Source organism: Longilinea arvoryzae (genome assembly GCF_001050235.1).
Lineage (GTDB): Bacteria > Chloroflexota > Anaerolineae > Anaerolineales > Anaerolineaceae > Longilinea > Longilinea arvoryzae.
The window spans coordinates 2555901-2613571 of sequence record NZ_DF967972.1; the positions used below are offsets into that span (position 1 = coordinate 2555901).

A 57671-nucleotide genomic window follows, 5' to 3' on the forward strand; every position below is an offset into this window, starting at 1 on the left:
AGGTCCTGCATTTTACAGAAACAATCCTACACTACTGTTTGCCGGGGATGGGCGATAATTTTTTGTTTTTGGATCCATTTTTGGGCTGAATTATTGGATCTGATACCACCGCAGGCACAGTCATAAATCACCGGCCAATTCGGGGACGGACCCCTCCCAGGATGTAAAGTTGACTCCCCATTCCGGACTCGCTATACTGAAATTCATGGGGGCTTTGGTCCACACGCCTGGCCCAGTCACATGACGCAGATATGGGCTGCGAAGAGCCCGTTGCGAAACCGGCCATGGCCCGGGTTCGGTTTGTTTGAAGTACTCAAGGGAGGGCAAAAAAAAACAGTAACAACTAAATTCTTTACGTTTTTCGAACCGGTGAGAATTCCTCGTTTGATCAGCATGAATGAAGGGGAAATGTACGAAGACTTGTTCAAACGGCCAATCCAATAATTCACTGGAGGATAAACGATGAAGCGCAGTTCGTTGACCATTCTTGCCTTGATTGCGATCCTCAGCATGACCTTTGGAATTGCTGCGGGTCCCATCTTCGGTGGGCTGACCACAACCGCGGATGGTTACTCGACCTGGGACGCCGACATGATCAACGCCGAGGAGCTTGAGCAAACCGGCGCCGGGGTCTATGTCGCCGTACTGGATACCGGCCTGGTGCCGAATTGGAGCGATTATTTTCCCAAAGAACGCATCGCAACGGAATTGGGCACAGGTTTCGACCAATCCGTGACGTTCAAAGCCAAATCTGACAATGGCTGCGAGTACGATGTATCCGTCGGAAAATTACATCAAACCACATGGGTCGGCTCGATCGGGTCGTCCCATGGTACGCACGTTGCCAGCACGATCATCGGCTACTTCTACCGCTCGAATTCGGATGCCGCGGCAGGTTTTGTCTTGCCGCCCATCGTTGTGCGCGGCATTGCGCCGGATGTAACCATCATCCCGGTGAAAGTCCTGGCCGATTACCAGATTCCTGCCCTGCCTAAATGTTCGACCCCGACCCCCGCAACCAACGCCGTCTTTGGTACGGATGAGATGGTGGCGGCGGGTATCAATTATGTCACGGACCTGGCAATCCAGGGATATCGCCCGATGGTGATCAACATGAGTCTGGGCGGCAGTGAGCTGGCTGACATCGAAAAGGCGGCCATCGACCGCGCCGTGGAAAACGGTGTGGTGATTGTGGCAGCGGCCGGCAATGAAGGCGAAGCCGGCATGGGTTACCCGGGTGCTTATGCGCCGGTGATCTCGGCCGGTTCGGTCGGCTGGACCGGCGAATGGCTCAAACCTGGCGACGGTCCGCGCTACCGCATGTGGTGGCTGAAGTATCCCGAACTGCCCATCCTGGCTGGCACCGGCGATGTGAGCGATCCGACTGTGGTCGAAGACGTCTATCTGTCCGACTTCAGTAGCCGCGCCCTGCCCGGCCAGGAGTTGGACGTGCTCGCTCCGGGATCCTGGGTTCGTGGCCCGTTCGCCGGTGATCCGGGCTACAACCATCTGCCCTGGTGGTCGGATGGCATCGCGGATCTGCGCGGCCACAATTCCGGCAACTTCTACTATGTCGGCGGAACCTCCATGGCGACGCCGCACGTCAGCGCTGCGGCCGCCTTGCTGCTGCAGAAGAACCCCACGTTGACCGCTGGGGAAGTAGAAGCGATCCTGAAGTCCACCACCCTGCAAATCCCCGATACCGGCTCCAGGGACATCTGGGATAACACGGTCGCGGCGACGATTACCTGGGACACGGATTGCAATGGCACGACCTGCGATCCGGTTGGGGCTGGCCTGATCCAGCTTGACCAGGCGCTGGCTGCGACTCCGGCTCAATAGTCCTCCCAACCAGGGGTATTCACAGACAGCTCCGGCCAATCCGGAGCTGTTTTTGTCTTTCTCGTTTAATTTAAAGCGGCTATCCGATGTTTTTCCGGATAACCGCTTCGAACTATTGGATATTCCGCTTGCCTCACCGCCTTCGGAATATCCTCATTTGCCTTCCTTCGCCAGGTTGACCGCTTCCCGGTCGATCATCTCTTCCAAAATCTTCGTCGTCAGCGATTTGGGGCGCTCGATGGGCTTGCCCAGGATGCGCGACCAGGTGATGTGGGTGGTCAGGCCGAGGATGCGGCTCAACCCGAACAGGACGGTATAGAAATCGAACTCCTTCACGCCGTAGTGGTACTGCAGCGTGCCGTTGATGGCGTCCACATTGGGATATGGATTCTTGACCTTGCCCTGCTGGATCAACAGGGATGGCAGGATGTCGAACACCAGCATCGCCAGCCTGAAGATCTCATCCTCGGGCATGAAGCGCTGCGCAAATTCGGCCTGGGCGGTAAAGCGCGGGTCGGTGACGCGCAGCACGGCGTGTCCGTAGCCCGGGATGATCTCGTTTTTCCCGAGCGCGCTTTCGAGGTAGACCTGCAGTTCATCGCGCCGGGGCACCCGCCCGAAATGTTCCCGAATCTTGAGCAGCCAGCGCAGGCATTCCTGGTTGGCCAGCCCGTGCAGCGGCCCGGCCAGCCCATTCATCCCGGCCGAGCAGGACAGGTACACATCCGCGAGCGCCGAGCCGACCAGGTGGCTGGCGTGCGCGCTGACATTGGCGCCTTCGTGATCGGAATGCAGCACGAAGAACAGCCGGCACAGATCGGCGTAATCGGGCTCTTCCTTGCCGATCATATGGGCAAAATTGGAGGCCCAATCGCGGTTGGGTTCTGGATTTACATAAATTCCGTCCCGGTATTTTAGATTGTAGATATTCGCAGCCAGCACCGGCAGTTTGGCGGTCAGGTTCAGGCTGTCCTGCAGGAAGGCTTCCCAGTAATCCGCCTTGTTGTGGATGCCGTAATAATATCGCCGGGCAAAGATCGATTCGGTTTGCAACGCCAGGATGGCCTGTGAGAAGAGCGTCATCGGGTGGGTGTAGCGCGGCATGGCCTTGAGAACCTGGAAAACATGGTCGGGCAGGTTGCTGCGCACCTTCCATTCGACTTCGATATCCTCGGCTTCTTCCTGAGTCGGGACTTCACCCGTCATCAGCAGGTAATACAACCCACCCACCAGGGGGTACTGGCCGGTTTCCGGCCGGGGGAGCAATTTGAGCACCTCCGGGATCGAATAGCCGCGAAAACGGATCCCTTCCATGGGATCGACGTAGGAAATGTCCGAGACCTGGATCGGCACGCCTCGAATACCGCCAAAGATTTGTTCCACCGTTACGTCTGCGACCTTGAACGAGCCGTGATCATGCACCAGCCGGGCGGTTCGCTCGCGCCATTCAGGAAGCTTGCTTCGGATTCGATCTTTTACGTTCATGGTGTTTTTTCCCTGCGGGTTGAAACCCTTACGCCTGTATAACCTAACTGTAAAGATATTTCATCCGCTGCCTGTACCAGGCAGTCGGCATATGCCTCGATTTGTTCCGGCGTGCAACGTGAGGTCGGTCCGGAAATGGAGATGGCTCCGATCACGGTATTATCCCGGCCGAAAATCGGCGTCGCCACCCCGGCGGCGTCTGCCAGCCATTCCCCCACGCTGATGGCATAACCCTGGCGGCGGACTTTCTCCAGGTCCTGGCGCAGGATGAGCGGATCGACCATCGTTGCAGAAGTGAATGGGACCAGTTGATCGCTGTTCAGCAGGCTTTCGATTTGGGCTTCAGGCAGAAATGCCAGCATGGCTTTCCCGCCCGAACCGGCATACAACGGCAGGCGTTTGCCAACGCGGGTCACGATGCGCACAGTATGGTGGCTCTCCATGCGTTCGATGCACAACCGGTCCATGCCGTCCAGCAGATACAGGGATACGGTCTCGCCGGTCTTCTGGCGCAGGTCTTCCATGAACGGGAGCGCGATTTCACGCAGGTCGAGCGTGGAAAGATAAACGCCGGCCCAGGCCAGAATTTTCGATCCCATGGAATAGGCCCGGTTGGCGGGATTCTGCTGCAAAATGCCGGCCTCCTTCATTTCAGCCATCAGGCGTCCGGCCGTGCTGGGCGACAGGTTGGCCAGGCGGGCCACTTCGCGGACGCCGAGTTCCGGCTGGACCGTTGAAAAACAATCCAAAACGGCGGTGATATGTTGCAGGGTGCTTGAAGAATCGGACGGCATGGAAATTCACTTGACCTTGTCTTGACTAGTGAGACGGTGTCTCATATAATGGAACAGTTTACTCGAGAAAAATCAAAGTGTCAACAGGAAACGGATATCCATCATGAAAACTAGCTTACCGGTTAACTTATCTCAAGACCAGCTCATCCGGGCTGAAGGGGGGCGGCTGCGCGTCCCCGACCGGCCGGTCATTCCCTTCATCGAAGGCGACGGTTCCGGCCCGGATATCTGGCGCGCGGCGCGGCGCGTTTTCGACGCCGCGGTGGAGAAAGCCTACGGTGGCCGGCGCGAGATCCAGTGGACCGAGGTTCTGGCGGGTGAGAAAGCCTTCCACAAGACCGGGAACTGGCTGCCCGGTGAAACCCTGGAGGCGTTCCGCGCTTGCCGGGTTGGCATCAAGGGCCCGTTGACCACACCGGTCGGCGGCGGCATCCGTTCACTCAATGTCACCCTGCGCAAGGAACTGGATCTATACGTCTGCCAGCGCCCGGTGCGCTGGTTCCCGGGCGTGCCGTCCCCGGTGCGCCGGCCCGAGCTGGTGGACATGGTGATCTTTCGCGAGAACACCGAGGACGTATACAGCGGCCTGGAATTCGAGATGGACAGCCCGGAGAACCAGGCCTTTCTCAACCTGCTGCGCGATCGATTCCCGGCTGTGTATAAGAAGATCCGTTTCCCGGAGAGCACCGCTTTCGGCATCAAACCGATTTCAAAGGAGGGCTCGCAGCGTCTGGCGCGGGCCGCTATTCAGTGGGCGCTCGATCATCACCGGCGCAGCGTGACGCTGGTCCACAAGGGCAACATCATGAAATTCACCGAGGGCGCCTTCCGCCGCTGGGGTTACGAACTGGCTGAAAGTGAATTCGGTGAGCGCGTCTTCACCCGGATGGAGTGGGACCGGATTGCCCGGCTGCACGGCGAAGAAACCGCCAACCAGGCGTGTCAGGAGGCGGCGGAGGCGGGCCGGCTGTGGATAACGGACGTGATCACGGACGCGGCTTTCGAAATTGCGCTCACCCGCCCGACGGAACTGGACGTCATCGCCACCCTGAATTTGAACGGCGATTACCTCTCGGACGCGCTGGCGGCCCAGGTCGGCGGGATCGGCATCGCCCCGGGTGGAAACATCAATTACCAAAGCGGGGCAGCCATCTTCGAGGCCACGCACGGCACCGCGCCGGCCCTGGCGAACAAGGATGTGGCCAATCCCTGTTCGGTGATTTTATCGGGCGAGATGATGTTCCGCCATCTGGGTTGGGATGAGGCCGCCGATCGTTTGATCCTCGGCGTCGAAGGCGCCATTCAGGATCGGACGGTGACAGCCGATTTCTTTGCCATGCTGGAAAACGCCAGCCTGCTGAAAACCTCTGAGTTTGGGGACGCGGTCATCCGCAGAATGGGATAATCGAATGATCGAGAAATGTTTTGATTACCTGCGACGCACCCTGTCCGTCGATGGAAAGACCTACACCTACTATTCGCTCGACGCGCTGGAAAAAGAGGGCTTTCACCACCTGCGCGAGTTGCCGTACTCGATTCGAATCTTACTGGAAGCCTTATTGCGGAAATGCGGCAGCGTGGATGTCACCCTCCAGGACGCGCTGAGCCTGGCTAACTGGCAGCCGCAGGGCCAGCCGGGTTCCATTCTCACCTTTCATCCGGGCCGGGTCCTGCTTCAGGATTTAACCGGTGTGCCCATCCTGGTCGATCTGGCGGCCATGCGCTCGGCCGTGGCTCGCGCTGGCGGCGACCCGGCCAAAGTCAATCCGGTCATCCCGGTCGATCTGGTGATCGATCATTCGATTCAGGTGGATTTCTTTGGTTTGCCGGATGCGGCGGAACGCAACACAGCCATCGAATTCGAGCGCAACGCTGAACGCTATCGTTTTCTGCGGTGGGCGCAAAAAGCCTTCCAAAAATTGCGCGTGGTTCCGCCCGCGACTGGCATCTGCCACCAGGTAAACCTGGAAATGCTGAGCAGCGTCGCGCTCACCCAACCTTCTGGCGGCGACCTATTGGTCTTCCCGGATACGTTGGTGGGCACCGATTCGCACACCACCATGGTGAACGGCCTGGGGGTGTTGGGCTGGGGGGTGGGCGGCATCGAGGCTGCCGCCGCGCTTCTGGGACATGCGCTCGAAATGCCGGTCCCACAGGTGATCGGCGTTCACCTGACCGGCGCATTGGCCGAAGGCGTCACCCCCTTCGATCTGACCCTCACCATTGCCCAGGTGCTGCGCCAGAAGGGCGTCGTGAATCGGATGGTGGAATTCTACGGGCCTGGGCTGGCATCGTTAAGCCTGGCCGACCGCGCCATGATTGCCAATATGTCGCCGGAATACGGCTCGACTGCCGCTTATTTCCCGGTGGATGCGCAGACCCTGGCTTACCTGCGTCTGACCGGCCGTTCGGATCATCAGGTGGCGCTGGTGGAAGCTTATTTCCGCGCCCAGCACCTCTTCCGGCTCGAAGATTCGCCGGATCCGGTCTTCAGCGATCAACTGGAGCTGGATATGGGCTCGATCGAGCCTTCGCTGGCCGGGCCAAAGCGCCCGCAGGATCGCATTGCATTGAAGGGCGTGAAACAGCGCTTCGAAGAGACTCTGGCCGCTCCGCGCGTCGAAAACGGCTACGAGCTCGCGGTGAGTCAACGGGAGGCCTTCGCGGAGGGTCACATCGACGGCAAGACCTGCCGGCTGGAGCACGGTTCGGTGGTCATTGCCGCGATTACATCCTGCACCAACACTTCCGACCCATTTGTGCTGGTGGCGGCCGGCCTGCTGGCCAAGAACGCCGTTGCCCGCGGATTGACGCCGCCGGACCATGTCAAAACCAGTTTTACCCCGGGTTCGCGTGTGGTGACTGAATACCTGAGCCAGGCTGGATTACTCGAACCGCTGGCAGCTCTGGGTTTTGGACTGGCCGGATACGGCTGCGCCACCTGCATCGGCAATTCGGGGCCCTTGCCCGGGGATCTGTCGGAGGTGATCAAGGCCAACGGGTTGGTTACCGCGGCCGTGATTTCAGGCAATCGCAACTTCGAAGGCCGCGTCCACCCTTCCGTGCAGGCGAATTTCCTGGCATCCCCGCCGTTGGTGGTGGCCTACGCCCTGGCTGGCAACGTGAAGAGCGATATCACCCGGGAACCCTTGGGAAAGGACCGCCAGGGGAAACCGGTGTATTTGCGAGAGCTGATGCCTACCGCCCAAGAAATCCAGCGCGTGATCGACCGGTTCGTTCAGCCGGCATTGTTCCGCCAGAACGCGGCTACCAGCTTTCAGGGGAACCAGGCCTGGAAACAGATCGACGCGCCGGAAAGCTTGCTTTATGAATGGGAGGAAGGCTCGACCTACATCCAGGAACCGCCCTTCCTGGAGGGAATGGATAAACCAGGGAGCGAAGTTGCGCCCATTCAACACGCGCGCGTTCTGGCCGTTTTCGGCGATTCCATCACCACGGACCATATCTCACCGGCCGGGGCCATCCCGGTGAATTCACCGGCCGGCAAGTACCTGCTCGAGCATGGCGTGAAACCCGTCGATTTCAATTCTTACGGTGCGCGGCGCGGGAACGATCAGGTGATGGTGCGGGGTACTTTCGCAAATATCCGCCTGAAGAACCGGCTCGTCCCCGGCGTCGAAGGGGGATTTACTCGCCACCTGCCGGACGATCGCGTGATGACCATCTTCGAAGCCGCCGAGGTTTACCGGCAGGAGGGCGTCCCGTTGGTTATCCTGGCAGGCAAGGAATACGGCACCGGCTCCAGCCGCGACTGGGCGGCCAAGGGTCCGCTGCTGTTGGGCGTGCGCGCGGTCGTTGCCGAATCCTTCGAGCGCATCCACCGTTCCAATCTGGTGGGAATGGGAATTCTGCCGCTGCAATTCCAACCCGGTGAAAATGTCGCCAGCCTGGCTCTGAGCGGGGACGAAATCCTGGATATCGACGGCCTGGAGAACGGATTGACCCCGGGAATGGTTCTGGAGGTCCGGGCCGTGGCGCCGGACGGCAGGGAAGTTCGCCTCCGGGTCAAAGCCCTGCTGAACAGCCTGAGTGAGGTGGAATATCTGCGCAGTGGCGGCATTTTGAAGTCCGCAGTTCGCCGTCTCTTGGATTGATTTCAACCCAGTAAACAACCTGTATGAAATGCGCGACTCACCAGGAGTCGCGCATTTTTCGTAGAAACGATGTGCCGCTTTAATAGGACATTAACAATCTAATATATAATAAGTATACTGGTGAAGGTCGTTTCTTTTTAGGTCAACTGTAAGGAGATCAGGATGAGCACCCCGAGTCTGTTGGATGCTGTTCGCATTGTCAAAGAGAACGAAAGGGTTGCTTCAGATAACTATGCTGAAGCCTCCCGCAAAGTGGATCATTCGAGGAGCAAGGTATTGTTCGAACAACTGTCGGAATTTGAGCAGTATCATTTCGAGAAATTATCCGCCCTCGAAGCTTCTTTGGAAAAATCGGGTGGTTTTATCCCTTATGAAGGGAAGGAATTAAAACTCCCGCCAATTTTCGAGATTCGGGCGGCCCAGGAACCGGATCGAAAAACAATCATGCAAATCATTTCTGCGGCATTGGATCTGGAGGAGGAGTCTGAAAAGGCTTATTCCGACCTGGCCAATCGAATTTCGGACAAACACGGACGGGAAATGTTCAAAAGGCTGGCCGAGGAAGAACACAAGCATTTTCAAACGCTCACCGATGTGTATTGGACCCTGACGAACCTGGGGACCTGGCAATATTCGCAGACCTGATCGAATGTCCGAAGATGCCTATGTCTGGACTTCAAAAAGGCCGCCGAAAGGCGGCTTTTTGATCTCGCTATGTTACAATCGGGTGAAAGCAAAATCACTCTCAACCATGGTCCCTATGACGAACACCGAACCCAAAAAATTCAACGCAAAATCCGTTCTGATTCTGATCATCACGATTGTCATTTTATTTGTTATCGCAAAGTATTTCACTACCGAGTTCAATCGGGTAAAGGCTTTTCTGGAACAGGCCGGGCCGTATGCGTTTATCGTCGCCATCATCATCTACGGCGTTCTCGGCGCGTCACCTATTCCGTCCGAACCCCTGACAGCCGTTCTTAGCGGGATATTTTCGCCCTGGAAAGCCATGCTGGTGGCGACGCTGGGCAACTCTCTGGCGGCCATGGTGGAGTACTACCTGGGCGGGCATATTGGTAATATTGCCAACTTCAGCGATAAACGCGCCAAGCTACCCTTCAAATTGGGACAATTTCCGGCCGATTCGCCGATCTTCCTGATCTTTGGCCGGATGATCCCGGCCATCGGCCCAAAGGTCATCAGCCTGACCAGCGGCATCTACAAGGTCCCGTTGTGGCGATACATATGGACGACCTTTGTGACCAATCTGGCCGGCGCGGCGTTGATCGCCTATGGCGCGGCCGGGCTCATCCTGTTATTCAAATAATCCTTCGTCCAAAATCAATGGCCAAACAACACGGCGCCTACGCTTGCCACCGACGCCACGAATATTGCGACCGAGCCGGCGATGGCAAAATAGGTTTGAAACGGCTTGTTGACATGTTCCTTCATCACCCTGGGATTACTGGTCAGGCGGATCAGGAAATAAAACACCAGCGGTAACATGACCGCGTTGATGCTTTGCGTGGTCACGGCCAATTTGAACAGGTTGATGCCCGGGAAGCAAACCACAACCGCGGCAATCAAGAGTTGGCCCAAAAAGATGATGTAGAACGTTTTGCTTTGTTTATAGGATGTATTCAGGCCGCCGGATAAGCCGAAGAATTCCGAGAAAGCATAAGCGGTCGAGAGCGAAATGACGACGATGCCCATGAAACCGGCATTTAAAATTCCGATGGCAAACAATTCTCCGGCCAGGTTGCCGGCGAAAGGTTGAATCGCCATGGCCGCCTGCTCGCCCGATACCAGCTTGATTCCGTTGATGAACAGGGTGGACGCGGTCGCCACGATCATGAAGAATGAGAAGAAATCCGTCAGAAACGCGCCCATATAGGTTTCGAATTGCGAATACTGCAGGTTGCGATCCTCGATTTTCTTATCGAAGGCAAAGCTGCTGACGAAAAACTGTCCCCAGGGTGTGATGGTGGTGCCCAAGACGCCCAGGCCGATGATCATATAATTGCGCAGATATTCCCGGGTGAACGCAACGCCGTGCGGGTAGGCCAGATTGCTTAATGCCATTCCCCAATCCGGTTTTGCTTTAATGGCCGAGATGATGTAGGTCAGGTAGAACAGGCACGAGAATAGCATCACCGATTGGGTCAATTTGTAATTGCCACGGGTGACGAAGAAGAAAATCAAGATGACCATGACGAACAACGCGGGAATGGCCGGGAGATGAAAGATGGATGCGGTTGTTCGTATAGCCGACATATCCCCGATGATACAACCGATATTGGCAATCAAGAGCGCCAGGAAAATCAACAGGGCGGCCTTGACGCCGAATTTCTCACGGATCAAATCGGCCAGGCCGCGTTTGGTCACGACCGTCAGGCGAACGCCCATTTCCTGCGTGATGCCCAGCAGGATTGTGATGATTCCGAGCGTAAAAAGGATGGGATACCCGAGCGTCGACCCGGCGATGGAATAGGTGGCGACGCCCGAAGCATCATTGTCTGCCATGGCGGTGATCGTCGCCGGGCCGAAAACGGACAGAAAGATCAGTACACGTTTTAATGTGCGCATGAGGATTTCTTTTTTGCTCAGGCGCACAGTCTGGTTCGTCAGCATAGGCTTACCCCGTCCGATTTCTAACGATAATACCGCGGCAGGCGTTTCTTCCAGACCGTGGGAATGATCTTATCCAACGCGTCATCCGAAGTAACGATACCCTGAATGACGTTTTGTTCATCGATGACCGGGATCGAAAGCAGGTTGTAACGGGCGATCATCTGCGCCACATGATCCTGATCATCCAGAAGCTGTACACTGGCCACGCGTTTGTGCATGAAATCGCTCACGAGTGCATCCGGCTGGGCGAAGATCAACTCGCTGAGTGAGAAAACGCCGAGCAGCTTTTCTTCCGAATCGATCACGTACACATAAAAGATCGGTTCCATCTCTGTGGCGTTCTCGCGTAAGTATTGAATGGTTTGTCCGGCCGTCAGGTCGGGACCAACCGTGGTGAAGTCGGTCGTCATGATACCGCCGGCCGAATCTTCGGGATAGGCCAGCAGCTTGCGAACGTCTTCGGCTTCTTCGCCTTCCATCATGCCGATCAAGATCTGGCTGCGTTCCTTGGGGAGCTCTGCCAGCAGGTCAGCGGCCTCGTCTGGCGACATTTCCTCCAGCACATCGGCGACCTTCTCATTGGGCATGTTCTCGACCAGACTGACCTGGAAGTCCTCTTCGACTTCCTCCAGGGTGTCCGCGAGCTGCTCGAGGTTCAACGACTCGAGTAGTTCATTGCTTTGCGAGCGGTTCATGTCCGAAAGGATATTGGCAATATCCGCCGGATGCAAATCGGCCAGCTTGCCGCCGGGAACGCGCAGGCGCATGAATTGTTCGCGTGAGAACAACTCGACATCATCCCACGAGATGAAGCTGGTCTTGATGTCCTTGTTGACCAGTTTTAGAAAACCTTGCGCGATACCGCCCAGCCCGATACGGCGCAGGATCCCCATGGCGCTGATGTCGACGTTACTGGCGACGATGGAACCATTGACCTGGACCAGTTCGATATCATTGACTCGCACCACGCGCACGTCGTCCGTATCGATGATTTGTTTGTCCAGCACGTCCTGAACCAGGAAGATATCCTTGTCGCCGGGAGTGTACACGTGGATATCATCCCGTCTGACATTCAACGGGATGCCGTGTGCAAAAAGGACGGTGATGTCCGAATAAGGCACCACCATTTCTTGTTTATTACGGCGAATAACGATCGCCACAACCACCGGGTGGGAGATTTCTGGTCGGGTCGTCGCAACCAGGTCTTGTAGCACGCCGACCTGCGCGCCATCCAGATCGGTGACCGGATTGCCGAGTAATTGACTCAGAAATGCCATCAAACACCTCCTGACGCACTTATACCGCCTGGATCATCGAAATCGACGCTAAGCGGAAAGTGTTAACATTGTTTCTTAACCTTATGACAAGGTTACAACAATGACCCTGTTTGGTTGAACCGGAATCCAACCAGAGAACAATCAGGCAGATGTTTACTACGAGCCGGGATACTTTGGGTGAGAAAAATTACTTTGCCCCGTTCAATGGGACAAAAAAAGGAGGTTCTCACGCGTATCCTTGATTTTTATCGATCTCGATGGATCGTCTAGATCTGGCTCGAGTAAATCAGGGCCCGAATTATCGTCCGCGGACACGCGATCACCTCCTCTCTATTCTTTGGTTTTTCTACAGCATACCCAATTTCGTTTCCGTTTCTCATTCCAGCAGGTCAAGAATATCCGCTGAAATATTAAGAAAAGAACCTTTTACTGGATTTTACGTCTGCATTCTATCTTCTTAGACAGTAGATGTCAATAGATTGGTTCATAGTTTGCAGCTTAGTTAACTGGCTTTTTTGACGTTTGACGTTAAAATTGCTAGACAGATCTACTATCCAGAATTCTGACAACAACCGCTCGATTGGCCGGCCAGAACTCACCCAGATCTGATCCATCCTGCGGAGGTGGCGGCGTGATTTCAATTTACAAGAGCACAGAAAAAGGGCTGGAGTCGATCGAGGAGATCGTCAACGGCTGCTGGATCAATCTGACCGACCCGACCCCGGCAGAAATCGAAAAAGTGACTGCGTTGGGAATTCCGCAGGATTTTATTACCTACCCTTTGGACGTCGATGAACGCGCGCGGACTGAACGCGAGGACGATGGCAAGATTCTGATCGTGATCAAGGTGCCGATGTACGTGGGGCCGACCGTCGACGTACCCTACACGACAATTCCGCTGGGATTCGTCATCACCGATACAGTGTTGGTCACGGTTTGCCGGCATTCGCATGAGATCATCCAGGAATTTGCTTCCGGCCGGGTTCGCGGGCTTTCCACAGCCAAACGAAACCGGTTCATTCTCAAGGTGCTCTTATCGACGGCCAACAAATATCTGGCTTATCTGCGGGATATCAACCGCACCGTCGATGCTTTGGAAGACAAAGCGCAAAAGGCGATGCGAAATAAAGAAGTCTACGAACTTCTTAAATTTCAAAAGAGCCTGGTCTATTTCACCACGGCCCTGAAATCGAACGAACTGGTATTCGAGCGTCTTCACCGCACCCAATTGTTCAGGATGTACCCGGATGACGAAGATTTGTTGGAGGACGTGATCACCGAAAACCAGCAGGCCATCGAAGTGGTCAATATCTCGAACAACATTCTCAGTTCGATGATGGATGCGTTCGCATCGATCATCTCGAATAACCTGAATGTGGTCATGAAATTTCTGGCTTCGATCACGATCGTAATGAGCATTCCGACGATCGTAACCAGTTTTTTTGGCATGAACGTGGACCTGCCTTTCGACGGCTTCCCATTTGCCTGGCTTATTGTGATCGGCATCTCGGTCGGGGTTGGGGCGTTGGTGACCTTCATTTTCATGAAGCGGGATTGGTTCTAGAAGACCTGAAAACCGTCCACCCCGGACACAGTTGGGGTGGGCGCCCAACTTTTGTTCGACGTATACTTAATCTTGTGGATGATTCTTCCTCGTCACGATTTCATGCCGTTGGACGCATTTCGATTGGGCCGGTTAATCAGGGAACGACGACGGATATACCCTTTTCGTCCGGTAACGACCGAAGGAATTCCGTAGGAAGTCTGCATCTCTCTGAAGAATTGCGGCAGCGAAGCGAAGGAGGCATTCGTTCCTCTGCCAAAGAGGAAGTGAATGAGTCAGTCCGGAGGTTGATTCTATGTATGATTTCCCTCACCGGCGTTTCAACCCTTTGACCGGGGATTGGGTACTGGTCTCACCTCAGCGCACCCGGCGGCCCTGGAAGGGACGCATCGAGAAAACCTCCGGCGAATCCCTGCCGGCTTTCGATCCGACCTGTTACCTATGCCCGGGGAATACCCGCGCCGGCGGCGTTCAGAATCCGTCCTATACGGGGGTCTTTGCTTTCGACAACGATTTTTCAGCGCTTGTGCCCAAAACCGGGTCGATCCCCGGCGAAAGCCATCCGCTCTTCCAGGCGCAGGCCGAATTGGGCATTTGCCGGGTGGTGTGTTTCTCACCCCGCCACGATCTGACGATTCCGCAGCTCTCTGTCGAACAGGTCGCGCAGGTGATCGCTGCCTGGAGTGAACAGACCACCGATTTATGCCGGATGCCCGGCATCCGGCACGTCCAGGTCTTCGAGAATAAAGGCGCCATCATGGGGTGTTCCAATCCGCACCCGCACAGCCAGATCTGGGCGCAGGGATCGATCCCCAATGAACCCGCCAAGGAACTGGGCGAGCAGAGGGATTACCTGAGCCGGCACGACCGGCCGTTGTTGCTCGATTATGTCCAGGAGGAGCAGCAGCGCAAGGAACGCATGGTCCTTTCGAACGAACATTTCAGCGCCATCGTTCCGTTCTGGGCAGTCTGGCCGTTCGAGGTGCTGATCACGGCCCACCGCCCGGTGCCCGACCTGCCGTCGCTGACCGGAGAGGAGATCATCTCCCTGGCCGAAATCTACCGCCAATTGGCGATTCGGTACGATAATTTATTTGAGATCTCCTTCCCATATTCGATGGGTTTTCATCAGGCTCCCAATGACGGCCAGCCCCATCCGGAATGGGTGCTGCACGCTCATTTCTATCCGCCGCTGCTGCGCTCAGCCAGCATCCGCAAGTTTATGGTCGGTTATGAGATGCTGGCCATGCCGCAGCGCGATATCACCCCTGAGACTTCGGCTGAAAGGTTGCGATCGCTTCCCGATGTCCACTATCAACAGACCGCTGATTGAACGGATCGAAAAACACTTCAAGGAGCGTTTCGGTAGCGAGCCGGAGCACATCGCCCGCGCGCCCGGGCGGGTCAACCTGTTGGGCGAGCATGTCGACTATAATGACGGTTTCGTCATGCCGGCGGCCATCGAGCGCGCGACCTATGTCGCCTTTTCGCCTTCCCGGGCTGAAGCATCCCAGGTGATTGCGGCGGACTTCGCCGAACAAATCTCGTTCACGCCGGATTCGATCCTGACCAAGACACAAACCAACCGTTCCCCACTTCCCGAATGGGGTCTGTACCCGGCCGGGGTGATGCAGATGCTGCTCAAACACGGGGTCGCCGTCCAGCCCGTTCAGGCAGTTTTCAGTTCAGACGTCCCCCGCGGCGCTGGCTTGAGTTCCTCCGCATCGGTCGAGACGGCTTTCCTGACCACCTGGCAGCGTCTGGCAGGCTGGGCGATGCCCTTGATGGAACGGGCGCGGGTGTGCCAAAAAGCCGAAAACCAGTATGTGGGCGTGAATTGCGGCATCATGGATCAGTTCGCTTCGGTGTGCGGAGTGGAAAATCGGTTGCTGCTGCTGGACTGCCGTTCGCTGGATTGGAATACCGTTCCCATACCGGAGAACGTCGCCATCGTCATCGCGGATACAACCGTGCGGCGCAGGTTGACCAGTGGCGTATACAACCAGCGCCGTTCCGAATGCGAGCAGGCTGTGCAATTGTTAAGTCGTCACTTACCGGGCGTTCGTACGCTAAGAGATGTTGCTCTTCAGGATTTCAATCGCCTGGCAGCTGAATTACCGCCCGTTATCGAGAAGAGAGCGCGCCATGTGGTGGAAGAGATCGAACGCACGAACCAGGCCCGGATCGCGCTCGAATTGGGGGCCATCGAACAGTTTGGTAGGCTGATGAATGCCTGTCACGCCAGCCTGCGCGATCTGTATGAAGTCTCCAGCTTCGAACTGGATACGATGGTCAGCATCGCTCAATCACTGGAGGGCTGCCTGGGCGCGCGCCTGACCGGAGCCGGATTTGGCGGCTGCACGGTCAACCTGGTGGAAAGCGCCAGAATGACCACTTTCGCCGATCAGTTGAAAGCGCGATATCGACAGGCCACGGGGCTCAATCCGGAGATCTATCTGACCCGGGCGTCGGACGGCGCAAATTTGGTGAAATAAAAAAAACGAAAAAATCTACCCTGCATTTCGATCCACCGAAACCCTAAAGCATGCGCCGACTCAGGTTATTCATAGCGTCGTTTTTATTATGCTGCTGGCTGGCTGGCTGCGCCCGGTCGACCGGACGGATACCCACGCCAGTAATCTCCCCGGTCCCGACCCAACCTCCGACTCAGACAGCCGTTCCCGAGCCTTCTCCAACGCCGGTCGCAGCGCCCGATCCCACTCCTGAAGACGCGCCAGCGATTCAGGCGCAAACGCGCCTGGCCTGGTTTTACAAACCGCCCCGCTCCGGCAACCTAGCGGCAATCGCGCATGGCTATCAGTTTTTCATCCTGACGCGCATGGACGAACGCGAACGCGATGCCTTGCGCGGGTTGGGCGTCGAGGCGCCCATTTTACAGTATTTATTGTTTGACGAGGTCCAGGATCCGGGTTCATGCCTCGAGCAGCCAAATCACAACCAGGTCGCCGAAGAAACCGGTGATTTCTGCGAGTTGCGCCAGCAGCACGCGGATTGGTTCCTGCGCGATGCGGAAGGGAACGTGCTTTCGAACGATGACGGTTATCGCCTGATGAATCCGGGGAATCCGGCCTGGCAGGCATACTGGCTGGAGCGGGCCAGAAACAGCCAGGAGAACCTGGGCTGGCAGGGCGTATTCCTGGATAACGTCGAGGCCAGCCTCGAGAAACGGCGCCAGTATGGGAGCGTGCCGGTCGATTACCCGGATGACGCCAGCTACCAGGCGGCCATCGAAGAAAATTTGCGCTTTCTGTACACGACCTACTTCCAGCCGGAGGGACGGCTGCTCTACGCCAACATCATCGCGCTCGAGGATCGAGAGGTGTGGTTTCGCTATTTACAATATCTGGACGGTGCGATGATCGAGGATTTCGCCGCGGGTTGGAATGGAGAGTATTCGAACGTTTATGAATGGGAAGCGCAACTGGAACTGGCGGAACAGACCCAGGCAAGGGGGAAGCAGATCCTGCTCGTTTCGCAGGGCGATGAATTCGATCACGCCCGCGAGACGTATTCTTTTGCCTCGTATTTATTGATCAATAATGGAAATGCCTTCTTTCGCTACAGCAACGCCGCGGCATACAATGAAAACTGGAGCTATGAAAACACCTCGCTCCAGTTAGGCGCGGCTCTGGGGGCACGTTACCCGGTCGGCAGCACCTGGGTGCGCGATTTTGAGCGGGGTCAGGTGTGGGTCGACCCAAACGCGCACACCGCCGGCATCGAGCCGTCTCCATGAAGGTTCAGCGCGTGGGGCGGTCGATGCGCGGCGTCAACCGGTAATGGAAGTGCGGCAGGGAGAGCCCTTGCCAGACACCCAGGCGCGGCAGCAGAAGATGAGCTGAATTGGGCCGGACGCGGGCGCGGCCATCGAGCATGCTGAAAACGATGGCACAGCCCGACGAAAAAAGCAGGTCGATGACGCCTTGATGATATGAAATGGCCTTGCCATCCGGCAGCGCGAACACCGGCGGACACTCACCCAATTCGTGTTCGATCAAATTCCGTGAGGTGCGTAGCTCGGCGCGCACCGATTCCAGCGGTATCTGGGACAGAATTGGATGCGAATGGGTGTGCGGGGCGATGTCGACGCCGGCCTGGCGTAAAGCGCGTAGTTCGTCCCAACTGAGGGTCAGCCTGGGTGGGTTGGCGGAAGGGCGCACGAACCGATCATAGGCCGCGCCAATCCAATCCACGCGCTGGTCTCCGGGCATGCGTTTGAGCGCAAAGAGCAACTCGCGCCGCGCGCGAGCCTTTTCCTCCGGGCTGCCGATCGGGAAACGCCCGGCAGGCGTATCCAGCGCCGGCTGGCCGGAGTGATGGATGAGCTGGTAAACCTGGTCCCACCAGTAGGTTCCAGAACCCACGCAACCGGTGGCCAGAAAGAGCAGGGGGCGGATGCCAAACCGGGCACAGACGGGAAAGATCTCGTCCATGAAGTTGGAGTAACCATCGTCGACGGTGAGCAGGACGGCATCGCGCGGCAGGCTGTATTCGCCGCGCTGCGCCGCCAGCACATCCGCGAGCGCCACCGGGTGGTAGCGGCACGCCAGCAACTCGAGTTGGGCGGCAAATTGCGCCGGCGTCGCGCTGATATCCGCCGGGTCGAGCCAGGGATTGAGGGCGGGCGCTTCGACACGGTGGTAGGCCAGCACGTAAAGGGATTGCCCATCCTCTCGGCCCGTCTTCTGCAGTAAATCGATGGCTCCAACGGCTTCAGCGGCGGTAAGAAGGGCGTTCTTCCAACGATGTTTTGGCATAACAGACCCACCTCTTTGCAAAAGAAGCCGGGTGGTTTGGGCACCCGGCGTTTTCATCAGCGGTTCCTTTTAGAGGTGGCCAGGGCGATCACAATGATCACCAGGATGACGCCGGACAGAATGCCGACCACGGGCAGGATCCAGCCGGTCTGGCTGGCCAGCGGCACGGTCGTGGCGGGCAGGGTACTGGCGGCATCCGGGACCTGGGTCTGAGCAGGGGTTTCCGGGATGAGGGTGCCCGAGAGGTTGCCGGTTCCGACGCCCAGACGGGTGTCGCTGGTGAGAATTTGCTCACCCCGCACCACGGCGAAGTCGCCGCCCAGTTTGCTGCTCAGTTCGGAAACGGATACCGCGCCGGACGAATCGAGCAGGCCGGCGTCGGTGCTGCCCAGAACGGCCAGGATATTGCGTCCTTTTCCCCAGGGGGAGGCGGTCAATTCGAGGTAGCCAATCGAGGTATCCTCGGGTAGGCGGTAGACCACCCGGAAGATCGACTCCTGGGCGACATTGCTGCCGTCCGCAAAGGAGGCCGGCAATTGATCCGCCAGTTCAGCGAGCAGCGGAATCTGGCTGGCCTTGCCGACCAGGACCAGGTCGCGATCCTGGCGGTAGTCCGCATCGATCTGATCGGCGTAGGCGGCGTTGAATTCGACCATGTCGCCGTTCATGTGTGCACCCAACTGGTAGGCAATTTTGGCGGCGGCGTCGACGGCTGCGCTGGAATCCGGGGCGACCACGAATGCCAGTGTGTCAAGGTTGGGCGAGGTGGTGAAAGTGGATGTGAGGTTGGCCAATGTCGCGTATTCGACGATCTGCGCGGTGGCCGGGGTGAGCGGCAGGTGGATCAACGTTTGGTCGAAGACAGTCGTCCATGCGTTCTGGTACATCAGATCGGAGCAATAGGTCAGCGGGTGATTGTTGGCTTCGATGGTGAGCAGGTTCGTGCCCGGTAAAAGGAGGAAGCCCGGGATGACGACGCGCTGAGTGGTGACCTTTTCCGAGCTTTCCTTCGTATAGCCAATGCCGCCGATGGTGTGCCCGTTCAACAGGACGGACAGACCGGATTGGTCCATATTCAGCAGGGAGGAATTGGTAAAGACGACATCGACGTAGGCTTCTCCATCGATGGTCTGTCCGGCCGGGACATAGAAGGAAATATCCATGTAATCGACCGGGTTGTACTTCATGCCGCCCATCTGGATCGATGCATAGCCTAATTCGGCCAGGGTCCGGTCGACCGGCACGGCCTCGGCGCCCTGATCTGGGGTGATCTGCGAAACGACGGCCAGATCGGAGCGATTGCCGGTCTGGAGGGTGCCTGTGCTCAACGCCTGGGCGGCTTTGATCAGCCCGGCATCGGTTTCACTGCTGATCACCATGAGAACGTTCATTGCGTTCCAGGGTGAAACAACCGCCTGAATCACGCCGTCCTCGGGCTGTGCGCCGGGCGCATTGAATTTCGCGCCGTTGAAAGCCGCCGGCAGGGCTATGCCGCTCAGCGTCGCAAAACCGGATCCCTTGCCCACGAACACCAGGTGCGAATTGGCCCGCTGCGCCTCAGTCAGGGCGCTGACCGGGACGACGCTGACGGGCAACATACCACCGGTCAGATGGGCCAGTCCGGCGCTGATCGTGAGTGCGGCCTGCAGCTCTCCCACGGAGGGTTTGTCCGGGGTGACCAGCACGGCGGGAGTCACGCCCGGTGTGGAAAGTGAATTGGTCTTCACCACCAGTCTGTTGGGTTGGTAAAGCGGACGCGGGAACTGGGTCAGATCGATGGCCTGGTCGACGATGGTGTGACGCAAGTCGATGGTCGAATCTGCGGAGATTACCACCGTGGTCTGGTGTTCGAACTCACAATCGATTCCGGCGTCCAGGTAGATGCTCAGACTGTACTGGCCGGTGGGCGAGCTCAAGACCTCGGCGGGAATCGGAACGGTGACCGATCGTTCGCCGACCCAATCCAGGACCAGGGTGGTGACCCACTTACTGTTGAAGCTGATGTCCAGCGTCGCACCGGTTGCGGTCGCCAGGGCTGTATCGCTGAGTGTGGTCGAGGTCATCACGTTCTTGATCTTGAGCTGCACCGATGTGGCCCCGGTCAACGCCCAGGTGTTGGGCAGGCTGAAGCGGTAGCGAATGTAATCGTACGGCCCGTTCAGGATCTGGTCGGAATACCCCAAGTCGCGGAAGGCGTAGGTATTCTCATTCTGCACCGCGGTCTGCGTTTCGGCGGACGGCGTGGCCGTGGGCTGCACGCCGGTCTGGGCGAATACGTTTGCTGGCGTACACAGCAATGAGATAACAAGCATCAAGATGAAAAGGAATGACAGTTTCTTCATAATGGTCAATGCTGGTTAAGCATCCCTCCCCTTTAAAACAATTGAACTTTGAATGGCATTCATCAAAATCGGATAAATCCTGGCGACCACATGGTCCCAGGTAAATTGACTCTCAATGCGCTGGCGGGCTGCGCCGCCCATCCGAGCGCGCAGGTTGGCGTCCGAGAGCAGCCGGACGAGCGCGCCGGCCAGTGCGGTTGCATCTTCAGGGGGAACCAACAGACCGTTTTGCGGGTCGGTGATGATCTCACCCATGCCCTCGCCCGACACGCCGATACAGGGCAGGCCGAAGGCCATTGCCTCGAGCAGAACATCCCCCCAGGTTTCGAGACGCGACGGCAGGACGAAGCAGTCCGCGCTCTGATATAACGAATGGATGAACGTTCGATCCCAGGTCGGCGGAATGACCTCCACGCCGCGCAGGTCCAGGCCGGCTGGAAGAGGACCATTCGTGAGCATGACCAGGCGCGCACCGGGCAGTTGCATTTGAACGTTGGCAAAAGCGCGCAGCAGAATGTCGCCGCCCTTGCGGTAGAAATCCTTGCCGATGAACAATACCGTGGGGGATGCCGTTCCGGCGCGGCTTGAAAGGGCGGGCAATGAAGTCATATTGACGCCCCCACCCACGGCCGTCACCCGTTCGGGTGGAATGCCGTAATCGGCGATGACCGAAGCGCGGACGAATTCGCTGCGCGTGCAGATATGCGCTGCGCGCTGGAAGGCAGCCTGCTCCAGACGGATCCATCTCTTTCGCTCTTCCGGCGTGAGCGGGCTGCGGCCCAGTTCGGGCCGGCGCCCTGAAAGCACACTCGTATAATCGGTATAGATCACAGCCGGAATGCCCGTGTTTCCCCGGCTGGCATCGTAAAGCACACCGATCTGAAAAATCAGGTCGACCCGACCGGCCTGCCCGCGCAGGGCGCGCGCGACGGACGCCGAGCGTAATTCGAAGGCCGGCACGTTCTGGTAGAAGCGTTCCTTCCACAGGCGGCGATCCGGGCTGAATACCTGCAGCGCATTGAACAAGCGGGGCAGGCCGCGCAGCGTCGCATCCCGGATCTCGATCGGGAAGGCCCTGCGCAGGGATTCGAGCAGGCAGCCGTATTTTACCCGGGCGAAGGGTTCTTGGTCGACATCGCCGATCAAGGTTACGAAGAGGCGCGGAGAAGCATCCGTCATTTCAGGCGCCCCTTTCTTCGGCCCGGCGAACTTTCTGCCAGAGGGTGCGATCCTTGCCGCCCAGGTAATAGACCAATCCCTGTAAAGCAGCCAGATTGCTATTGACCAGGAAGGCCGGCAGGTAAGCCAGCTTTCGCAACGGCCCGGGCATGGCATCCTGGTTGCCGAGCCACGCCAGGCCGTAGAAGGCAAATTGAAGCCCAAAAAGAATCCAATTGTAGGGGGGCGTCAGCCGCATAAGGGAAGCCGGAATGCCGGCCGGCGGCCAGATCAGCGCGTACAGGTTGGCGATGAACGTGCCCAACATGAAGAAAGGCACGAACAGGCGCAAAATCTTGTGCGAAAGGATCTGCCACATCAACAGCGGGCGTTTGAACGGCAAGAACTGCCGCCAGCGGTGAAGCACCTGGTAACGCCCGGCGTTGATGCGTTTGCGGCGGATGATCTCGTCTTCCGCCGTGAGCGAGACGCGTTCGAAAGATCGGGCATCCGGCGCAAATACCACCCGGTGACCGCTACGCAGGACCTGCATGGCCAGGTAAAAATCGTCATTGATGGTGCCCCCGGGCGCGGGCTTGAACAGCGCTTTGCGGATGGCAAAGATCTCTCCGCTGACACCGGTGCACGAGCCCAGGCGGGTTTCCTGCCGCTTGATGAAGGCTTCGTACTTCCAGTACAGGCCTTCCGAGCTGCTCAAAGGGCCAGCGTCCTTTAGGATGTGCTTGGCGCCGCTGACCGCGCCGACCTGCGCGGAAACAAAGGGAGCAACCAACGCCCGCAGGGTATCGGCTTCGTACAAATTATTGGCATCCGAAAAGACGATCACTTCCCCCCATGTAAACGCCAGGGCGCGATTGATGGCCGCCATTTTCCCCTGGCGCTCCGGCTGATAGCATAACTCCACCCCTTGAGCGGCGTACTGCCGGACGATATCGGCAGTCCGGTCATCCGACCCATCCGCCGCGACCAGGATCTGGAGTTTTTCGCGGGAATAAGCCATTTCGAGCGCGTTGTCCAGCTTTTTGGCGATACAGCTTTCCTCGTTGTATGCGGCGATCAGGAGTGTGAGCGTGGGTTCTGCGGCAGGCGGAAATACCGGCTTCCGGCCTGTTCTTGCCAGCAGCGCCAGCAGGAGCGGATAGCCAAGATAGACGTAAAGGATCAGGGCGATGCAGATCCAGAACCCGATGCCGCTCATCCGACCGCCTCCCCGTTCAAGACCGCCTGATACAGCGCCCCGGTCCGGAGCGCCATTTCCTGCAGCGAGTAGCGTTCCAGGACGCGTTCGCGCGCTTTGTGACTCAAAGCCGCGCGCAGCCCGGGAGTCTTGAAAAGGCGCAGGATCGCTGCCGCAAGGCTCTCCGGGTCGCCGGGGGGGATGAGCAGACCGGTTTCTCCGTCGATCAGGGCTTCCGGCACGCCGCCGACCCGGGTGGCGACGCACGGCAATCCGCAGGCCATGGCCTCCAGCAGCGAGACGGGCAGACCTTCCGCATCCGAGGGCAGGACGAGAATATCGGCGGCCTGCATCACCGGGCGGACATCGGCCAGGCCGCCCAGAAATTGAACCCCATCGCCGGCCAGCGCTTTCAACTCGCCCTCGAGTGGACCCGAACCGGCGATTGCCAGATGCGCGTTGGGGATGGATTGGCGTATCGCAGGCCAGATGCCGATCAACCGATCCACGCGCTTGACGGGTACGAGCCGCCCGGCGTAAGCGGCCACCAAAGTCTCGGTTGGGAGGCCCAGGTCCTTGCGCAGGCGAATTTTGGTTTCGTTATCGACCGGGATGAAGCGGGCCGGATCGACGCCGTTGCCGATCATCACCCGCCGTTCCGCCGGAATTCCGGCCGATGCCAGCTCGGCGTCGATTTCCGAACTGATGGCAATGAATGCTGCGCACGAATTGCGCAGGGCCGCCAGGCGCCAGCCTCCCAGGAATTTATGACCCATCTTTTGCACGTCACCCTGCGGGCCGGATAGGTGGGGGGTGACGACGAACGGAGTCCGATACAGCGCCTGCGCGGCCAGCGCCACGGTCGCCGGGGAGATGAACTCATGCGCGTGAATGAGGTCGGGATTCAATTTCCGCAGCCGGGCGAGGGCGCAGAGCGTGAAACTCAACGCGGCGATTGGCTTGGGACCGGCCGCTGGAAGTCGATAAACAGGCACCCCATCGATGATCTCGAACGCGGCGGTGCCGGGCAAGCGCCGGGTCAGGACGCTCACATCCAGCCCCAGTCCACGCAGCGCCGGCGCCAACGCACCGACCTGGCGTTCAGCGCCGCCGATTCGGGGGGCATAACCGTGAATGATCATCGCCACACGTGTCATCGTTTATCGAGTTTCCTGCATTTCCGTATAGATTGCCAGTAACTCCTGGAACCAGGCCGCGCAGCCAAAGTGAGACGCGGCGAAATCCCGGGCCCGTTCGCCCATGCGCTGCCTCCCGGGACGATCGGCTGCCAATCGGGTGATCTCAGCAGCCAGACGTTCGGGTTCGCGCGGCGGGACGAGTACGCCGCACTCCGAATTGAGTAGGGTGTGCAGGTCGCCGACATCGGTCGCCACGACGGGCAGGCCGGCTGCCATGGCTTCCATAACCGAGAGCGGGGTGCCTTCGACGACCGATGAACTGGCATACAGATCGCTGGCGCGCAACAACCTGGGGACATCATTGCGCCTCCCCAGGAAGACCACCGCTCTGGAAACCTCCAGTTCGATGGCCAATTCTTCCCAATCCGCGCGCATCACCCCATCCCCGGCCAGCAGCAACAGCGTATGTGGGTTCGCTGCGTGAACGATGGCGAAGGCCCGGATCAGATCATCGTAGGCTTTGACGGTCGAGAACCGGCCGGCCGAGATGAGAATGACGCTCTCCGGATCCTTGAGCCATTGGCCGCGGATGGCCTGACGCTCGGACTCGGTCATCCCGGCCGGCTCTTCCACCGCGTTATAAACGACACGCATGGTCTGGTTGCCCAGCCGCCGGCGGTGCGCCTGTTCGGTTTGGCCGCCGACGGCGATGACCACGCGATCCAGCCAGCGCAGCACCCAGCTTTCAAGTATGGCGCGCACCCGGGAATACCGCCGGTCGTTGCCTGCCGAATGCAATGTCGCCGCAACCGGGATCCCCGCCCCATACCCCGCCAACCCGCCGACGATGTTGGCATAGGTCAGATGGGTCTGGATGACATCCGGCTTCGACTGCCGGAAATATTGCGCCAACCGCCGCAGGCGTCCGAGGTCCAACAAACGTCTGGCGGGGAAATACGTCAGGGTCACCCCCGCGGCCGCTAATTCGGCTTCCACCGCCGAGCCGGACGGCGAACTCAGGCAGATCACCTCGCAGCGCAGCGAACGCCGCTGGGCTTCATGGGCGAAGGTCACCAGGAGCTTTTGAGCTCCGCCAATCGCCAACGAGTCGATCACGTGGGTTATCCGGCCGATCATTGTGGTTTACCCCCATCCCTCTCCGGCAGACTCATGCTTGCACCGCGCCTTTCGCCAACTGGAAGAACGAACGCAGCACATCGCGATGGGTCAACCACAGGGTGACCCCGTATAACAGCGCCCCCGCGATGGGAAGCGCGATGATCCGGGTCCAATCCTGCAGGCCCATCATCTGCGATTTCAGGATATAAACGCCAATGAACATGATCAGACCGCTCAGGATGGCGGGCTGCATGGATTTGAGAATATCAACGGCCTTGATCTTCACGATCCAGGCCACAACCAGCAGTTCCACCAGCGTCAGGAAGATATTGATGGCGAGCTGGGCAGCCGCAACCGCGTAGATGCTGATGCCCGCGGCGGCCCACAGGATCGGCACCGAGATCACCAGTTTGGCGGCGCCCATCGCATTCAGAATCCAGGGCTTCCCCGTGGCCTTATAGATATCGCCGGCATTGAAGCCGAGCGCGTAAACCACCGCGTACAGGCAGAGCAACTGCATCACCGGGATGGAAGCCGACCATTTATCCGTGTAGAACATCAGAATGAACTCTTTGCTCAACAGGAACAATCCCAGGCCGATGGGGATGGTGATCAGCGAGATGTAGCGCAGCGTGGTCAAATAGCCTTTGCGTAAAGCCTCCAGGTTGTTCTGAATCCTGGAGAAAGCCGGAAATAGCGCCCGGCTCACCACCACGCAGATGTTGATGATGACCAGTTCCGGGATGCGGAACGCCATGGTGTAATAGCCCAGTTGGGTGGATTCCATGCGCTTGCCGATGATCAGATAGTCGATATTTTGCAGGAACATGCCGAGCAGATCGACCAGGATGATCTGCGAGCCGTAGCCAAGCAGTCCTTTCACCTCCTGGCGGTCCCAGGCCAGTCTGGGCCGATAGGGCACCACCACCCAGTAGAGGACATTCGAGACCAGGATACCGGAAACCTGCCCGATCACGAGACTCCACACACCCCAGCCCAGCAGCGCGCAAACGATGGAAATTCCACCTTTCGCAAAGGTCCTGCCGATTTCCGGTACAAAGACCTTGCGGAAGTTCAGCTCTTTCTTCAAACGGACCGAGTGAATGCTGCCGATGCTGGAGAGTACAAATGAAAACGACAGCACCTGAACGATGGGAATGATCCTGGGCTCGTTGAAGAAGGCGCCAATGGCCGGCGCCGACAGGAACGCCAGCAGCGTCAAAAGGGCGTTGACGCTCAGGCTGATGGTAAAGGCAATATTGGATTTTTTCTCTAGATCACCCTGCTGGTAGATCAGGGCCGATCCCACACCCATCTCATTGAGGGCATCCAGGTAATTGATGGCGATCAGACCCATCGAAAGCAATCCGAAATCATCCGGGACCAGGATGCGGGCCAGGATCAAGGTGCTGATGAACGTCAATCCTTTGCTAACGGCAAAAGATGTATAGTTCCACAGCGTTCCTTTCAGGGTGCTTTTCGCCAGTTTCTGCGTATCTTCCATGGGATCCAGTCCGCGGTCCGTTCTACTCCTTGATCAAAGCCTCTTTTTGAGTCTGGAGGACCTGGGGGAGCGCCATCGCGATGCCGGCCAACAGCCAGAAGTAGCGCGGGTAGGCGCCGTGAATGAACATGGCCGCGGTCAGGTAGCCGATCAGGCCGGCCGAAAACGCGCCAATCAGGTCCAGGAACTGAGGGTCGCCAAGCTGTGCGAAGCCCAGCCGGGCGCGATGGATGCACTGAAAAATGTAAAACAGGATATAGCCGAAGATGAGCAGCCCCAGCAAGCCGGTTTCGGCTGCCACCTCCAGGAAGAGATTGTGGGGCTCACGCAGCGTGGCCCGATTGTCCAGGCCCAGCTTGCGCGCGTAGGTCTGGTAGTTCACCGGGTAGTTGTCCGCGCCCACGCCAAGGATGGGGTGATCGATGAACATGTCCCACGCGGAAAGCATTTCGCTGGTGCGCCCGCGAATCGAGACTTCCGACCGGGTATCCTGTTCGCCGCTAAGGACGTTCGTGAGCGTCCCCATTCGATCCAGGAACGCGTCCGGCATCAACAGCAGGGCCACTGCGACGATGGCCACGAAGATCCCTACCATTGGAAGGCGTGGCGGCCGGTAGAGCGCCAGAGCGATCAGCGCGAAGACGAGCGCGATGATGCCGCCGCGCGAGTAGGTGTAAAGGACGGCGAGCGTTATGACCAGCGCGCCCAGGCCGGCGATGATTCTTAACAGAGTCCGCTTTTCAGAAATCATGCGGTTGATACATAGCGGCACCAGGACGACCAGGATCTGGGCGTAAAAATTCGGGTCGCCAATCGGCCCTGCCACGCGGTTGCCTTCGGTCACGCCGACGATGTTGAGCAGCGGCGCTTCGGCAAAACCCCAATAATTGTTGTCGAACGTTCCGGTGTTATATTGATACACGCTGATCGAGGCTACGAAAATACCGGCCAGGATCAGCGCCCAGATCACATATCGGAAAGTACTCTTCTTCTGGATCAAGGCGACGATCAGGATGGTGATCAAACCGTCTTTCCAGTAATCGGATGCGGATGCCTCGGCGCTGGCAATATCCGAAGCATACAGGATCGAGCCGAAGATCACCAGGGCATAGGCCAGAACGAGGACGGCGGGTTTTAGCCAGCCCTTCGGTAAATGGCCCGTGACTGCCCAACGCAGAAAAATCGCGCCCACCAAAATCGCAATGAAGATGCGCGCGACGGAGGGGGCGCCGTAATTGTGCACGGCAATGTCTGACACGCGCAGATAGGTGAGCACGATAAACACCAGCAATCCGAACTCCAGGTTCGCGATGGTCAATAATACGATCACCAGGAAAAGGGTGACGGCAAAAAGCAGATAGACGCTCGGAGAGATTCCGACTGCCATGCCGACTAAAGCTCCAATCACGATCGCCAGGATGGCAAAAAGGATGATCAGCCATCTGGGTGATGGGGTTTCCCAGTGTGTAAGTGACATAACGTTAACTCCTGCGCGGATGCCAAGAGGACACGGGACGTCCGACGCGCCCGATCCAGACGCCGATCAATGAGCGCCAGACCGTTCGAGCGCAAACTCGGCCTGTTCGGCCACATAATGGGCCGATTCACCATCATGGAACGACGAGACCGATACTGTCGGACTCACCTGGATCGTCTCGCCGTAATTGACCAGTTCGATGGGCGCGCACAGGGTGGTGCGGATGCGTTCCATCGTCCTCGCAGCGGCTTCTTCGCTGGTCTTGGGCAAAACGATCGCGAAAGTCGTATCGTCCCAACGCCCGATCATATCGTTGCCGCGCAATTCCTTCTTGAAAATTGCCGTAACCTGGCGCAGCAATTGCTGGATGACGTTGGCGGGAAGCGTGTCGATCAGATCGCTCAACCCGTTCAGGCGGATCAAGCCAAGCGAATATTTCTCCGTGGCCTCCCGGGAATGCAATTCACCCAGGCGGTGCTGGATATAGCGCCGGGTGAAGACGTTGGAGACCGGATCCAGGCTGGCTTTGAGACGATAGGACTCCAACGGGATGCGGACCTGTTCACTCACGATCGCCAACGCCAGCCCAAGGACCAGTCCCAGCACCGCGGCAACCCCTGCGTCGCGGAGCGGTAGAGGCTTGATCGGCACGGTCGGGACAACGGCCGGGTCCAGCGGATTGATGTCATAGACCTTATAGAGTTGCTGGATGTGATTGATGGCAGTCTGGCCGGTGTTGTTGGCCAGCATGGCCACCAGCGTGGCATCCGGACCCTCGAAAGTTAAATCGAGGATATTGGCGTCCGGCAGGACGACGGTCGAGCGCGTGAACTGAGTCAAATCCGCCGGATTCAACCCCATGTTTTTCACGGTCTCTTCATAGATGCTCTGGCTGTTGAGGAACTCGGCGTAGGTCTGGATGATCGATCGTTTATCCAGCGCTTCCAGGCTGTTGAGCACATCCTGGTCGCTTCCAACCAGGTTCGCGCTTGGACTGACCGAAAAACGCGCATAGGCCTGGTAAATCGGCGGCGTAAAGTAGGCGGAAATGAGCGCGACGTTGGTCGCGATCAGGATGGTCAGCAGGATGATCCACCAACCCCGTTTGATCATGCGCAAATAAAGTTTTAGTTCCATGTGGCCCTTCCTTTTCACCCTTGAGGACAGCTAGATGAAAGCAAACAAAAGCAATTTATTACCCGAAAACGACCCCAAATCACAGCATTGATTTCTCGATGAGTGAGGACAATTCCTGTACGTTTGTGTGCAGGTTGTATTGCTGTAAAACCCGATCCCGGCCATGCGCCGCCAGTTCGCAGGCAAAGGCCGGTTCGCGGTAGAGCTTTTCGATCGCATCGGCCAGCGCGGCGGCATCTTCCGGCGGGACCAGCAGACCGGTGGAATGATCCTGCACCAGTTCGGGTACGCCGGAAATGAGGGTGGCGACGACCGGAACTGTGCAGACCATTGCCTCCATGATCCCCACGGGAATTCCTTCCATCTTGCCGCTTGAAGTGATGATGCTGGGCTGAATGTAGACATCCGCGGTGGGTAACATTTCGGCAACCTCTTCCTGAGTCCGGGGGCCCAGCAATTCGACGCATTCGCCGAGATTGCTTGCGGAGATTTGAGCGAAAAGTTCGCTGTGCAATTCTCCACCACCGATGATGCGGCAGTGAACCGGGACGCCCCGTTTCTGTAAGATCGCACACGCCTGAATGAGATACTTCTGGCCTTTGTAGGGTTGAAGGGAACCGATGTTGATCAGTTCGAAGGTCTGGCTTGAGCGGACGCGATGATCCGGTTGATAATTTTCAGGCAACACGCCGCAGCGCACGATATGAATTTTTTCGTCCAATCCCCGGTCGACCTGATCGACCAGATAGTCGCGATTGAACTCGGAAATGGAAGAAATGAAGCTCGCATCCTTCAGCTTACACGGCAGCATGGCCTTCTCCACGTAGATATCGTGCGCGTGGACCGTAACGCTGTACGGGATGCCGGTCAGGTGATGGATAATCCAGGCGGCCAGCGCCGGGTGGGTGGCGTAATGCGCGTGGACATGCCGGATGCTTTCGCGCCGCATATCCCTGGCCATGGCAACGCTCTTCGGAAAGATGACGCAGACACGCAGCAGGAACCTGAGACTGGTCCGGTTTCCCCAGATTGCGCGCGCTGCGGTGGAGAGGTAAAGACTCGGGTGATGAATGAACTCCGAAAGATTCGCCAGGATCACCCGCGCGGAAAAGAGCCGCATATCTTTCGCGCGGGCCAGAAACGCTTGCGCCTGTGGATGGACGACGGCTTGCCTTTGCCGGATCAACGGATAAACGGAAACCTCCCATCCGAGGTGTTTCATCTCAAGCATTTCTCTGAGGATGAACGTTTCGGACAGGTGCGGGAAGCGAGACATGACGTATGCGATCTTCCCTTTCGTCAATGCGCTCCCCTTTGGGCAAAAACTGCTTCGACGGTATGCAACAGGATCTGGAAATCGAGCCAGATGGATTGTCTTTCGATATAGGCGATATCCAAGCGCAACCGTTCGTCGAACTCGACGGATCCTCGCCCCATGATTTGCCACAACCCCGTCAATCCGGGAGTGATGTCCAACCTTTCCGTATGCCAGAGCTCATAGGTCTTGGGGCTGAACGAGGTTGGGCGGGGGCCGACCAGGCTCATTTCTCCGGAGAGGATGTTGATCACCTGGGGCAATTCATCCAGGCTGGTCTTGCGCAGGATTCTGCCCAGGGGGGTGATGCGGGGATCATTGGTAATTTTAAAATCCGGCCACTTCAATTCATTCGCATAGGCAAATTGTTGCTTGAGTTCCTCGGCATTTGGCACCATGGTGCGGAATTTAACCATCTTGAAGCGTTTTCCGCCCTTGCCGGTACGCAACTGCGTGAAGAAAACCGGGGCAGTCGGGTCATCGATCTTCATGATGACTGCCGTCGCGATGAGAATCGGCGCCCAGACCGGCGCGCTGACGATGACGATCAATAAATCCAGCATCCTCTTGAGGACGTAATAATTCTGGCCTGTAATCAACCGTTTTTCGGGTGGAAAATCCTTCAACCAGTCTATCGTTAAATCGGCGGCTCTCCCCCTGTTCACCATGACGCTCATTTTTTACCTTTCAGGATTTGGCAATACCCTTATCCTCTGGCGGGGTGGAAACGATGGCCTGCGTGCGATCGCTGTTCAGATGTAGGTGCTGTTCGGCTCGCTTCGCAAGCTCTTCATAGGTCAATGCTTCGTCCGGAAACGAAGCAATTCCGTAATTGACGGAGATGCCCAGGTGTTCCATTGCGGCGGCGCGGATGCGTTCCGCCAGGGCGACCGAATCATCTCCCTTCGTCTCAGGACACAGGACAAAGAAGAGGCCATTCTCATCACTCTGGCTTATGATCATATCGGTCCGGCGGGCTTCGGTGGTGATGATTTTCGCCACGCTGGCTGTGATGAAACGGTTAACCATGTGGCGTTGAATCTCGTCGACTGCAATTTTTATACCAGACCCATCCGTTTTCACCGTCGGACTGATGGCCACGAGCGTGAGCGGGTGCTGGTGACGCCGGCTGCGGATGAACTCGGTATTGATCTCATCCCTGGCGGTATGCGGCTGGCGAATCCGCCGGTCGCGAGCCGGGAGGTAAACTTCCTCGATGAAGCTCTCGAACTTGTGCAGTTGCTGGGCGCATTGGTACGCAATGACAATGGCTACCAACAGAATCGCCAGTTCGGTAATGGTTACATAGGTATCCATTCCGCTAAAAATCGGACTGTCATTGAAAGCAGTCAGGCGCAGCGCGAAATAAGCGAACGACCAGGAAAAGAGGTGCAGAAAGATCGAATAATGGCGGGCGCGGGATAACAGCAAAATGACCGATACCGACAGGATGACCAGAAGATAGACAAAAGTGTGAATCCCAACCCCATCGATCCCTGCTTTCCACTCCAATCTTTCCAGGTTGAAAACAAAGGTCAGATAAAGAAGCAGGCCTACCAGGTAAAGTTTAAGAGTTCGCATGCGGCTACTTCCAACATACGGGTATGAGGTACTTGAGGTCTGGTATTTTAAGCGGGTGAATTTTCGCTAATCAACTCGATATCCCCCCGAGATCCATTCTTATTATAACCTGATTCTAACCGGCCGAATACCGGCAGGGGTTTACAAAACCTGTACAAATTGAAGATCAAAACCGTTAAGATTATCGCCTAGATAACAAACAGGATTTTGATTGTGATCTGATTAACCCGATAGGGCGGCAATGGATCAGCCGCCCTATCGAAAAAGCCTGCGCTTTTATTTATTGGCTTGTTTACCGGATTGCCCAGATATGCTGGGCTTTAACCCCGGCTTGTTTCAAGATCTTGTCTTTGATCGCTTCGGCCTCACCCAGAATGGCATCCTCATCCATGGTCAGAACCGTGCGATGCCACATCACGATCTTTCCGTCGATGATCACGGTATCCACATCATTCCCGTTGGCCGCCCACACGACTTCCGAAACCGGGTCGTGGATGGGAACGAAATGGGGCTGCTTCAGATCGACCAGGATCAAATCGGCCTGTTTGCCTTTTTCGAGGGAACCAACCCGATCCTGCATCATCATCGCCCTGGCCCCGTTTCGAGTCGCCATTTCGATGGCTTCGGCGCTGCCGGGGAAGAGGGGATTGTTTTGGACGGCCCGGTGTAACAGCACCATCGAGCGCATCTCCCGGAAAAGATCGGCGGTATTGTTTACACCCATCCCGTCATTTCCGAGCGAGATGTTCACCCCGGCCTTCAGCATTTCAGGCACGCGCGCCACACCCATGGCCAGCTTGGAATTGCAGATCGGGCAGTGGGCGATGTTCGTGCCGGTTTTTGCCAGAAGGTCGATTTCCGCATCGTCGAAATAGATGCCATGCGCGAATGTCACATCGGGACCCAGCAGCCCCAGACTCTTAGCGAAGAACACCGGCCGCAGACCGAATGAGTCCATGGTGTAATCGACATTATTCTGAACCTCGGACCAATGCGTTGTAATCCCGACCTGATGCTCCCGCGCTGTCTCACACACCCAGCGGAACAGATCGACCGAACATCCGCCCACGGAGCGTGGGGAGATCCAGATCTGGATGCGCCCGTTTCCGCACCCATTCCATTCTTCGATCAACTCAAGCGCCTGCTTTTTTGAGGCTTCGCCCGTCTCATGCATCCCTTTGTGAAGCGCGCCGTTATCCAGCGCATAGCCCCCGAGGTCCATGACATACTTGCTGATCGCGGCTCGCATGCCCGAGTCGATGGTGGCCTGGATCACCGCCGGGATACCATACCTTGGGTGCAGCCCGGTGCTGATGAATGCGGTCGTCCCGGATTTGATCATTTCGAGAAGCCCAAGTTTGGCGCTGACGAGCGCATCTTCCTCGGTATAGCAGCCCTGGATTGGCCAGGTGTAGTTCTTCAATTTGTCCATGGCCTCAATGTTGTCATAGAGGCCGCGCATCATGACCTGGGGAAGGTGCATGTGAGCGTTGATTAACCCCGGCATTACCACGAACCCCTTGGCATCGATCACGGTTCGGGCTTCGTACTTCGGCGCGACATCCGCTGTCGATCCGATGTCGACGATTTTGCCCTGGTCGATGGCGATGGCTCCATCGTGATAAACCTCCCGCTTTGAGTTAACGGTAATCAGCATGCAATTTTTAATCAGGATATCAATCATCGATCCGCTATCCTCTCATTGGGTAAAGCACAACTCAGATTGAATGACAACTAACCCGCTGACGATGGGTCCAATTCGCTCCACATCTCATGATTGGATCAGCTCGAGGATGGGAGTAATGACCGAGCGGCTGGAGTGTTCGACCAAACCTTCGTCCGTCATCGCGTAATCCGGAATTGCCGTGATCGAAAGGAAGATCAGGAAAAAGAAGGGCCGCTGAAGTTGAGTGCCCAGATACCGTGCGGCCGCATTCAGTTTTCGCTCGGATTCCGCCATCTCTTCGGCGCTGATATCCGCCATCAATCCGCCGAGCGGCAGCGGGATTTCCGCCAGGACCTGGCCGTTCTCGACCGCAACCTGTCCTCCCCCAATCTCCTGTAAATGATTGATCGCGAAAGCCATATCCTCCGCGGTCGCTCCGATGCAGATGATGTTGTCGTCATCCGGAGAAAGACTGGTGGCGATTGCCCCCCGTTTCAGATTGAAACCTGAAATAAAAGCTGAGCTTGTCTTCCCGGAGCCGGTATGGCGTTCAGTCACCGAGACGAAATCGACCCCTTGATCCGGATCGCAATAGACGCGGCCATCGCGAACGGGCAGGACGACGTCTCTTCTGCGGGAAAGCAGTCCTTCATTCAAATCCAGGTGGATGCAAAGGACTTTGGCTGAGCTGGCGGGTTTTTCAATTTTCAGGATGAGGTCATCGGGGACGATGGCATGGTTCAACTTCACCGTTTTCAGGAAGAATGACGGATATTCCGGGCTGGGGAAGGGTTGGAGCATTTGCCCGTTCTTGGCGACCAGTTTTCCGTTGGCAAGGACCGATTCAACTTTCAGGGCGGTAAGGTCGCTCACCAGCAAAATATCCGCAATCCGTCCAGGGGTAATAGAACCCACGAGATGATCAACGCGATAGGCTTCGGCTGCGTTCAAAGAGCCCATCTGAATTGCGGTAATGGGATCGACGCCCAGGCGGATGACGTAGCGCACGAGCGAATCGATCAGACCCAACTCGGTAATATCGATGCAGTCTGTATCATCCGTGCATAAAGCAAGGTGGCGGGTCGGAATTTGGTATTCGGTGACGGCCCGGATTAAAGCCGGAAGGTTGTCGCTGTGAGATCCGCGCCTCATCAACCCATAAATCCCGTTTTGAAGCTTTTCGATCATCTCCTCAGCGGTGTAGGATTCGTGATCGTCGCGGGTTCCCGCCGCCGCGCACGCAGAACCGACCGGCCCGGAGATCACCGGCATATGACCATGGGGCGTCAGCCGATTTTCGAAGGTAATATCGGCAGCTTCGAGCACCTTTGGATCTCCGTCTTCGATGGAACTGGCCATATATTCCCAGATTCCCACGGCTTCCGGCCATTTTTGAGCGATGAGGTGTTCCTGCGGGCCAAAATTATGCGCGATCGTCGACGCCGGAGTGGTATACGGTAATCGCGACGGGGAGGAGTGGAAGATTTTCAGAGGGGTTTTCTTGACCTCGTCCAGGATAAACCGCATTCCCTCCAGGCCGGTCACAACGCCGATCTGGTCCAGCGGCGCCATAAGGCTCGTGGTTCCCCGCGGGACAATCGCATTGGCCATCCGGGTCAGGGTAATCTTGCTCACTTCCGGATGGATATGGGAATCGATGAGGCCGGGAACCAGGAAGAGACCTTTTGCATCGATGATCTCCGTGGAGGGGCCAATACAGTGATCGACCTTTCCAATTGCAGCGATGCGGCCATTGGTTACGGCGACATCCGCGTCATAAATCGAATGCGTATAAACATTGACGAGCCGACCACCCAGGACGACCAGGTCAGCCGGGTTCCGTTCGAGAGCTGTATCGATTAATTTCCGATCAATATACATAGGTGTCTCCATCCAAAGGAAGTTAATGTAACGAATTAGCAGGGGGTTGGAATTTCGATTTCACGCCTCAGAATCCGAATCCGGGTCGTTTCGATTTCCGCGGTATCATCTTGTGAGATCGAGTGGAGGACCAACCTTTCCACTTCCGGTTCCTCCAAACCAATCCGATACCTCTGACCCTTCAACCCATCTCTGCCGAATAATTGAACCGCCTGAATGTAGAGGGCTCCGACGTTTTGGACTGCGCTCGCTACGACCACAGGATCCTGCACCGATCTTTCCAGGATGGGTTCAATCATCCGGCAGTTGGCATGGCGGCAGGCTTCCAGGACACCTTCCCAGGCGGTATTCAAATAACAATAAAAAATATCAGCACCCTGGTCGATGAGCGTTTCGGCGGCTTTTTGCGCCCTGCCTTTATCAAAAAAATCTCCCGTATAGGTCGAGATGGTTTCCACGCCTTTTGTGAAGGCGCCTTTCAGGTACCCGATACGATGCCGTTCAGCCGGGGGGATTCCCTGACCACCAATAAACCCGATCTTCTTCGTGGAACTCAGGCGTCCCGCAAGGACTCCGGCCAGGAAAGCCACCTCTTCATCCTTCATCTCAAACGCTGCCAGGTTACTCGCGGTGGACATCCCATTAATGCACGCGAACATGACATTGGGATATTTCTTCGCAGTCCGGTAGATTGCCTCGGACAACTCGCTTCCATGGCCAAAAATGATCCGGCAGCCTTGGTGGCATAACTCCTCAAAGGCCTGCCGCGCCTGGCCGATGGAAACGCGATCGCGAACGAGGAGCTCGTCATTCACCTGGCTGCATATCTGCTTTAAGCCGTTATAGCCGCCGGTTCCCCAGCCGCCGTCATCGATCGCGGTGAGTAAAACGATACCGACCTTGCAATGCGAAAATGCCATGGCTCCGACTCTTTACAGGTAAAACTCAACTCTGCTTGAACTCATCCCAATTCCGATGGAAATACATCGCTTCTTCGCAGAAGAGGGCGACGCCCAACGGCAAAACCTTTTCATTGAAGTTAAATCGTGGGCTGTGGTGAGGACGATCTTCGCCGGGGATCGAACCGCCCAGGATGAAGTGGCATCCCGGCGCAGCTCGTAAATACTCGGCAATATCATCCGATGGCGTCCCCAACTGGTTTTCACTGACATTGTCCCGGCCGACGATATCCGCGGCAATCTGCCGGACTTTCGCACAAATTTTGGGGTTGTTATACGCAGCCGGAACGATCTCATTGACCTCGAATTCGGCCGTCGCGCCGAATAACCGGGCGGTGCCCTCGAAGACTTCACGCATGCGCTGGTGAATCAGAGCCTGGACTTCTGACTCATACGTTCGGATCGTGCCGGTAATTTCGGCCGTTTCCGGAATAACGTTGAAGGCGGAGCCTGCATGAAGGCTGCCGATACTAATAATCCCTACTTTCAACGGATCGATGTTCCGGCTGACGATGGTCTGGAGCAGGTTGATCGCCTGGGCGGCGACGATGGAAGCATCCACCGTCGTCTGCGGAAGGGCGCCGTGTCCACCCTTCCCGTGGATGACGCAACGGAACTCATCCGCCGCCGCCAAAATCGGGCCGTCGCCGACGAGGTAAGTCCCCGAAGGGGTTTGGGATTGGATGTGGACTCCGAACGAAATATCGACCGCAGGATTTTTTAACACTCCATCGGCGATCATCGCCTTCGCGCCGCCCGCTCCTTCTTCCGCAGGCTGAAAGACGAATTTTACCGTCCCACACAGCTCGTCGCGGTGGCGGGCCAGAAGCGTCGCCACTCCCAACCCGATCGCCGTATGGCCGTCGTGTCCGCAGGCGTGCATCACGCCGGGCACGGTCGAGGCATATTCGACTGCATTCTCTTCCTGAATGGGAAGCGCGTCCATATCGAAACGCATCAATGAGACCGGCCCGGCCTGGTTCCCTTTCAGTATTCCAACCACCCCGGTTTTACCGACCCCGGTTTGGACCTGCATGGACAGGGAGGTAAGGATATTGCCGATCACCCGGGCCGTGCGGTGTTCTTCAAATCGCAACTCTGGATGGCGGTGAAAATCCCGTCGCCATTGGATGATTTGATCTTCGATTGCTCTGGCTTCTTCCAAATAAGTCGTCACAAGATCTTCCAATCTAGGGTTTCAGCCCGTTTTCTCTGGTGTCAATTCGATCGATAAAAGCGCGCGCGATCTTCAGGTTTTCCCGGGTTAACATTTCCAACATCCGCTTTCCTTTTTCGGCGGTCGCCGGGCGTGGATCTCCGAATACGCCGCTCTTGCAGAAGGTGTTCAGGAGAATCGGTTCGGAATAGTAGGAAACCGGAAATTCCGGGTACTCCGCCTGGGCTCGATCCATGTGAACGGTCGTGGGTTCCAGAGCAAGCACCATGGACGTTTCGAACTCGTCGGCGTGGTAAAAAGTCGGCGCAGCGGGCTTCGATTCCAACACCTGGCCGGCAATCTCCACCAGGCCCGGGAAATCCAACATCATGGTCGGGAAATCAGATTGGGCCGTCAATTCTCTTGCCGCCAGTTCGATCGGGTTGTGATTTCCAAAATGCCCGTTGACAACAATCAGACCTCGGACGTGGTTGAACTTCAGACTCTTCCCGATATCGATGATCAGGGAGTAGATCGTCGAAAAGGTAATCGAAACCGTACCCGGAAACCCGCCCGCTCCCCAGGAATCGCCGTAGGGGATGGGAGGCAGCAGCATGGCATCGAGTTCTTCGGCCAGGCGCCGCGCAAGTCCACCTGCCTCGACCGTATCGGTCGAAAGCGGCAGGTGGGGGCCGTGTTCTTCCTGCGCCCCGAAAGCCAGGATCGCCACGGCGCGGCGGTCGATATATTCCTTGATTTCGGGCCAGGTCGCAACTCGAGTGTCGATCATTCTGATTCTCCTCGATTGGGGTTATAGGGCACGCCGAGTGCTGCCGGGTTGTCGGTTTTCTTCACAAAGATGGCAAGCACGATCATGGTGAGCAGATAGGGCAGCATCAACATGTATTGGAAGGGAATGCCGATATTCATGGTCTGGGCGCGTAACTGGAGGGCGTCAGCGCCGCCGAACATGAGGGCTGCCAGCAAAATTCCCAACGGATGCCGCCGGCCGAGAACGAGGATGGCCAGGGCGATGTAGCCACGCCCGGCGGTCATATTGTCGAGGAACAAGTGGGTTGCCACCAGAGACAGGAAAGCGCCGCCGATCGCCGAGAGAATTCCGCTGATGATCATGGTGATATACCGCGTGCGCTGCACATTCATTCCCAGGGTCTCGGCTGCTTCCGGATTTTCACCCACCGCGGTGATTTGCAGCCCCCACGAGGTCCGGGTGATTACGATGTAGCTGATTGCGATCAGCACAAACGTGAAGTACACCAAAGGCGACTGCTGGAAGAAGAGCGGGCCGAGGATGGGAATTTTTTCCAGAAAGGGAATCGGCGTCGTATAAGCGGCATTGATATGTGCCATCTGGCTTTCGACGCCGAAGAATACGCGGTACAGGAAACTGGTGAGGCCGACGGAGAGAAGATTGATGGCAATTCCAGCGACGACCTGATCAGCGCTCAGGGTAACGGTAAAGAACGCCAGGACGATTCCGAGGATGACGCCTGAAGCAGCGGCCGCCAGGATTCCAAGCCAGATGTTGTTGGCATAGAACCCGACCACAAATCCGACCAGGCTGCCCATCAGCATCATCCCTTCCATACCGATATTCATGACTCCCGAGCGTTCGTTATATACGCCTCCCAGCGCCGCCAGCATAATTGGGATTGCCAGGCGCATCGCGGCTGAGAAGTAACCCACTACCAATGGTGAATTCAGAAAATCCAGGATTGACGACATCGTTATTTGCTCCGTTCTTTTGCGGGAGAAATCTTCCGCCGGACCAAATCCAAAGCACCGCGGCCAATAATGAAGATCACAATTAGATATTGGATGATCGTAACGATAGAGCTGGGGACGCCGATTGCCGATTCCATGGTGCTGGCGCCCACCTGGAGGCCGGCAAACATGATCGCCGCGGCAAGGACGCCGGTGGGGTTGGTCTGTCCGAGCAACGCCACCACGATCGCGGTATACCCGTAACCCGGTGAAATATTCTCCAGCATGCGGTGTTGGACGCCCGCCGCCTCACAAAACCCGGCCAGGCCCGCCAGGGCTCCACTCAGGGCGAATGCCGAAAGGGCAACCCAGTTGACGTTGATCCCAGCGGCCAAGGCCGCGATCGGATTCTTCCCGCTGGCCCGGATCTGGAAGCCCCAGGTGGTGTGCCACAACAGTACATAGGCAACGATAACGACAAATATCGTGATCAACAGGCCGGTATGCAGCCGGGTCGTGGGTAACAAGATCGCCAGGCGAGCCTGTGAAGCCAGGGGCGATGATTGCCCGAGCGGAGAACCGGGTTCCTTCATCGGCCCGTGAACCAGATAGTTCACAAAGAATATGGCGATGTAGTTCATCATGATCGTGTTGATCAGTTCGCTGGCGTTGAACCGGATTTTTAGAATACCGGCGATACATGCCCAGATTCCGCCGACCACCATTGCGGCCAGTATCATCAAGAAGAGAAGCAGTATGTGCGGCAGATAGGCAAATTGAAGTCCGACCCAGGTTGCCGCAGCCGCGCCCAGGTATAACTGGCCTTCACCGCCGATATTGAAAGTCCCGGCGCGAAAGGCGATCGAGACCCCCACGCCCACCAGCGCCAACGGAATGGCCCGGATCAGGGTTTCCGCGATACTGTTCTTGTTTCCCAGGGCCCCATCCAACAGAGTCTTGTAGGCAGTCAGGGGGTTGAATCCCAGGCTGGCGATTAACCCTGCTCCAACCAGCAGCGCCAGAAGAATGGCGATGATGCTCGTCGTCAAATCCGGGCTGATGATGACTTTCAAATCCTTCCATTCGATGACAGGTTTCTTCTTCGGCGCGAGGCGTTCATCCTGTGATTCGGTTTTCATAGACTTTTCCCTGCCATCCACAAACCGAGTTGTTCTTTCTGGTATTGCCCTCTGGAGACTGTGCCCATAATCCTTCCTTCGTACATGACGGATACCCGGTCCGATAACGCGGTGATTTCGTCAAGTTCCGTAGAAATCAATAATATGGCGGCCCCTCTTTCGCGTTGGGCGATCAGCATGTTTTGGACGTATTCGGTTGCGCCCACATCCAGGCCGTGGGTCGGTTGCATAGCGATGATGAAATTGGGGCGGCGGAAAAGTTCTCGAGCCAATATCAATTTCTGCTGGTTGCCGCCTGAAAGCGTACTGGCGATTTGGCGTGAGCCCCAACAGCGGATATCATAAGTTTTGATCATATTCTCGACGAGTTTTCCCGTCTCACGGTAATTCATGAGTCCCCAGCGCGAATAGGGCGCCTGCTGGCTGACCACCAGGTAGCAATTCTCCGCCACTGTAAAATCCATAATCAAACCGATATGCTGGCGGTCGCCGGGGATATGCGCCATTCCATTTTTGATGCGCTGCATGGGAGTGGCCCGGGTAATATCCTTCTCATTGAGCAGAATCTTGCCCCGGTTGGGGATCAGCAATCCCGCCAGAATACGCGAGAATTCATCCTGCCCGTTCCCGTCCACCCCCGCGATGCCGTGGATTTCGCCTTCGTGAATGTCCAGGTCAATTCCCTTGATGATCTTCAAATTGCGTTGATCTGTATATTCGAGTCCCTGAATTTCGACGACGGGACGGCGATCGGATGTAGCTGACGGGGTGACCTTCGGGCCGGCAATTTCATGCCCCACCATCAGGCGGGCGAGCTCTTCTGGGTTCGTCTTCGCAGTTGGCAGGGTCGTTACAACCTTTCCCTGGCGAAGAATGGTAATCTTATTGCTGATGGTCATAACCTCGTTCAATTTGTGGCTGATAAAGATGACCGAGGTGTCTTTCTGAACCAGACTGTTAATCACTTGAAATAATCCTTCCGTCTCCTGCGGAGTCAAGACGGAAGTGGGTTCGTCCAAAATAAGTAAACGCGCGCCTCGGAATAAAGCCTTAATGATCTCTACCCTCTGTTGAGCTCCGACTGAAAGTTCAGAAACCCTGATTTGCGGGTCAATTCCCAGGCCAAACTGATCTGCCAATTCAGAAATCTGTGTTTCGACTTTCCGAATATTGGGGAAGGGGTAGCCAACGGATTTCAAACCTAAAGAAACATTCTGCGCAACGGTCAGTGTCGGGATCAGCATAAAATGCTGGTGAACCATTCCGATTCCGAGATGCATGGCTGTTTCCGGAGAATGAATTTCGACCTTCTGGTTTTCCAGGAAGATCTCTCCACTCCGCGGCTTGACCAGGCCAGCCAGTACTTTCATTAAGGTGGTTTTCCCTGCCCCGTTTTCACCCAATAACGCATGGACCTGGTTTTTTTGAACATCCAGGTTGATATGGTCGTTGGCGATCAAAGACCCAAACCGAACGACGATATCGCGAATCCGGAGGAATTCGTCTTCCGTAGGTGTTTCAATTTCGGGTATTGAACTCATTAGAAAATGTCCAGACACAATAAAAGGAAATATGGACTTCCCGTTTGGGATGAGGGCTTGGTCTTGGTCTGCCCTTCCTTCTCGATGTAGGATCAAAGAGAAGGAAGGGCTTGTTTGATCGGGCGGTGAATTTAATCCACCGCCCTCTTGAGAAACGCTTATTGGACTTCGGAGGTGTCGAAGGGCACTTCAAAGGTTCCGTTTTGGATAGCGGAAAGCTTATCGTTGACCTTCTGCATGATTTCCGCGGGCACATTCGTATCCAGGCCGTGGAAGTCGCTGAATTTCACTGCGCCGTCCTTGACGCCGAAGTTGTAGGTCTTGCTTTCCCAGGTACCATCGCTCACCGAAGTGATCATGGATTTGACCACGGGGTAGATGTCCCACAGGACGCTCGTCAAGACGACATCCGGGCCCAGGTGGTTCTGATCGGTCATGGCGCCAATCACCCAGACCTTCTTTTCGACGGCCGCATCAATCACGCCAACACCCTGAGCGCTCAGAACATCAGCGCCCTGTTCAACCTGGGCAATGGCAGCTTCCTTGGACTTGGGCGGGTCATACCAGCTCCCGATAAAAGTGTGCAGGACTTTGATATCGGGATTCACTTCCTGGGCGCCGTCTTCGAATGCGTGGAGGTTCGCGAGCATGTTCGGAGCGGGGTTTCCATCCACCCAGCCAAGAACACCGGTCTTGCTGGTTCCGGCTGCGAGCATTCCGGCTAGGTAAGCACCCTGGTAATCCGGGTTATCATACGAACCCATGTTAGGATTGAGTTCGAAACCGGATCCGGCGACCATGAAGGTGATGTCGGGGTAATCTTTCGCAACGGCCAAGGCAGCACTCGCGAAAGAGAAACTGTGAGCGAAGATCAAATTGTAGCCACGTGACGCGAAATCGCGTAGCACGCGTTCTACATCCGCATCAGCCACCTTTTCGACGTAGGTGTATTCGATGCCCATTTCCTCGCAGGCCTTTTTCAGACCGGTGTAGCCAACGGTATTGAAATCATTATCATTAATTGGACCTGGCAAGGCCATGGCAACTTTCAATGTAGGCTTCGCGGCGGCCGGCGCCGAAGTGGCTGCCGCTGCGGCGGGCTCGGTGGCCTGCGGAGCTGTCGTCGCCTGGGCAGCCGGGCTGCATGCCGTGAGCACAACTGCGCAGAGGATCAACAGTGAAAACAGCTTGAAATACAACTTGTTCTGAACCATTAGATCTCCTTTAGGGTGCATGTTCCAGATTCGGGGGGATTGGGACCTGATTCGACAGTCTCTTCGTCTTCCAGGAATACGAAATTCCAATCAGGTGTGATGTCATTTACAAGATTTCATCCGACTTATCAGTAACCACCTTCTTTCTTTTCCAGGATTTACCCGATTTCCAATCAATAAGGTTTACCTTTTAATATTTTCCGTATCCCGGATGGAACGCCAGGTTCGCTCGGGAATGATCGGAATGGTATCGACTTGAGCGCCGCAGGCATCGGCCAACGCATTGCCGATCGCGGGCGCAACGCCATCCATCGGAATTTCCGCGGTTGCTTTTGCGCCAAACGGATGGGAGGGTTCAAAGGTTTCGACGAAAATTGTTGTCAGGTCGGGGATTTCATTGGCGCGGTGGATGTGATAATCGGATAGATCTCGTTCGCGCGGCTGACCCTGGGAGTCGTACTTCATTTCTTCGCAGAGCGCGTATCCGAGGGCCTGAACGACCCCACCTTCGATCTGCCCTTCCGCAGTTACGGGATTGATGATCGTCCCTGAGTCGACAGCGATCACGAGTCTGTCCACTTTCATTTGTCCGGTCTGGATATCCACCGTGATTTCCGCAAATTGGGCAGCAAAGGGAGGCGGCGAAACAGGTGAAACATGCGAGGCGACCGCCATGATCTGTTCCTGCTGGGAATGATGCAGCGAATCCAGGCCAATTTCAGCAAAGGTGACGGAACGGCCATCGGGAGCGCTTGCCATTCGATCCTGGAGGTGAATATGGTTAGCCTCAACCGGTTCTCCGGTCCGTTTTTCATTCAACAAAAGGGCTGCGCGTCTCCGTATCTGCTCCGCAACCTTTTCAGCGGCTTTGGCGACCGCGGTGCCGGAGATGTAGGTGGTGCTGGAGGCGTAAGCGCCTTTATCGAAGGGCGTAAAATCCGTGTCGGAGGAATAGACGATCAGGTCTTCCACCGGAACCCCCAGCACTTCGGCGACCATCTGGGCCAGCACGGTATCCGAACCCGTGCCCAGATCGGTGGCGCCAATAAGCAGGTTGAATGAACCGTCTTCATTCATCTTGATACTTGCGCTTCCCATATCGACATAGGAGATAGCCGTACCGTGCATCGCCAAAGCAACGCCGATCCCCCGGCGCAAATATTCCTTGCCGGGAACGGTGTGCCATTCCGGGTTGCCATACTTGTTATCCCAGTCGATGGCTTTCTTCCCCTGGCGAACGCATTCCTCGAGACCGATCGATTGGATTCGTTCGGCCTTGGGAGAGTGGCCCTCACTCCATTCGCGGGTGGACGGCTGCCATTCTCCCTTCCGGATTGCATTTTTCAGCCGGAATTCAAGCGGGTCCATACCGATACGATGGGCAACCTTCTCCAAATGTCGGTCCACAGCCCAAAAGCCCTGGGGCACGCCATATCCCCGAAAGGCGCCGGCTGGCGGATGGTTGGTGTAAACGACATCTGCATAAAAGCGGATATTGGGGTTCTCGCGGTATTTCCCGTCGCCCACGTAAAGTGCCATCGGTTTGTGACCGGAATTTCCCGTCACGGTCAAGGCGTGGCAACCGTAAGCCCCGGTATCGCTCAGGCAATACATTTCATTTGCGGTGATCGTTCCATCCTTTTTCACCCCGGTTTTCATATGAAAGCGCATGGGGTGCCGGGAACGACTTGCGATGAATTCATCCTCCCGGGTATACTCGTATTTCACCGGCCTGCCTGTGGCAATGGTGAGGTGGGCAACGACATCTTCGAGCAAAACTTCCTGTTTTCCGCCAAAACCACCGCCGATGCGGGGTTTGATCACCCGGATGCGTTTTACAGGAAGGCCCAGGATTGGGGCAAGCTGCCGCCGGACGTGAAAAGGCACCTGCGTACTGGTGCGAATGACCAACCGGTCATCTTCATCCCAATAACTGATGGCGACATGAGGCTCGATGTGAGCCTGTTGAACCTTCGGGACTTCATAATCCCCTTCGACGATCAGATCTGCTTCCCGAAAACCCTGCTCGACATCCCCAATATCGATGCGCATCTGCGCGGCAATATTCTTCCGGGGGTTCGATTGAGAGAAGTTCTGATATTCCGGTTCGTCATGGATGACCGGGGCGCCCTCTTGGGTGGCCTGCTCGGGATCCAGCACGGAGGGCAATACTTCGTACTGAACATCGATCAAGCCCAAAGCCTGTTTAGCAATTTCCTCAGTCTCCGCAGCAACAAATGCGACCCGATCCCCGACAAATCTCACTTTATTATCCAAGGAAAAAGAGTCCAGAGGACCCGGGATCGGATCGGACTGCCCGGCGGTGGAATAGACGACCCGGGGCAGGTCCCTCCAGGTGAGGACGGCTGCGACTCCTTCGAGCGCTCGCGCCTTCGATGCGTCGATGGACTTGATCCGGGCATGCGCGTATGGACTGTGCAGGACTTTGGCAATCAATGTGCCTGGCAGTTCGACATCATCGGTAAAGACGGGTTTCCCCAGGGCAAGTTTGAACGCATCGATTTTATTCTCCGCGTTTCCAACCCGTTGATATCGCTTCTTCGAAGAATTGCTGGCTATAAACGGGGCTAGTTTTTCTCCCCGCAGGACACCGGCTGCCCGCAAGACGGCTTGCACGGGCTTCCGATATCCGGTGCATCTGCAGAGTACGCCCGATAAAGCTTCCCTTACTTCCGCCTCCGTGGGATGGAGGTTCTTTTGTAACAGGGCTTTCGCGGCAAGAATTTGACCCGGTGTGCAGTAACCGCATTGAACCGCGCCGGTTTCGATAAACGCCTGTTGGATCGGATCGGCGCCGGCAGTCTTTTTCCAGCCCTGGTCGGGCTGCTGCCCGAGAGCTTCGATCGTCTGAATGGCATGCCCATCAGCCTGGGCGGCGAGTAACATGCACGAGCTAACAGGCTTTCCGTCCATCAATACCGTGCAAGCTCCGCATTCTCCATGGGTGCATCCGCCGGATTTTACACCTCGAAACCCGCTTCGTCGCAGGACACTCAATAATTTTTCACCCGGAGTTACTTCGAATCTCCGTTGAATACCGTTTAAAAGGATCGAGATTTCCATGGGCATCATGCTCTCAGACTCTGGAGAACTCTTCGAATGAGTACTTTCGTGATTGCTTCACGATATTCTGAACTTGCCCAATCATCGTTTGCATCCGGAATGGCGAAATCGATTTGGTCGATTTCCGGGAGAGTGGGTTGATCATAGACAACGATTGGCGCCTTGCCAAACCCGCCTACTACAATCCGGGATCGGCCGGAAGGCCACTGACAGATGGCGACGCACACGATTGGATTGTCGGCCGGCGTCCGGGAAACCGCGTCATAGGTCAAGCGGACCGATTTGGGGATCACCACCTCCGAGATTACCTTGCCGGATAACCAGGAGTAGCGCTCAGGCAGCACCTTCTCGAGAGAGACGACCAATTGCGGGGGATAGCATTTCAACAGGGCGTCGACCGCCAGAAACATCGTGCAGAGTGGCGAACGCCCATCGGCTGCAATGAGCTCGCCCGCGATCGTACTCACCTGGCGCAAGTTATAATTTTGATGGTGGATGATCGCTTCCCGAAGTCCATCCGGAATCTCAGCTAACTGCGAGAGCTTGTGAAGACTGAGTGTCGCGCCAAGCGTAAGCGAATCGTCGCCGATCGAGACGGTATCCAGGTTCAAATCCTGAAGATCTACAACCTCAAAATCCGGTTCATCGATCGAAGACAGATGAGTTCCACCTCCAAGTGGAAGTGTACGTACTTCCGGCCTTTGAAGGAGGAGGACCGCTTCATCGATCGAAATTGCCCGATGGTAATCCAAAATCATCACTCTCCTCTCGATAATCCTGTTTGAACCCCTTACGGGTTCAAACGATGCCTGAGAATCCGAAAATGAATGTTCGGATGGTAGTAGTTACTCGCAAATCCCAGGGGGACATTCTTACTTGGATCCAGGAATGTTTCCTGAAATAAGAGAATCGAGGATCCCGGAGTCAGATTGAGATATTCCGCGATTTCCTGGGTTGCGTTCATTGCGACGATATCCGAAAGGGTGAATTTCACCATGCGCCCGTTGATCTCCTCCAGAAGACGGATGTAGGCATCGCCGGATCCGGTGCGATCGTAATTGTCCCCTAATAATTTTCGGGGAAGGTAGTCGAGTGTAAGAATAGCTGGTTCGTTATTGGCAAAGAAAAGCTTGGTGAAGCAAACCACCAGCTCGTTTTCGCCCAACCGCAAAGCCTTTCGGACTTCCTCGGGCGCGACGATCTCATCCGTCCCAAAATTCTTATACGTGGGAGTGCTGCCGACCCGGCGCAGGAATTCACTGTGTTCGACAAAGGTGTCGATGCGGTATTGAATGTTCAGGAACGGTCCGATGGAATAATTGCCCTTCCCGTGATCCTGGTAGACAAAGCCATCATGAACGAGGAGGTCGATCGCCTGGCGAACGGTGTTTCGGCTGAGATGATACCTGTCCATCAACTCGCGTTCAGAGGGGAGCTTCGTGCCAGCCGGAATTTGACCCGATTGGATTAGCTCCTTGAGTATCTCAGACAGTTGATGGTACAGCGGAACGACGGTGTCTCTATTTAGATTTATCATGGTTTTTTGAGGGAGAACTGCTAGGGACGTACCAACCAGTTATGTAATCATTATACGATTCTCATTATTATTTACAAGTAGGGAAATGCTCATAAAAAATGAAAGGTTACATTCGACAGGAAAAGGGATTATTAAAAGGATAGGATGATCGCGTGGCCTGGTTTACGAACAGTAAGTTTGGATCGTTTAGAAATTCGATAATGTATAATTGTAATATAACAATTGATATAGGATGGATTACATGCTATTATTTAGCAGGTGAGGTTTGCAATATTGCGCACTCCATCTCCCCTTTTGGGCTAACCTCACCACTTCCCCAATATTCAATCCAATACATCCGAATAGGGAACCTGGAGGCACCATGTTGAAAAAGCTGCTCATTGTCAATGGAGTCAGCAAGCTTCTCATTGTTGACCCCGAAGCCAGCCTGGCTGACGTTCTGCGCAAACAGTTGCTCCTCACCGGCACGAAAGTATCGTGCAACGATGGCCACTGTGGCGCCTGTTCTGTCATCCTGGATGGCAAGCTCACCCTGGCCTGCGTGACGAAGATGAACCGCGTTCCGGACGGAGCTGCAATCACGACGGTGGAAGGCATCGGCACGCCCGAGAGAATGCACCCGATCCAGGTGGCGTTCGCAGTCTTCGGCGCGGCCCAATGCGGCTTTTGCACGCCGGGCATGGTCGTTTCGGCCAAGGCCCTGCTGGATAGCAACTCCAATCCAACCCGGGAAGATGTGCGCGCCTGGCTGACCCGCCACCACAATGCCTGCCGCTGCACGGGCTACAAACCAATCGTGGATGCCATCATGGCTGCCGGCAAGGTTCTGCGCGGTGAAATGAAGCTCGAGGATTTGGAATATAAACTACCGGCCGACGGTCAGATCTGGGGAGGTAAATATCCGCGGCCCACGGCCAATGCCAAGGTCACCGGCACAATCGATTATGGCCAGGACCTGGGGCTGAAGCTGCCGCCGGATACGCTTCAATTGGCGCTGGTGCAGGCCAAGGTCTCGCATGCCAACATCCTTTCGATCGACACATCCGAAGCTGAGAAGATGCCCGGTGTCTTCAAGGTCGTCACGCATAAGGATGTCAAAGGCAAGAACCGCATCACCGGTTTGATCACTTTCTCGACCAACAAAGGCGACGGCTGGGACCGCCCGATTCTGTGCGACGCCAAGGTGTACCAGTATGGCGACGCTATCGCCATTGTCTGCGCCGATACGATCGAACAGGCCAAAGCCGCGGCTGAAAAAGTCAAGGTCGAACTCGAATTGTTGCCGGCCTACATGAGCGCGCCGGCGGCCATAGCTGACGATGCCATCGAAATCCATCCTGGAACACCGAATATCTATTTTGAACAAAAGGTCGTCAAAGGTCCCGACACCCGACCCATCATGGAATCGGCACCTTACGTGGTTCAGGACAGTTTCTACCTGCAACGCCAGCCCCACCTGACCATCGAATCGGATATGGGTTTTGCTTATTTCGACGAAGAAGGCCGCCTGACCATCCACTCCAAGTCGATCGGACTGTATCTGCATCAGGCCATGATTGCCCCTGGAATCGGCTTGCCGACCGAGAAGGTGCGCCTGATCCAAAACCCGGCCGGCGGTACCTTCGGCTACAAATTTAGCCCGACCATGGAAGCGTTGTTGGGCGTAGCCTGCGTGGCAACCAACCGTCCGGTCTATCTGGAATACGATTACCAGCAATTCATGCAGTACACCGGAAAACGTTCGCCGTTCTTCATCGACATCAAGATGGCCGCCGACAAGGATGGAAAGATCCTGGCGATGGAGCACGATTTTCTGGTCGATCATGGTCCATACTCCGAATTCGGCGATCTGCTGACCCTGCGCGGCGCGCAATATATTGGCGCCGGCTATAACATCCCGGCCATCCGCGGCCGCGGGCAGACCGTCTGCACAAATCATGTTTGGGGCTCGGCATTCCGCGCCTACGGATCGCCGCAATCCTTCCTGGCATCCGAGAGTCTGGTGGATGAACTGGCTGAAAAGGTCGGTATGGATCCGCTGGAATTCCGTTATATCAACGTCTACCGGCCCGGTGCCACCACCCCAACCGGCCAGGAACCCGAAGTCTACTCCCTGCCGGAGATGCTCGAAAAACTCCGCCCGCTCTATCGAGCTGCCAGGGAGAAAGCCGCTCAGGAATCCACGCCCGAAAATAAGAAGGGCGTGGGCGTGACCATCGGCATCTACGGTTGCGGCCTGGACGGCGTCGACGGCGCGGATGCGGATATCGAATTGACCAAAGATGGGGTGACCGTCTACACCACCTGGCAGGACCACGGTCAGGGCGCGGATATGGGCGTTCTCGGTACGGCGCACCGGGCCTTGATGCCTCTGAGAATCACGCCGGATAAGATCAAATTAACTCTCAATGATACGGGGCTGGCCCCGAATGGCGGACCCTCCGGCGGCAGCCGCAGCCAGGTCGTCATCGGCAATGCCATCAAGAATGGGTGTGAGCAGTTGGTTTCTGCCATGACCCGAAAGGATGGCACCTTCCGTTCGTATGACGAGATGGTGGCAGAAAAGTTGCCCCTGCGCTACAAGGGTAAGTGGAGCGCTTCGATGAATTCCAATTGCGACGAGAACGGTCAGGGCAGGCCATTCGCAGTTTATATGTATGGCGCTTTCATGGCGGAGGTCAACGTCAACACCCGGACCGGAAAGACCACCGTCGAGGGCATGACCGTGATGGCTGACGTCGGGAAGATCAATAACCGGCTGGTGGTCGACGGCCAGATTTACGGCGGTGTGGCTCAGGGCATTGGCCTGGCGCTCTCTGAAGATTTCGAGGATATCGAGAAACACAGCACCATGCTGGGCGCCGGCATCCCGTACGCCAAGGACATTCCGGATAAGTTCGACATCCACTACTTCGAAACCAACCGTCCCGAAGGTCCATTTGGTGCAGCCGGCGTGGGCGAATTGCCGCTGACTTCACCGCACGTGGCGGTCATCAACGCCATTTACAACGCAACCGGTGTGCGCATTCGCCATCTGCCTGCCTATCCTGAAAAGGTGCTGGCCGGATTGAAAGAACAATTACCCGCATAATAGGTTCGACTGTCAGGAGCGCTCGCGCAGGCTTACGGGCGCTCCTGGCGGAGTGCAAACCGCATAATCGAATCGACAATCTGGCGATGCCGTTCCCTGGTTTGACCCAAACTGGTGAATTCAACGCGAACCGGAGGGGGTCCTGACAAAAAACCTCCATCTTCTGGAGGTTTTTTCGTGTGGGCGGAACAGGACTCGGACCTGCGACCCCATCTGTGTAAGAGATGTGCTCTAACCAACTGAGCTACCCGCCCAATGGTGCTTATTATACCGGAAGGAACCGAAATCGTTAAGGTTTTAGTCGATTTTTACCACTTCGCCGCCGGTTAGCGCGAGCAGTTCGGCGGGTTGCAGGCAAAAAACGGCGTGCGGAGTACCCGCAGCCGCCCAGACTTCCGGCAGGCTCATTAAGTCTGCGTCGATATACGTCCTCAAAGGGTGGGTGTGTCCAAGCGGCGGAATACCACCGATCGCAAAACCGGTTTGAGCCCGGACGAAGTCCCCGTCCGCCTTGCAGATTGGTTCGCCCACGATTTCGGCCAGCCGGTTTTCATCGACCCGGTTGGCTCCGCTGACCAGCGCCAGGATGGGCAGGTGCGTCTGGGCGGTGACGAACACGAGGGACTTGACGATTTGCGCGACCTCGCAGCCGACTGCGTTTGCGGCGTCCAGAGCGGTGCGAGTCGAACCGGGCAATTCGACCACCTCGCATTGAAAACCCCGATCCAGAATGGCCTGTTGAACGCGCTGAGCGCTGGGACTCAGGTTTGCACTCATTTTTTTTCTCTCCTTCGGAGTAATTATACCGGCGACCCACCTGCAAAACGATCAAGATATGTTAAACTAGAATTGAAATTTCTGAACAGGAACGAAGAATGCGCTTTATTCGATATAAAACAGGCCATGATGCCCCGCGTTACGGATGGATCTATGAAGAGAAAGTTGGTCCGATCGACGGATCGATCTTCGATGAATACCGCCGCCTCGAAGCCACTCTGCCGTTGAGCGCCGTGACCTTGCTGGCGCCGGTCGTTCCCAGCAAGATTATCTGCGTGGGACGTAATTTTGCAGACCATGCCCGCGAACAGGGGCTCGATGTACCCGAAATCCCGCTCCTGTTTCTAAAGCCACCATCCGCCGTGATTGGTCCCGGCGCCGCGATCGAAATTCCACCCCAAAGCCAGTTGGTGGAGCATGAAGCAGAACTCGCCATCGTGATCGGCCGGGAGGGCCGCTGGATCGGGATGGACAAGGCGTCCGACTACATTTTAGGGTATACTGCGGCCAATGACGTTACCGCGCGCGATTTACAGCGCCGCGACGGACAATGGACGCGCGGAAAAGGGTTCGATACTTTTTGCCCGTTAGGGCCCTGGATCGATACTGAACTCGACCCCGCGGATGCTTTGATCAGTTGCCGTGTCGATGGGAAAATTCGCCAGATGGCTTCCACGCGGGATATGGTGTTTACCGTCCAGCAACTGGTTGCGTTCATTTCCTCGATCATGCGGCTGTTGCCAGGGGATGTCATCCTGACCGGCACGCCGGCCGGCATCGGTCCCCTCGAACCGGGAAACAACGTCGAAGTGACCATCGAAGGCATCGGTAGCCTGACAAATCCGGTTATTGAATCGTTGACCGTCAGTTAGGGTAAATACCTTACAAAATGGTTATAAAAATAGTTAGTAATTGACAAGCATTTCTTAAACTGCTAGAATTCGATTAGTTATTTGGTTATTTATAGCAATAATCCTTAACAGGCAATCTTCATAACCGGGAAAGTGGGGGATGACTTTCCATTGGCGGCGACGATCTGAACACTGAATATGGTCGCTTAGCAGCAAGAGATCCGTGCTGCACAGTGTTTAAGGGAGCCTAATAGCGAAACCGGCCGATCTTTCGGTCGGTTTTTTGTTATTAAGCTCATTTTCCGCATGTCGGGGAGGTGGAGATGCAAGCCTATACTTCGAGCGCCATAGTCAACAGCTCAATCAGCCCCGGGGTTGATTTGGATGAAGTCTATGCAACCGAGCGCGTCCGGGTTTTGGTTGTAGATGATGACAGCGACCTGGTTGTATTAATCAAACATATCTTGCGCAGCTCCGGGTTCGATGTGCTCAGCGCGAACAATGGCGTCGAGGCATTGCGAAGGGCGCGTGAAGTGCAGCCTGACCTTGTTCTGCTCGACCTGATGATGCCCGAAATGGACGGCTGGGTGACGCTGCAGAACCTGCGCCAATTTTCGAACGCACCGGTGATCGTCCTTTCTGCATTATCTTCGAAGGACGAAATTGTGCGTTGCCTGTACGAAGGTGTCGACGATTACATGACAAAGCCCTTCTATAAGGGTGAAGTCGTGGCCCGAATCAATGCGGTGCTTAGGCGGGCAAAGCAGCCGCGTGAGACAACCCGTTTTACCTTCCCGAAAGTGGGGCTGGTCATCGATATTAAGACCCAGGAAGTCATTTTCAGCAATCATTCCATCCAACTCACCGCGAAGGAGTTCGCGCTTCTCGCGCTCCTGGCCAAGAACGCTCCGGGGGTCGTCAGTTATCCGGTGATCGCGCAAACCGTCTGGGGAGAAGACGTCCCAAATGTTCGCCAGCGCACGAAGTACCTCATCTTTCTGCTGCGGCGGAAATTCGAGGAGATCGATCCAAACTTCGCTTTGATCCAGAGTATGGACCGCATGGGTTACAAGCTGAAGACAGAATAGTATCGGTATTCAGAGGTCAATGGTAAAGGGAGTCTGTCCTATGAAACATATCCACCTTTCGGTAAAGCAAGTAACTCGAATGGTCTATGCTTCGAGCGTTCTGTTCCTACTGGTTGGTATTTTGTTTTCAGCCGTCCTGACACCCGTGGAGGCAAAACGCATCGATGAACCGGGCTCTTGGACGAACGGCAGCGGCGGTATTACCGCGGCGGCACCCTTCGCGTACGATACGCCGGTTGGCCCGTTGGACCACGAAGCCATCCAACTGGAACTGGAAGGCATCTGTGGGTACGTCGAAGAACAACAAACCGGCCGTTTTTATTGGATCGTTCGGAATGTTTCTGCATTAAGTGGGGATGTCGCCTGGCAGGTCGTAGGCAGTACTGAATCGGGTGGTTTTACGATTGGCGCCTACGAAACCCTCACGTTCACAACGACCGCCGGTGCGGCGAAAACCGTCCAGCTTCTGGTTCACGGAGTCGTCGTAGCCGAAGCCAGCAGCTTGCCGGCCTGCAAGAAATATCTCCAGCTTACCTATGTCTGTACGGTGGATAACAACCTGCAGTGGGCCGTCGTCAACGATAACCTGTACCTGGATGCAACCTTTACCTGGTCATTGGATGGCGGCAGCCCGGTGGACGGTGGATATTTGGGCCCGAACCAAACCCAAAATCTGGTTGTGACAAACAACCTCATCAACCATACGATCACGCTGACCTGGTACCATTGGCCGATGGGATTGCGGACGATTTCGTTGACGGCGCCCGCCCAATCCTGTATCCAAAATACCGCCACGCCGAGCGCGACTTCGATGCCAACCGCGACGGATACTCTAACACCGACGGAAACACCGACTCCCACGGTCACGTTGACGGTGACGCCGACCGAAACCACCACACCGACAGAAACACTTACGCCGACTGAGACCATGACCCCGACTGCCACAGATACCACCGCACCAACCGAAACGGCGACTCCGACGGAAGTCAATACCCCCACCGACACTCCGGTGCCAACCGAAACATCCACTCCAACCCTGGTCACCCCGCCCACGGATACGCCGGTGCCGTCCCCAACCCTCACGGCGACTGTGGAATCAACGTCCACGGATACCCCGGTTCCGACCGCGACCAATACCTCGGATGTACCGACCCCGGATACACCCGAACCGACGGCCACGCAGGTGGTGGAATTCACCGCCACTTCGACGGAAGTGACCAGCGGCGGCACGCCAACCTCGCCGGTTGATGCTTCCCCGACGCCGCAGGAAACGCAGGCAATCACCAACACGCCCGGCAACCCGGCCACTTTGCCGCCACCTCAACCCACTCGAAACGTGTTGATTCCGGTAACCGGCGCTGATCTCACGGTTCAAAGTGTTTCCGTTGCGAACCCGTCAGCCTTCTTTATCAATCTGGGATTGGTATTCGCGGGATTGGGATTGGTCCTGACTGGAATTTCGAAGCGGCCGCGCCGCAAGTAGGACGCTTTACGATAGAAAGTGAAGATCGATGCGCCCTGAATAAGGGCGCATCTTTCACGTGAAGATTATGAAATCGACTCGCTTGATTGTCATTGGCTTAATCCTGTTGCTTGCCGGTGTGGCTGGATTTTCGGCCAGCCTTTCTCAAGGGAGAACCGGCGAGCAACCGGCTGCCTTCGCCGAATCGAATCAGGGCGGCGGTTTCCTGCCGATGCTGTTTGCGGTGGACCACCGCGAGAGCGCTCCGACGCTGCAGCCAGCCCCGGCCGCCGGTTTCTTACCCGGGGAGCCGGCCACGCCGCCCATTCAGGGCAACGAAACGCCTGAGCCCACAACCACGCCGGCTGGCCCCCTGAAACCGGATCGTATCGTGATTCCAAAAATCGAGCTGGATGCCCCGGTGATTCCGGCCGAAGAACAAAATGTCAAGATCGAGGGGATTGAATACGTGCAATTCCTGGCCCCGGATCAGTTTGCGGCCGGCTGGCACTCAAATTCCGCACCGCTGGGAAAGGTTGGCAATACCGTTTTGAACGGCCACCATAATGTGCACGGGAAAGTGTTCGGCCGGTTGGTGGATCTCGTCCCCGGCGATCGAATATTCGTTTATTCCGGGACTACTTCTTTAGAATTCCAGGTGGCCAACGTGTTGATTTTACCGGAGCGAGACGCTGACCTTGCAACCCGGCTGGATAATGCGCGTTGGATCGAGCCTTCAGACGATATTCGATTGACCCTGGTTACCTGCTGGCCGGCATACACGAACACGCACCGGTTGATCATCGTTGCCAGCCCGGTGTACGCGGATGTTCAAAAAGCAAAACAACAGTGAGTATTTGGCAGGATTTGACCGCTTACTCGATTGCCAGCGGCAGCGTATTGAATTGCGCCAATCGTGAAAAGCGGAAATGGCGGGCGGGTGCGGAAAATTCGATCGGATGGGCGATGATAAATAGCCGTCCCCAGGAAGACTCGCCGTTCTTTTCGATGCAGGTTTGAAAAACCAGATCCCCATCGCTCTGATAAATCTGGTAGAAGAGATTCTCGACGCTCAGGACCCTATCCGGCGCAGCGAGATCTGCAAAATTCGAGTAGGGGCTGGTTGGAGAAAGCGCCTGGAATTTCCGAATCTGAGTGACCTGATAATATTTCAGATGTCCGTCGCCGTAAACCAGGATGATCTTCTGGCCGTTGGTGATGTCGGCGAAGTATTCGCCCGCGGCTGTGTTGTGCGCCAATAGACCGATCGAACCATATTGCGAGGCCAGACTGAACTGGGTCACCACCTCAGGCTCGCTGGAGACGAAACCTGCGTTCGAGGCCGGCTGTTGAACGATTCGAAATGCAAAGGTTCGATCGATAAATACGCCCACCAATTGTTTTGCATTTCCGTTTTTGATGGCGGGGAGGAAAGTAGTCAACGAAGGCAGGCTGGCACTATTTTTTGTTTGGGTGGAGGTGTTTCCGGCGGTACCGGTTTGAGGAATCTGGATGGTCTGAACCGGCTGGTTCGGGCCAGGGGCCAGGAAGGCAAAGAAAAGGCTGATCAGGATAAGAAAACGTGCCATGTTGTATTATTGTTAGTTATTGCTATCCATTTACGAAAATAAAGGTTGTTTATTGGTTATATTCTACCAGCTAACAGGTTATGAACTTTAATTCTTACAAAAATGTTAAATTCGGAGTGATTTAGGCAAGAATCAACCGATGTAAAAAATGTTGTATAAACTTCCGCGATAAAAGAAAAATGGTATAATTCTGCAAAATCCGTAATTTGCCACATGCTGGTTGTTAAAGGAGAAGCAAGTATGTCAGGTCATTCCCATTGGGCGACCATTAGGCGGAAGAAGGGTGCGAGCGATGCCAAAAGAGGGCAGTTGTTCACCCGTCTGACGCGCGAGATTGTCATGGCAGCACGTGAAGGTGGCGGCGATATCGATTCGAATTTTCGGCTAAGGATCGCAGTGGATAAGGCCCGGGCGCAAAGTATGCCGAAGGAAAACATCGAGCGTGGCATTAAGCG

General features: G+C 56.3%; 45 protein-coding genes and 1 tRNA gene (1 of these 46 only partly in view). 15 read left to right on the forward strand and 31 right to left on the reverse strand.

The window, feature by feature from the left end:
• Nucleotides 1–462 precede the first annotated feature (462 nt).
• A complete protein-coding gene (locus LARV_RS11325) occupies nt 463–1842 on the forward strand; it encodes a S8 family peptidase (protein ID WP_075073738.1) in 1380 nt (459 codons plus the stop codon).
• 153 nt (nt 1843–1995) lie between these two features.
• Here the strand turns inward: LARV_RS11325 and LARV_RS11330 are convergent, their stop codons facing one another.
• Nucleotides 1996–3327 (reverse strand): citrate (Si)-synthase, encoded by a 1332-nt coding sequence (locus LARV_RS11330; RefSeq protein WP_075073739.1) that lies wholly within the window; start codon nt 3325–3327, stop codon nt 1996–1998.
• On the reverse strand, nt 3324–4121 hold the full coding sequence (locus tag LARV_RS11335) for an IclR family transcriptional regulator (RefSeq protein WP_075073740.1): 798 nt from the start codon (nt 4119–4121) through the stop codon (nt 3324–3326). Before LARV_RS11335 ends, LARV_RS11330 begins: the two co-directional genes overlap by 4 nt.
• Before the next feature lie 103 nt (nt 4122–4224).
• On the opposite strand from LARV_RS11335, the gene icd reads away from it, so the two are divergent.
• The 4 genes from icd (at nt 4225) to LARV_RS11355 (ending at nt 9563) form a co-directional block, all read left to right on the forward strand.
• Nucleotides 4225–5526, forward strand: a complete 1302-nt coding sequence (gene icd, locus LARV_RS11340; RefSeq protein WP_075073741.1) for an NADP-dependent isocitrate dehydrogenase — start codon at nt 4225–4227, stop codon at nt 5524–5526.
• Between the two features lie 4 nt (nt 5527–5530).
• Nucleotides 5531–8236, forward strand: a complete 2706-nt coding sequence (gene acnA / locus LARV_RS11345; protein ID WP_075073742.1) for an aconitate hydratase AcnA — start codon at nt 5531–5533, stop codon at nt 8234–8236.
• A gap of 162 nt (nt 8237–8398) precedes the next feature.
• A complete protein-coding gene (locus LARV_RS11350) occupies nt 8399–8881 on the forward strand; it encodes a ferritin family protein (protein WP_075073743.1) in 483 nt (160 codons plus the stop codon).
• Between the two features lie 115 nt (nt 8882–8996).
• A complete protein-coding gene (locus tag LARV_RS11355; RefSeq protein ID WP_172797849.1) occupies nt 8997–9563 on the forward strand; it encodes a TVP38/TMEM64 family protein in 567 nt (188 codons plus the stop codon).
• Nucleotides 9564–9577: 14 nt separating this feature from the next.
• Here the strand turns inward: LARV_RS11355 and LARV_RS11360 are convergent, their stop codons facing one another.
• The gene (locus tag LARV_RS11360) at nt 9578–10867 is read right to left on the reverse strand and encodes an NRAMP family divalent metal transporter (RefSeq protein WP_083522511.1); all 1290 of its coding nucleotides are present in this window, start codon (nt 10865–10867) and stop codon (nt 9578–9580) included.
• Between the two features lie 20 nt (nt 10868–10887).
• Nucleotides 10888–12144 carry a magnesium transporter gene (locus LARV_RS11365; protein ID WP_075073745.1) on the reverse strand — a complete coding sequence of 419 codons (1257 nt, stop codon included), beginning with the start codon at nt 12142–12144 and terminating at the stop codon, nt 10888–10890.
• Between the two features lie 631 nt (nt 12145–12775).
• Here LARV_RS11365 and LARV_RS11370 point away from each other — a divergent pair.
• The 4 genes from LARV_RS11370 to LARV_RS11385 all read left to right on the forward strand — a co-directional run bounded on the left by LARV_RS11370 (nt 12776) and on the right by LARV_RS11385 (nt 17465).
• The gene (locus tag LARV_RS11370) at nt 12776–13708 is read left to right on the forward strand and encodes a magnesium transporter CorA family protein (RefSeq protein WP_075073746.1); all 933 of its coding nucleotides are present in this window, start codon (nt 12776–12778) and stop codon (nt 13706–13708) included.
• Nucleotides 13709–14003: 295 nt separating this feature from the next.
• Nucleotides 14004–15041 carry a UDP-glucose--hexose-1-phosphate uridylyltransferase gene (locus tag LARV_RS11375; protein WP_075073747.1) on the forward strand — a complete coding sequence of 346 codons (1038 nt, stop codon included), beginning with the start codon at nt 14004–14006 and terminating at the stop codon, nt 15039–15041.
• Entirely contained in the window at nt 15013–16203 is a 1191-nt protein-coding gene (gene galK, locus LARV_RS11380) for a galactokinase (protein WP_075073748.1), read from the forward strand. Before LARV_RS11375 ends, galK begins: the two co-directional genes overlap by 29 nt.
• Before the next feature lie 50 nt (nt 16204–16253).
• Nucleotides 16254–17465 carry a putative glycoside hydrolase gene (locus LARV_RS11385; RefSeq protein ID WP_075073749.1) on the forward strand — a complete coding sequence of 404 codons (1212 nt, stop codon included), beginning with the start codon at nt 16254–16256 and terminating at the stop codon, nt 17463–17465.
• Between the two features lie 4 nt (nt 17466–17469).
• Here the strand turns inward: LARV_RS11385 and LARV_RS11390 are convergent, their stop codons facing one another.
• The 24 genes from LARV_RS11390 to LARV_RS11505 all read right to left on the reverse strand — a co-directional run bounded on the left by LARV_RS11390 (nt 17470) and on the right by LARV_RS11505 (nt 48358).
• Nucleotides 17470–18486, reverse strand: a complete 1017-nt coding sequence (locus tag LARV_RS11390) for a polysaccharide deacetylase family protein (protein ID WP_075073750.1) — start codon at nt 18484–18486, stop codon at nt 17470–17472.
• Between the two features lie 56 nt (nt 18487–18542).
• Nucleotides 18543–20828 (reverse strand): cellulose biosynthesis cyclic di-GMP-binding regulatory protein BcsB, encoded by a 2286-nt coding sequence (locus LARV_RS11395; RefSeq protein WP_075073751.1) that lies wholly within the window; start codon nt 20826–20828, stop codon nt 18543–18545.
• 15 nt (nt 20829–20843) lie between these two features.
• A complete protein-coding gene (locus LARV_RS11400) occupies nt 20844–22007 on the reverse strand; it encodes a glycosyltransferase family 4 protein (protein WP_075073752.1) in 1164 nt (387 codons plus the stop codon).
• Nucleotide 22008: 1 nt separating this feature from the next.
• The gene (locus tag LARV_RS11405; RefSeq protein WP_075073753.1) at nt 22009–23205 is read right to left on the reverse strand and encodes a glycosyltransferase family 2 protein; all 1197 of its coding nucleotides are present in this window, start codon (nt 23203–23205) and stop codon (nt 22009–22011) included.
• On the reverse strand, nt 23202–24341 hold the full coding sequence (locus LARV_RS11410; protein WP_075073754.1) for a glycosyltransferase family 4 protein: 1140 nt from the start codon (nt 24339–24341) through the stop codon (nt 23202–23204). The genes LARV_RS11405 and LARV_RS11410 overlap by 4 nt, the downstream gene beginning before the upstream one ends.
• 3 nt (nt 24342–24344) lie before the next feature.
• Entirely contained in the window at nt 24345–25460 is a 1116-nt protein-coding gene (locus tag LARV_RS11415; RefSeq protein ID WP_075073755.1) for a glycosyltransferase, read from the reverse strand.
• A gap of 31 nt (nt 25461–25491) precedes the next feature.
• Nucleotides 25492–26946, reverse strand: a complete 1455-nt coding sequence (locus LARV_RS11420; protein WP_075073756.1) for a lipopolysaccharide biosynthesis protein — start codon at nt 26944–26946, stop codon at nt 25492–25494.
• Nucleotides 26947–26968: 22 nt separating this feature from the next.
• Nucleotides 26969–28423: an O-antigen ligase family protein gene (locus tag LARV_RS11425; protein ID WP_075073757.1), complete on the reverse strand. Its 1455-nt coding sequence runs from the start codon at nt 28421–28423 to the stop codon at nt 26969–26971.
• A gap of 66 nt (nt 28424–28489) precedes the next feature.
• On the reverse strand, nt 28490–29560 hold the full coding sequence (locus tag LARV_RS11430; protein ID WP_075073758.1) for a diguanylate cyclase domain-containing protein: 1071 nt from the start codon (nt 29558–29560) through the stop codon (nt 28490–28492).
• Nucleotides 29561–29639: 79 nt separating this feature from the next.
• Entirely contained in the window at nt 29640–30863 is a 1224-nt protein-coding gene (locus tag LARV_RS11435) for a glycosyltransferase (protein WP_083522514.1), read from the reverse strand.
• Nucleotides 30860–31501 (reverse strand): sugar transferase, encoded by a 642-nt coding sequence (locus LARV_RS11440; RefSeq protein WP_201785917.1) that lies wholly within the window; start codon nt 31499–31501, stop codon nt 30860–30862. Before LARV_RS11440 ends, LARV_RS11435 begins: the two co-directional genes overlap by 4 nt.
• 61 nt (nt 31502–31562) lie before the next feature.
• Nucleotides 31563–32456: a GGDEF domain-containing protein gene (locus LARV_RS11445; RefSeq protein ID WP_075073760.1), complete on the reverse strand. Its 894-nt coding sequence runs from the start codon at nt 32454–32456 to the stop codon at nt 31563–31565.
• A gap of 292 nt (nt 32457–32748) precedes the next feature.
• Nucleotides 32749–34140 (reverse strand): amidohydrolase family protein, encoded by a 1392-nt coding sequence (locus LARV_RS11450; protein WP_075073761.1) that lies wholly within the window; start codon nt 34138–34140, stop codon nt 32749–32751.
• Nucleotides 34141–34227: 87 nt separating this feature from the next.
• Nucleotides 34228–36003: an adenine deaminase gene (locus LARV_RS11455; RefSeq protein WP_172797851.1), complete on the reverse strand. Its 1776-nt coding sequence runs from the start codon at nt 36001–36003 to the stop codon at nt 34228–34230.
• A 35-nt stretch (nt 36004–36038) separates the two neighbouring features.
• Complete coding sequence (locus LARV_RS11460) at nt 36039–36923, reverse strand: BMP family protein (RefSeq protein ID WP_075073763.1); 885 nt, start codon at nt 36921–36923, stop codon at nt 36039–36041.
• Between the two features lie 25 nt (nt 36924–36948).
• Entirely contained in the window at nt 36949–38139 is a 1191-nt protein-coding gene (locus tag LARV_RS11465; RefSeq protein WP_172797852.1) for a M20 metallopeptidase family protein, read from the reverse strand.
• Nucleotides 38140–38152: 13 nt separating this feature from the next.
• A complete protein-coding gene (locus tag LARV_RS11470; protein WP_075073765.1) occupies nt 38153–38908 on the reverse strand; it encodes a creatininase family protein in 756 nt (251 codons plus the stop codon).
• Nucleotides 38905–39864 (reverse strand): ABC transporter permease, encoded by a 960-nt coding sequence (locus LARV_RS11475; protein WP_083522515.1) that lies wholly within the window; start codon nt 39862–39864, stop codon nt 38905–38907. Before LARV_RS11475 ends, LARV_RS11470 begins: the two co-directional genes overlap by 4 nt.
• A gap of 2 nt (nt 39865–39866) precedes the next feature.
• Nucleotides 39867–40982, reverse strand: coding sequence for an ABC transporter permease (locus LARV_RS11480; RefSeq protein ID WP_083522516.1), 1116 nt, complete (start codon nt 40980–40982; stop codon nt 39867–39869).
• A complete protein-coding gene (locus LARV_RS11485; RefSeq protein WP_075073766.1) occupies nt 40979–42523 on the reverse strand; it encodes an ABC transporter ATP-binding protein in 1545 nt (514 codons plus the stop codon). The genes LARV_RS11480 and LARV_RS11485 overlap by 4 nt, the downstream gene beginning before the upstream one ends.
• A gap of 158 nt (nt 42524–42681) precedes the next feature.
• Nucleotides 42682–43737 carry a BMP family protein gene (locus LARV_RS11490; protein WP_172797853.1) on the reverse strand — a complete coding sequence of 352 codons (1056 nt, stop codon included), beginning with the start codon at nt 43735–43737 and terminating at the stop codon, nt 42682–42684.
• A 183-nt stretch (nt 43738–43920) separates the two neighbouring features.
• The gene (locus LARV_RS11495) at nt 43921–46830 is read right to left on the reverse strand and encodes a molybdopterin-dependent oxidoreductase (protein ID WP_330219115.1); all 2910 of its coding nucleotides are present in this window, start codon (nt 46828–46830) and stop codon (nt 43921–43923) included.
• Complete coding sequence (locus LARV_RS11500; RefSeq protein ID WP_172797854.1) at nt 46827–47573, reverse strand: FAD binding domain-containing protein; 747 nt, start codon at nt 47571–47573, stop codon at nt 46827–46829. The genes LARV_RS11495 and LARV_RS11500 overlap by 4 nt, the downstream gene beginning before the upstream one ends.
• 38 nt (nt 47574–47611) lie before the next feature.
• A complete protein-coding gene (locus tag LARV_RS11505) occupies nt 47612–48358 on the reverse strand; it encodes a GntR family transcriptional regulator (protein WP_075073768.1) in 747 nt (248 codons plus the stop codon).
• Nucleotides 48359–48719: 361 nt separating this feature from the next.
• On the opposite strand from LARV_RS11505, the gene LARV_RS11510 reads away from it, so the two are divergent.
• Entirely contained in the window at nt 48720–51449 is a 2730-nt protein-coding gene (locus LARV_RS11510) for a molybdopterin-dependent aldehyde oxidoreductase (RefSeq protein ID WP_075073769.1), read from the forward strand.
• A 180-nt stretch (nt 51450–51629) separates the two neighbouring features.
• On the opposite strand, the gene LARV_RS11515 is transcribed toward LARV_RS11510, so the two are convergent.
• Both LARV_RS11515 and LARV_RS11520 read right to left on the reverse strand, forming a co-directional pair.
• Nucleotides 51630–51703 (reverse strand) — tRNA-Val (locus tag LARV_RS11515).
• Between the two features lie 43 nt (nt 51704–51746).
• The gene (locus LARV_RS11520; RefSeq protein ID WP_075073770.1) at nt 51747–52226 is read right to left on the reverse strand and encodes a YbaK/EbsC family protein; all 480 of its coding nucleotides are present in this window, start codon (nt 52224–52226) and stop codon (nt 51747–51749) included.
• 98 nt (nt 52227–52324) lie between these two features.
• Here LARV_RS11520 and LARV_RS11525 point away from each other — a divergent pair, with 98 nt between their 5' ends.
• From LARV_RS11525 to LARV_RS11540, 4 genes are all read left to right on the forward strand, one after another.
• Nucleotides 52325–53098, forward strand: coding sequence for a fumarylacetoacetate hydrolase family protein (locus LARV_RS11525; RefSeq protein WP_075073771.1), 774 nt, complete (start codon nt 52325–52327; stop codon nt 53096–53098).
• A 302-nt stretch (nt 53099–53400) separates the two neighbouring features.
• Entirely contained in the window at nt 53401–54165 is a 765-nt protein-coding gene (locus tag LARV_RS11530) for a response regulator transcription factor (protein ID WP_075073772.1), read from the forward strand.
• A gap of 40 nt (nt 54166–54205) precedes the next feature.
• Nucleotides 54206–55648, forward strand: coding sequence for a hypothetical protein (locus LARV_RS11535; RefSeq protein ID WP_152031779.1), 1443 nt, complete (start codon nt 54206–54208; stop codon nt 55646–55648).
• Nucleotides 55649–55715: 67 nt separating this feature from the next.
• Nucleotides 55716–56480, forward strand: coding sequence for a sortase (locus LARV_RS11540; RefSeq protein WP_075073774.1), 765 nt, complete (start codon nt 55716–55718; stop codon nt 56478–56480).
• 22 nt (nt 56481–56502) lie between these two features.
• On the opposite strand, the gene LARV_RS11545 is transcribed toward LARV_RS11540, so the two are convergent.
• Nucleotides 56503–57216, reverse strand: a complete 714-nt coding sequence (locus LARV_RS11545; protein ID WP_075073775.1) for a hypothetical protein — start codon at nt 57214–57216, stop codon at nt 56503–56505.
• A 240-nt stretch (nt 57217–57456) separates the two neighbouring features.
• On the opposite strand from LARV_RS11545, the gene LARV_RS11550 reads away from it, so the two are divergent.
• A protein-coding gene (locus tag LARV_RS11550; protein WP_075073776.1) for a YebC/PmpR family DNA-binding transcriptional regulator crosses the window boundary here: on the forward strand, nt 57457–57671 show its beginning. The gene runs 541 nt beyond the window's last position; only the first 215 of its 756 coding nucleotides appear in the window; its start codon is at nt 57457–57459; its stop codon lies off the right edge, out of view.

Excerpts from the sequence above, each read along its gene's own strand:
- LARV_RS11325 (WP_075073738.1), top strand. The coding sequence starts at position 463 with ATGAAGCGCAGTTCGTTGACCATTCTTGCCTTGATTGCGATCCTCAGC.
- LARV_RS11330 (WP_075073739.1), bottom strand. The coding sequence starts at position 3,327 with ATGAACGTAAAAGATCGAATCCGAAGCAAGCTTCCTGAATGGCGCGAG.
- LARV_RS11335 (WP_075073740.1), bottom strand. The coding sequence starts at position 4,121 with ATGCCGTCCGATTCTTCAAGCACCCTGCAACATATCACCGCCGTTTTG.
- icd (WP_075073741.1), top strand. The coding sequence starts at position 4,225 with ATGAAAACTAGCTTACCGGTTAACTTATCTCAAGACCAGCTCATCCGG.
- acnA (WP_075073742.1), top strand. The coding sequence starts at position 5,531 with ATGATCGAGAAATGTTTTGATTACCTGCGACGCACCCTGTCCGTCGAT.
- LARV_RS11350 (WP_075073743.1), top strand. The coding sequence starts at position 8,399 with ATGAGCACCCCGAGTCTGTTGGATGCTGTTCGCATTGTCAAAGAGAAC.
- LARV_RS11355 (WP_172797849.1), top strand. The coding sequence starts at position 8,997 with ATGACGAACACCGAACCCAAAAAATTCAACGCAAAATCCGTTCTGATT.
- LARV_RS11360 (WP_083522511.1), bottom strand. The coding sequence starts at position 10,867 with ATGCTGACGAACCAGACTGTGCGCCTGAGCAAAAAAGAAATCCTCATG.
- LARV_RS11365 (WP_075073745.1), bottom strand. The coding sequence starts at position 12,144 with ATGGCATTTCTGAGTCAATTACTCGGCAATCCGGTCACCGATCTGGAT.
- LARV_RS11375 (WP_075073747.1), top strand. The coding sequence starts at position 14,004 with ATGTATGATTTCCCTCACCGGCGTTTCAACCCTTTGACCGGGGATTGG.
- galK (WP_075073748.1), top strand. The coding sequence starts at position 15,013 with ATGTCCACTATCAACAGACCGCTGATTGAACGGATCGAAAAACACTTC.
- LARV_RS11385 (WP_075073749.1), top strand. The coding sequence starts at position 16,254 with ATGCGCCGACTCAGGTTATTCATAGCGTCGTTTTTATTATGCTGCTGG.
- LARV_RS11390 (WP_075073750.1), bottom strand. The coding sequence starts at position 18,486 with ATGCCAAAACATCGTTGGAAGAACGCCCTTCTTACCGCCGCTGAAGCC.
- LARV_RS11395 (WP_075073751.1), bottom strand. The coding sequence starts at position 20,828 with ATGAAGAAACTGTCATTCCTTTTCATCTTGATGCTTGTTATCTCATTG.
- LARV_RS11400 (WP_075073752.1), bottom strand. The coding sequence starts at position 22,007 with ATGACGGATGCTTCTCCGCGCCTCTTCGTAACCTTGATCGGCGATGTC.
- LARV_RS11405 (WP_075073753.1), bottom strand. The coding sequence starts at position 23,205 with ATGAGCGGCATCGGGTTCTGGATCTGCATCGCCCTGATCCTTTACGTC.
- LARV_RS11410 (WP_075073754.1), bottom strand. The coding sequence starts at position 24,341 with ATGACACGTGTGGCGATGATCATTCACGGTTATGCCCCCCGAATCGGC.
- LARV_RS11415 (WP_075073755.1), bottom strand. The coding sequence starts at position 25,460 with ATGATCGGCCGGATAACCCACGTGATCGACTCGTTGGCGATTGGCGGA.
- LARV_RS11420 (WP_075073756.1), bottom strand. The coding sequence starts at position 26,946 with ATGGAAGATACGCAGAAACTGGCGAAAAGCACCCTGAAAGGAACGCTG.
- LARV_RS11425 (WP_075073757.1), bottom strand. The coding sequence starts at position 28,423 with ATGTCACTTACACACTGGGAAACCCCATCACCCAGATGGCTGATCATC.
- LARV_RS11430 (WP_075073758.1), bottom strand. The coding sequence starts at position 29,560 with ATGGAACTAAAACTTTATTTGCGCATGATCAAACGGGGTTGGTGGATC.
- LARV_RS11445 (WP_075073760.1), bottom strand. The coding sequence starts at position 32,456 with ATGCGAACTCTTAAACTTTACCTGGTAGGCCTGCTTCTTTATCTGACC.
- LARV_RS11450 (WP_075073761.1), bottom strand. The coding sequence starts at position 34,140 with ATGATTGATATCCTGATTAAAAATTGCATGCTGATTACCGTTAACTCA.
- LARV_RS11455 (WP_172797851.1), bottom strand. The coding sequence starts at position 36,003 with ATGTATATTGATCGGAAATTAATCGATACAGCTCTCGAACGGAACCCG.
- LARV_RS11460 (WP_075073763.1), bottom strand. The coding sequence starts at position 36,923 with ATGGCATTTTCGCATTGCAAGGTCGGTATCGTTTTACTCACCGCGATC.
- LARV_RS11470 (WP_075073765.1), bottom strand. The coding sequence starts at position 38,908 with ATGATCGACACTCGAGTTGCGACCTGGCCCGAAATCAAGGAATATATC.
- LARV_RS11475 (WP_083522515.1), bottom strand. The coding sequence starts at position 39,864 with ATGTCGTCAATCCTGGATTTTCTGAATTCACCATTGGTAGTGGGTTAC.
- LARV_RS11480 (WP_083522516.1), bottom strand. The coding sequence starts at position 40,982 with ATGAAAACCGAATCACAGGATGAACGCCTCGCGCCGAAGAAGAAACCT.
- LARV_RS11485 (WP_075073766.1), bottom strand. The coding sequence starts at position 42,523 with ATGAGTTCAATACCCGAAATTGAAACACCTACGGAAGACGAATTCCTC.
- LARV_RS11490 (WP_172797853.1), bottom strand. The coding sequence starts at position 43,737 with ATGGTTCAGAACAAGTTGTATTTCAAGCTGTTTTCACTGTTGATCCTC.
- LARV_RS11495 (WP_330219115.1), bottom strand. The coding sequence starts at position 46,830 with ATGATGCCCATGGAAATCTCGATCCTTTTAAACGGTATTCAACGGAGA.
- LARV_RS11505 (WP_075073768.1), bottom strand. The coding sequence starts at position 48,358 with ATGATAAATCTAAATAGAGACACCGTCGTTCCGCTGTACCATCAACTG.
- LARV_RS11510 (WP_075073769.1), top strand. The coding sequence starts at position 48,720 with ATGTTGAAAAAGCTGCTCATTGTCAATGGAGTCAGCAAGCTTCTCATT.
- LARV_RS11520 (WP_075073770.1), bottom strand. The coding sequence starts at position 52,226 with ATGAGTGCAAACCTGAGTCCCAGCGCTCAGCGCGTTCAACAGGCCATT.
- LARV_RS11525 (WP_075073771.1), top strand. The coding sequence starts at position 52,325 with ATGCGCTTTATTCGATATAAAACAGGCCATGATGCCCCGCGTTACGGA.
- LARV_RS11530 (WP_075073772.1), top strand. The coding sequence starts at position 53,401 with ATGCAAGCCTATACTTCGAGCGCCATAGTCAACAGCTCAATCAGCCCC.
- LARV_RS11535 (WP_152031779.1), top strand. The coding sequence starts at position 54,206 with ATGAAACATATCCACCTTTCGGTAAAGCAAGTAACTCGAATGGTCTAT.
- LARV_RS11540 (WP_075073774.1), top strand. The coding sequence starts at position 55,716 with ATGAAATCGACTCGCTTGATTGTCATTGGCTTAATCCTGTTGCTTGCC.
- LARV_RS11545 (WP_075073775.1), bottom strand. The coding sequence starts at position 57,216 with ATGGCACGTTTTCTTATCCTGATCAGCCTTTTCTTTGCCTTCCTGGCC.